This window comes from Rhodothermales bacterium (assembly GCA_017643395.1).
Classification (GTDB): Bacteria; Bacteroidota; Rhodothermia; order Rhodothermales; family UBA10348; genus JABDJZ01.
In genome coordinates this window covers 230,687-288,357 of sequence record JAEPNP010000005.1, presented here as the reverse complement: position 1 = coordinate 288,357, position 57,671 = coordinate 230,687, and the positions used below count along the sequence as shown (strand labels likewise).

Genomic DNA, 57,671 nt, shown 5'->3' with positions numbered 1-57,671 from the left:
CAGGGCCGCTGCCATCCCGTCACCGCCGGGCGCGAACCACGGCGCCCAACGCCCTACAGCCCGTCGATCACCGCCTCCAGTCGGCTGCGCACCTCCACAGCCACATCGCCCAGGTGCTGGTTCTGAACAGCCGCCATGGACGCGACAGGATCAATGGCCGACACCTCCACGCCGCCCTCGGTCTCCTGAAGAATCACGTTGCAGGGAAGCATCAGGCCGATGTGCGGCTCGGACTGCAGCGCCTTGTGCGCCAGCTGCGGGTTACACGCACCAAGAATCCGGTACGGCCGGAAGTCCACATCCAGCTTCTTCTTGAGGGTAGCCTTGATGTCGATCTCTGTGAGGATTCCAAAGCCCTGGGCCTTGAGCGCGTCGCGCACGGCGGCGTCTGCCTCATCCAGTGAAGCTGTGAGCGTCTTGGAGAAGTGGTAGGACATGACGGACAATAGACTTGTTATAACATGTAGCATCAACACGGCTCGCCGCATCAGGTTTCCCGCTGGCTTGCGCCCTGCCGCTGCCGCTACCGATCCTCCGCCATGCAGGAGCCCGCACTGAAGAAGTCTCTCGGTACCTGGGACGGTATCGCCCTGCTGATCGGCATCACGATCGGCTCGGGCATCTACTCTACGCCGTACCTCATCGCCGGACATTTTCCGGACTTTGCCAGCGCGGCCATTGCCTGGGTCGGTGTCGGCGCGTTCGTGCTGGTCTCCGGTCTCGTCTACGCCGAGTTGGGCACGCGACTACCGGCCACGGGGGGCGAATATGTCTACATCGAGAAGGCGTATGGCAAGTGGGCCGGGTTCATGTTCGGCTGGGCGCAGCTCTTCATCATCCGCACCAGCCCGGCGGCCGGCCTGGCCATCATCGCCACGGACTACATCGGCTTTTTCGTGGACGACATGGTGGGCATGAAGCACACCCTGACCGCGATGGGCCTTCTGGTGGTCCTGGGGGTGTTCAACGTGGCCGGTGTACGATGGGCCAGTTTGGTCAACAAGACGTCCACCATCGTCAAGGTGACCGGCCTCATCATCTTCGCCGTCGGCGGCCTCTACCTGCTGCAGCACGCGTTCGTGCGATTTGATGAAGTGGCCCCGACAAGCACCGGCCTGAGTCCCACCGGCAACCTCATCGCGGCCCTGTTCCTCATCATCTTCAGCCATACGGGCTGGGACCGCGTGGGGTATGTCGCCGGGGAAATGAAAGACCCCAGGCGAAGCCTGCCGCGCACGATGCTGATCGGCCTCACGTTGATTCTGCTCATCTATTGGGCCGTCAACGCGGTCTATTACGGCGTGCTGGGGGTCGAGGGACTGCGCGCCACCACGACCCCCGCTGCCACCGTGATGGGCCAGCTGGTCGGCCACCGGGGAGCAGCGGTCATCGCCATTCTTGCCATCGTCTCCGCGGTCGGAAGCATCAACGGTACCATGATGGCGGCGAGTCGGGTCTACTACGCCATGGCGAGGGACGGCCTTTTCTTCAAGTGGCTGGACCACGTGCATCCGCGATTCCGCACCCCGTCCCGCGCCGTCTGGGCCCACGTGATCTGGGGCGGCGTGATTCTGCTGGTGCGCGGCAACTTCTCCACCATTGTCGCCGGCATGGTCTTCGGCGTGCTGATCTTCTACACGCTCACCGGATTTGCCCTGTTCAAATTCCGCCGCGACAAGGTGGGCGAGGAGACCGCATGGCGCATGCCCGGCTTTCCCTGGCTGCCCGGCATCTACCTCGCGGCCATGGTCATTTTGCTGGTGGCACGGGTGATTTTCGAGTGGCAGGCGTCTCTCGCAGACTTTGCGTTCATCGCCACCGGCATCCCTGTCAGCTGGTACTGGTTGCGCAAGAATCCGTAGCACCAGGCCGGGGCACACCGTTTACATGGGCGATGTGGTCCAGTCTCACCCTACGCCCCGTAGAAAGCACCGCAAACTCCCCGTCTTCACCGCGGTTGTCGAAGTCGGTGAACCTGGCCTCGAGTTCCGAGCCGTCCGTGAATCCAATTCGGCACGTCTCCTTGCGCACTGCCCAGTGCTCAAGCCGATCGTAGAACCCGCAGTCGATGGGCACATAGCCCTGCACCGCATGCACGCGCTGCCAAAGCAGCTGCATGGAGTCGCGCAGGACCACATCGCCATCCATCAGAGCCCGGTCGAAGTTGAGGAATCCGACGGCCGCGTAGACCTCTTCCGGGGTGCAGTCCACCAGAAACTTGCACTCCTTGTCCCCCTTGCGATGGTCTGTGGTGAAGATGGCACCCACCAAACCGGAGTCTGCCGTGCCGACGAAGACATCCATTTCCTCATCGTCCGTGGACATGGTGTCATTGGCGTATCCGTAGTCCAGCGGATAGATGATCGAAGCCCACACCGGGTGGACCGAATGGCGCGGCCGATCCACGGTGACGCCGTTCGTCCGGATCACGGCTTCCCAGGCTGTCCAGTCGATGGGGCCTTGCGGTGTGGGCAGGGGCGGGGGATTATCGGACATGCATCCAAGCGATAGTGCCATGCTTCGACGTTTTGTGCCGGCTCTCGTTCTCCTGTGGGTCCTTGTGCTTCCAGCTTGCGCGCAGGACGCTGTCTTCCCGGGCGAGACCTGGGAGTACGCGCCGGCGGCCGAGTACGGTTGGGAGTTGGACGCCCTGCAGGGGGTGAACGCGTTCATTCGGGACTCGACAAACACCACGGGGCTGGTCCTCGTGGACCGGGGCAAGGTGGTGCTGGAGTTTGGCGATACACAGGAGCTCAGCTACCTGGCCTCGGTGCGCAAGAGCGTGCTTGCGCTGCTTTATGGCAACTACGTGGCTGACGGCACCGTCGATCTGGATGCCACCCTCGCCGACCTGGGCATGGACGACATTCAGGGCCTCACGGATCGCGAAAAGCGGGCCACGGTGCGCGACCTGATTTCGGCACGTAGTGGGGTGTACCACCCTGCGTCCAATGCCGGCGACAACTCCGACGAGGCCCCGGTGCGAGGCTCACAGGAACCGGGGACCTACTACCTCTACAACAACTGGGATTTCAACGCGGCAGGCGCTGCGTTTGAGCTGATTACCGGTCGCGATATCTACGATGCGCTCGAGACGGACCTCGCCGTCCCGCTCGGATTTGAGGATTGGGACCGGGGTGCGCAGCGCAAAAGCGGCGATACCAGCCGTTCCCGATATCGGGCCTACCACATCTGGATGTCGACTCGCGACATGGCCCGCATCGGACATCTCATGCTCAACGACGGCAACTGGAACGGCACGCAGGTAGTGCCCGCGGACTGGGCGCGTGAAACCGTTTCGCTGATCACGCCGCGCGAGGAGATGAACCCGGCCCGTTGGCGGGAGGGTGAATTCGGCTATGGGTACATGTGGTGGGTCTGGGACGGGCCGCAAGCAACGGGAGACTTCGAGGGCGCTTACACGGCGCGCGGGTATTTCGGGCAGTACATCACCGTGCTGCCGGCCGCCGGCATCGTGATTGCCCACAAGACCAAAGCCGCCTACGGACGATTCGTGGGCTGGGACACCTACATGGCCGTCGTGCGCCGCATCCTCGAGGCGCGGCGGTGATATTCCGGCTGCATAGCCCATCGCCCGACCTGGCACCGTATGTCTCTCACATGGTGTTCCACAAAGGCTACCAGGCCGATCATGCGGCCGAGCGCTTTCTGCCGGACGGCGGCGTGGAATTGGTCATCGATCTCACGGAGGTGCCCAAGCACATCCACGATCCCGATTCGCTGGCCGTGCTGGAGACATATCGCGGCGCCTGGGTATCCGGCATGCGGACGCGGCCAATAACCATCACGGCCGATCGCGATTCCGAGATGCTGATCGTCTCGTTTCAACCGTTCGGCGCGCTGCCTGTCTGGGGCGTGCCGCTTCATGCGCTGAAGGATGCCGTGCTCGACGCCGAATCCGTGCTCGGGCAGCAGATCCGGGCGCTGAGGGCCCGGCTGAAAGAGCGGGCCGATCCTGTCGAGCGCTTTGCTCTCGTGGAATACTGGCTACGTGAGGCGCTGCGCGGGGCGAAGGTTCATGAGGGGCGATGGGGTCTCGCCCGTTTCGCCGTGGACTGGATTCGGCGAGCGCCGACCATGGCCACGGTCGATGCGGTGGCTGCCGAATCCGGCGCCTCTCACCGGCACCTGATTCGCGTCTTCAGGGAGTTCGTGGGCCTGACGCCCAAACAATACCAGCGCATCCAGCGATTTCAGCGTGTGGTGCAGACGGTCGATGGGCAGGGCAGCGTGGACTGGGCCGGCGTCGCCGTGGATTGCGGATTCTATGACCAGGCCCACCTGATTCGGGACTTTCGGGCATTCTCCGGGATGACTCCGGGGCAGTACATGGCAGCGCGGGGCGACGCACTCAACTATCTGCCGGTGGGCTGAGCGGCGGTCAGTTTTTTCCAATACATCGGCCTGGGTCGCCGGTATTGTGCGTGGCGTCAACAAACCCCATCGCACATCATGGAAATCAATCATCTGGCCGTGGTCGCGGCCGCCGTGTCCAACATGGTCGTTGGAGCTCTCTGGTTCAGCCCGGCGCTGTTTTACAATGCCTGGAAGGAGTCCGCCGGAGTCACCGAGGAGCAGATTCAGAATGCGAGCCCGGCCCGCATGTATGGCCTTGGTTTTCTGGCGGCGCTGGTCATCGCGTACAACCTGGCCGCTTTTCTGGCCGACCCCGGAACGGACCTGGCATGGGGCGCGGCGGCAGGCTTTTTGACCGGCTTCGGGTTCATCGCCATGATGATTATGGCAATCGCTGCGTTCGAGCAGAGAAGCTGGAAATACATCCTCGTTAACGGCGGGTACGCCACGGTGTGCCTCACTATCATGGGCCTCATTCTTGGAGCCTGGCGATGAAACGGATTCTCCCCCTGCTGCTGATCGGACTGGCCGCGTGTGCGTCCGAACCGCCCGTCTACGAGCTCGTGGTCGCGACGGACCGGTTTGGCGAGGGCATCGAACTGTGGGCCACGGACGTGGACACTACCTACTGGACGGCGCTCGTCACCGGTGAGGGCACGCCCTACGGCCCCGAATGGAGTCCGGACGGCAGCACCCTGGCGTACGCCGCCGCGGCCGACACCTTTCGATCGGTCCACTTCCTGAAGGACGGCGTCACCACCAGGCCGGTGGTCGATGGGGGACGGGGGTCTTCCGGCGGGGGGTTCTCGGCCGATGGGCGCTACTTCCTGTTCGCCACCCGCGACGACTGGTCGGCCGGCAACATCTGGCGCTTGGACACCGAGACGGGGGAGTCCGAAAAACTCACCGACTTCCAGGACTACAACACCACGCCCATCTTCACCGCAGACGGGAACGGCATGATTCACTGTCGGCAGGTCGTGTCGGAAGTCGACGGAGAGCAGGTGCGAAACGGTGACCTGTACCGAACCGATTTCGCGACCGGCGAGGTGACCAGGCTCACCGATGCGGCATCGTTCGACTGCATTCCGGACCTGTCACCGGACGGCACGACGGTCGCGTACCACGCCTGTGCGGAGCCCAAGTGCAACATCATGCTGGTCGATGCCGAGGGGGGCGATGTGCGGGCGCTGGTGGACGACGAGTACGACAACCGCTGGCCGCGCTGGTCGCCGGACGGGGCCTGGATCGCGTACACGCGCACGGCTGACGGCAACTCGGACATCTGGCTGGTACGCGCGGACGGCACGGAAAAGCGAGCCGTGACCACGCATCCGTCGCGGGATGAGGTGGCTGACTGGCGGGTGGTTCCGGAGTAGCGGCGTTGCAGTCCAGAGGGGTGTAGTCCTCCATGGTCAGAGAACATTCAATCGAAGGATGTGTACGATTATGGCACTGCATACACATAGTCCAATGGGGCGCACGAACATCGTCATCGATGACGAGCTCATGGAGGAGGTTCTCCGGGTAAGCGGAATCAAGACGCGGCGGGAGGCCGTGGATACCGCGCTCAGGTTCTACCTGAACCGCGCTCGTCAACTCGAGATACTGAACTACTTCGGCAAGCTGCCGTGGGACGGCGATCTCGACGAAATGCGGACAGACCGATGATTCTCGTCGACTCCAGTGTGCTTGTTGATCATTTCAACGGTACCGAAACGGCAGAGACGGAGCGTATGCGGTCGGCCGTCGAGGGCGGCGGCGTCATCGTGGGAGATCTGATGGTGCTGGAAGTTCTTCAAGGCTTCCATTCCGATCGGGCGTTTGCCGAGGCCAGACGACTGCTGGGGCTTTTTCCGGTGATTCCTCTGCTGGGTCCGGAGAATGCAGTCCAGGGAGCCAGACATTATCGTCGACTACGACAGGTTGGAATCACGATTCGGAAGACGAACGATGTGATCATCGCCACCTGGTGTATCCAGGCACGGGTTCCACTTCTCTACTCCGACCGAGACTTCGATCCGTTCGTCGAGCACCTGGGCCTGAAGGCCGCCTGAGTTCGTCCCCGGGCGGCGCTGGGGCAGTTGCGGCGGTCCGTAACGCGGCGCCGCGGCCAACTCCTCAGCGCTGCGCGCGGGCTCGCAATCGCCTCAGTCTTCCTTCGGCGCCGTCACCGCAATGTGCAGGTCCTTCAACTGGTGGTCGTCCACCAGATCCGGCGACACGACCATCGGCTCCTGCGCGCTCTGCGTCTTCGGGAAGGCGATCACATCGCGCAGGGACTTCGCACCGGCCAGCAGCATCACGATGCGGTCCAGACCAAAAGCAATTCCCCCGTGCGGCGGCGCCCCAAAGCGAAACGCGTCCAGGAGGAAGCCGAAGCGCTGCTGCGCCTCCTCCTCATCGATCCCGAGGGCTGCGAACATCTGCCGCTGCGTCTCTGGGTCGTGGATTCGGATGGACCCGCCGCCGATCTCGTTGCCGTTCAGGGTCAGGTCATACGCCCGGGCGCGCACCGAGCCCGGGTCGGTTGCCAGCTTGTCCATGTCCTCCGGCTTCGGAGACGTGAACGGGTGGTGCATGGCGTAGAACCGCTGCGATCCCTCGTCCCACTCCAGCAGCGGGAAGTCGGTGATCCAGCAGAACTCCCACGGGCCGTCCGGGCCGTCCTCGACCAGGCCGAGATCGCGGCCCATATGGAGCCGAAGGTCCCCCATTTGCATGTGCACCTTCGGGGCCGGCCCGGCCAGAACCAATACCAGGTCTCCGGCCTTGGCGCCGACCGCATCGATCGCCTTGTTCACGGCCTCGGCCGGCAGGACCTCTGCCTTGACGCTGGAGTGCGTCGGGCCGCCGTCTGAGGGGAGCTTGAAGTAAACCAGGCCACCCGCGCCGATCTGCTTGCGCACCACGTCCTTGTCCAGACGGTCCATGGCACCACGGCCGCGGTCGCCCTCGCCGGGCACCACGATGGCCAGGATGTTGCCGCCGGCGTCGATCACGTTGTCGAAGACGCGGAATCCGGATCCCCGGAACGCCTCGGTGGCGTCCTGGATTTCGAGTCCAAAGCGCAGGTCCGGTTTGTCAGAGCCGAATCGACGGATCGCGTCTGCGTACGTCAGGCGCTGGATGGGGAGGGGAAGCTCGTAGCCCTTCAGATCCTTCCAGATCACTGCCAGAAGCCGGTCGAACGTTTCGTAGATGAGCTCCTCCGTGGGGAAGGTCATCTCGACGTCGATCTGCGTGAACTCCGGCTGGCGATCAGCACGCAGGTCCTCGTCGCGGAAGCACTTGGTGATCTGGAAGTACCGGTCGAGACCGGCCACCATGAGGATCTGCTTGTAGGTCTGCGGACTCTGCGGCAGCGCGAAAAACTTGCCCGGGTGCACACGGCTGGGCACGAGGAAATCGCGAGCACCCTCGGGAGTGGACTTCATCAGCACCGGCGTCTCTACCTCCACGAAGTTCTCCTCGTGGAAGAAGCGCCTTGCCGACTGATACAGCTGGCTGCGCAGCACGATGTTCTCGCGTAGCTGCGGACGCCGCAGGTCCAGATAGCGGTATTTCAGGCGCAGGTCCTCGTTGGTCTGCTGCGCCTTCTCCTCGTGGCTCGACACCGGGAATGGCACCGCATCCGAGCGATTGAGGATGATCAGGTCATCCACGCGCACCTCGATCTCGCCCGTCTCCAGCTTGGGGTTGACCGTCTCCTCGGAGCGGGCTCGCACCGTGCCCCGGGCGGAGATCACCCATTCGGAACGCAGCGCTTCTGCCACGGCCAGTGCTTCCTCGTTGTCCTGCGGGCTGAATACGATCTGGGTCAGACCGTGACGGTCCCGGAGGTCGATGAAGATCACACCGCCAAGGTCACGTCGTGTATCCACCCAGCCCTTGAGGGTCACCTCTGTACCGATATCATCCGGGCGCAGCTGTCCACAGGTGTGCGTGCGGTATCCGTGCGTGTCGGGTTTCAGGGTAGAGGCGCTCATAGGACGGGGCGTTCGGTGGCCCGGGTATCAACAAAAAAAGGCCGCTCAAGGGCCTGCTGGTGGCCCTGGTCGGGCGCGGAATCAGGGGGCCAAAATACGGGCGATGGGGCCCGGGCATGCTGAATTATTGGTTTAGACATGCCTGAAAGCGTTTTCTATCTTGGCCGGGCTGTGCCTTTTTGCACGGCGACTCATCTCCCCGCACCCCTTCACTCACTCACTCACACCGACTTCATGGCAGGTCCTGTTCCTCCCGCCCAAGCCGGCTCCGGCATGCTCTCTGATAGGTCCTTCTTTGGACACCCCAGGGGGCTGGCGACGCTCTTCTTCACAGAGATGTGGGAGCGCTTCAGCTACTACGGAATGCGCGCATTGCTCATTCTGTTCATGACCGAAGCCACGATGGCCGAGAACCCGGGCCTCGGCTTCGGAGAGGCCACCGGCGCCGCCATCTACGGATTGTACACGGCCTTCGTTTACCTGCTTTCCCTGCCGGGAGGCTGGGTGGCCGACAACATCTGGGGTCAGCGAAAGGCCATCTTCGTGGGTGGCTGCATCATCGCGGCCGGGCACTTCGCCATGGCGGTGCCGACCACCACGTTCTTCTTTCTCGGGCTCATCCTGATCGTGATCGGTACCGGACTGCTCAAGCCGAACGTGTCGACCATCGTGGGGGATCTGTACCCCGAGGGCGGCGCGCGGCGTGACGCCGGATTCTCCATCTTCTACATGGGCATCAACATCGGTGCCTTCCTCGGGCCCCTGATCACCGGATACTTCGGTGAGGGCATGAACTGGCACTACGGCTTCTCGATTGCCGGTATCGGCATGGTCCTGGGCCTGATCCAGTACCGCCTCGGCTATAGCCACCTCGGCGACATCGGCCATCTGGAGACCGACAAAACGCCGGAGCAGGTGCGCGCGCTGGAACGCAAGTTCTACTTCATTTCCGCGGCAGTGGTCGGCGTGATTGCGCTGTTTGGTTGGCTGGTTTCGTCAGGGGTGATTCCCTTGACGCTGACGGACATCGCGGAGGGACTCGGTATCTCGGTGCTGGTCATCGTGGCTGTGTTCTTCCTCTATCTGATTGTGGCAGGTGGCCATAACGCTGAGGAGAAGAAGCGGCTGGGCGTCATTTTCTGGCTGTTCATTCTGGCGGCCATCTTCTGGAGCGGATTCGAGCAGGCCGGCTCGTCGCTGAACATCTTCGCGCGCGACTTCACGGACCGCACTCTCGGCGGCTTTGAAGTGCCGGCGAGTTGGCTGCAGTCCGTCAACTCGACGTTCATCATCATCTTTGCGCCCATCTTCGGCTGGCTCTGGGTCACGCTGGCGCAGATCAACAAGCACCCGAGCTTCCTCTACAAGTTTGCGCTCGGACTGCTGGGACTCGGCGCGGGCTTCTTTGTGATCGCCTGGGGCGCTGCGAATGCCACCGAGGCGGCCGGCGCATCCATGGCATGGCTGGTGGTCATGTACTTCCTGCACACCGTAGGTGAACTGTGCCTCAGTCCTGTCGGCCTGTCATCGATGACCAAGCTGGCGCCTGCCGGTCGCGTGGGTCAGATGATGGGCATCTGGTTCGTGGCGACCGCGCTCGGCAACCTGATCGCCGGCCTCGTCGCGGGTCGCCTGGAGGCCCTGCCGCCGGATCAGCTGTTCTCGACCGTGGCCATGATTGCCGGCGCGTCCGGCGTGGTGGCGCTGTTCGCTGCGCCCCTGCTCAAGCGCTTCACCGGCGGCATCGAGTAGGGCAAGTTTCAACCGGCTGAATGCGCGCCAGGCTGTCTCCGATGGTCTGGCGCGCTTTGTTTCGGGGGGCGGGCGATGGGCGATGTGCCCCACGGGTTGATTCCGGGCCTTAGCGGCCCTTCACTGCGCCAATAGGTTGATTCCGGGCCCCGCATTCAACTTTAGCGGCCCCTGACGGCGCCAATAGGTTGCCTCTGAGGCCGTATTCAACCTTCGTGGCCCCTCACGGCGCCATTAGGTCGCCTCCGGGGTCGTATTCAACTTTAACGGCTCCTGACGGCGCCAATAGGTTGTCTCCGGGGCCCATTTTCAACTTTGGGCGGCAGATGTCACGCCGGTGACATGTGCCATACCGCACCTCGGGCGCCGACCCGCCAACCGGCTCGCGCCCGCATGTCCGATCCGACGGCGGAAGAAGCGGAAGTGCCCCCGGCCGTCCCGGCCCCAGCGCGGCCCGGCGGCCCCAGCGCGGCCCGGCGCCCCAGCCTGGCCCGGCGGCCCCAGCGCGGCCCGGCGCCCCAGCCTGGCCCGGCGGCCCCAGCGCGGCCCAGCGCCTCAGCGGCCCCGGCCCCGACGCGCCTCAGCGGCCCCGGCCGCGAGGCCGCCCCAACCCAGCCCGCGGCCCCCGCCCCAGCGTCTCGGAAACCGAAGGTGCGGCGTTCCGGGCGATGCGCAATCTGCCCCCAACATGGAATTCAGGGGGCGAATTCGACCTCTGCCCGCTCCAGCCAACCCTCGAAGTGGAATACTGGCGCTCAGTCCACAAGCGCCCCCGCGCAGCGCGCGCCCGGGTGTAATCGGGCCGCCCGATTCCACTTCGCCCGCGCGGGCCGGCCCGCGGCGCCGCCCAACGCCCCGGGCCAACGGCCCCAGCGCGGCCCGCCGCGCCGCCCAGCGCCCCGGCCCAACGGCCCCAGCGCGGCCCCCAGCGCCCCGGCCCAGCGGCCGAGCGCGGCCCCCAGCGCCCCGGCCCAGCGGCCGAGCGCGGCCCCCAGCGCCCCGGCCCAGCGGCCCCACGCCCCCACCGCAGCGCCACACCCCCCACAAACAGAAACGGCGCGGCCTCCGCAAAGGGCCGCGCCGTCTCAACAGGCACACCGGGCGGGGGTGCCTAGAAAGTCGGGTTGAACCGGAGCCACAGGGTGGGCTCCAGCCCGGTGCCCAGGTCTCGCAGCGGCCAGGCCAGCTCGAAGCGAACCTGCCGGTCATCCAGCGCAATGCCCACGCCCGCAGCAGTGATCACATCGTCCGTCTCGAACGCCAGGTTGTTCGGACCGTCCACCCAGCCGGCGTCAAACAGGCCGAAGAGCGCTACGCCGTCGAGGATGCCGTCCAGCGGATCCACGTCGTAGAACGTGATCTCTGCATTGGCCAGGAGCATTTCGCTGCCGCGGAACAGGTTCTGCGGGTAGGCGCGCACGGAGCCGGCACCCCCAAGGGTAAATGTTTTCTGCAAGGGCAGGTCGCCCTGGGAAGTACCGCCCCGGAAGCGCAAGGCTACGCCCATGTCGCGCCCCATGCGCAAGTAGGTGCGCACATCGCCTATGTAGCGCGTGAAGTCAAAGTCGCCCCCGAACGTCTCGCCGAATTCGGCCTCGGCACGAAATGCGACGCCGTGCGGGATCCAGCGCAGGCCACGAACGCGGCCACCGTCCAGTGCCACCACGAGTGACTGCATGCGACCTTCGTCGATCGCAGGGTTGAAGCGGAAGGAGTCGCCGCCGAACAGCGACCAGGAGGCGTTGCGGGACAGACTCTTGTAGTCGTCGCTGCGGTAGGCCACGGTGCTCTGAAGGAACGGCGTCAGGCGCGCCTGTGCGTAGAGCGTGTAGCCCTCCGTCTGGTAGTAGTCGAACAGATCGGTGCGGAAGAAGAACGCCGCCGCCGTGTTCTCAGCCCAGCTGGCCTTCCACAGGTCATCGGTGGCGGTCTCCAGGCGATAGGCACCTCCGACCTTCAGATCGAAGTCCTGCGAGCGGTACGAATGCCCCAGTCGGGCCTCGCCGCCGATTTCGTAGCGCCACTCATCCAGCCCGAACGAGCGCGAGACCTGTCCGAAAATGCGGGCGCGGTCATACGAGTCCCAGTCCATGGGCTGCCGGCGCACGCCCAGCGTCAGCCCGTCTACCCGGTTGTATCGCACCGAGGAGATCGGCCGGTACGTGGCTGTTTCCTGGAACGGCCAGCGGTATCCGAAATCGCCGACGTACGCCGGCGCGTAGCTGCGGAACCGGTACCGGCGCTCCCGCCAGTCCTTGCGGCTCCACTTGCGGTCGCGGTCTTCCCACTTGTCCTCCCAGTCCTCGGCCCAGTCCTCGGCCTTCTCTTCCCATTCTTCTCCGCGCTCCTCCCAGCGCTCACCAAACCGCTCGCCCCATTCTTCCATGCGCTCGCCAAAGCGCTCCATGCGGTCCTCAAAGCTTTCGCCGGCGTAGCGGTCCCATCGCAGGTCATCCACGCGATCCGCCTCGGTTTCAAGGCGATTGAGTTCACGCTTGACGCGACTGGATTCCGTGCCGTGGCCTTCGTCTTTGAGGTCCTCGACAACATCTTCGATGAGGTCAACGGCCTCGTCGATCAAGTCCTCGGCATCTTCGGCGTCGCGATGGTCAAGCTCGTCCGCGGCCCGGTCCAGCAGTCGTGCCGCGCGGGTCAATCGGGTGCGTTCGGAAGCGCTCTGATCTTCAGCCAGGTCACGCAAACGGTCGGCGATATCCTCCAGTCGATCGACGCTGCGGTCGTAGCGGTCGGCGCGATCCTGGGCAAACGTGGCCGGCACCAGAAGCAGTACCAGCAATAGGGAGAGTAGACGTGCCATCATGGCAAGGGGCTGTCAAATTCTGGAAGTCACCCCCCGTACGAACACGCACCGCGGGGTGTTACACTCTAGCCGCAGGTTTGGGCGATGGGGTCACAGGCGCCCCGCGCACCTCAGTTCTCCCGGCCCGCTCCCCGAGGCGCCCCGCACGCCCCGCCCGCACCCGGCACCGCAGCGCCCCCGCACGCCCCGCACCCGGCACCTCAAAACATCGGAGCGTACCGAGACCCGTTCCGCACAAACAGCGCGTCCATCTGCACAATCGCCCCCGCCGGATCTTCCAGCACATCCAGCGGCCGCAGGAACCGGAATCCGCGAGCCTGCAGGTAAGCATGCAACTCCGGAAATAGCGCTTCTCCCTCGTACAACGGCCGAAAGGCGGTCTCAACAAGCAGGTAGTCGATGTGCTTGAGCAACTCCGGCGCACCGTCCAGAGCAGGAATTTCGTAGCCCTGCAGGTCAAGCTTCAACAGCGAAGGCGCCACGAGCCCCGCAGGATCCAGCAGGTCGTCTAGTCGCGCCACCGGCACCTGGATGGTCTCCTGCTCCTGCGCGTCCGGAAATGCCTCCTTGTGGTTGTCGTGCAGCGGCAGCGCCGATGACGACAGCGAATAGGCGTTCCGATGAAACTCCAGCGTGCCCGACTCGGCCCCGAGAGCGGTCTCTATAATCGTGGCGTCGGTGCCCGCCAGGTTCTTGCGCAGCGTCGCAGCCACCTCCGGCAAGGGTTCGAACGCCACCAGCCGCACACCCGGAAACGTCTCCAGCGCCGCCCGCGAAAACTGTCCTGCATTGGCCCCGCCGTCAATCACCGTGCGGAACTCCACCGGCTCCGACCGCAGCCGCCGCATCATGTGAAACGCCGTCAGGCTGAACGGCTTCCAGGTCCGCATGGCCTTGACGCCGCCGGGCGCCAGCAGCACACCGGCCGTCTTGCGTAGTTGTTTGAGCCTGCTCACGATTCGATGGCGTGGAACGAGGTGGTCGAACGCGTGGCCAGTCGCAGGGTTGTCAGCACCAGGCGCTGCACGGGTCCAAATCTGCGATTTCCTGCCTCGGCCGCTGCCCGCGCGGCCGACAGCATGGAGGCCGCGAACAACTCCGGGCCCCATTCGGCGATGATGCGCCGGGACGCCTCGCCCATTGCATCGCGGTCCACGTCGTGCATCGCGCGCAGAGACTCCCGCAGGGCGCGTCGGTCCTCCGGTTCGAACGCAAAACCATTCACACCCCCACCGACCAGATCATGCGTGGCTCCGGCTCCGGTCGACGCGATGATCGGCAAGCCGCACGCCATCGCCTCGTTGATCACCAGCGCCCATTGATCCACCTCAGCCGGGTGCACAAACGCTTCCGCGTGCGCGTAATAGCCCGGGATTTCGTCGATTTGCCGGAATCCCTCGAACCGAACACCCTCCGGCGAGGCCGACTCCAGCACCGGCCGCAGCGGGCCGTCGCCCAGCATCACCAGGTCCCAGGGCTGATCCACCAGCACCCGGTACGCCGCATACGCATCCAGCAGCAGCGGCAGATTCTTGCGCAGGATGAACCGATTGGACGCCAGGAAATACGGGCGATGCAGTCCTGCCGGCCGCGGCGCATCTGCTGCCGCCCGGGCAAAGTAGTCGTTGTCTACCACGTCGTAGCCCAGCCAGATGCGCTCGCCCGGAAAGCCCAGCGACTCCAGATACGCCCGGGATCGCGAGCCGGCCGTGACGGCAGCATCATAGGCCGACAACACCCGGCGCTTGATGAACTCGCGCGGCCACGACCGGGCCGCATCGTCCTGCTTGGAATCCGTCATGACCACGGCACCGCGGCGATGCTTCCGGCACCACGCCACGCACGCGCGCGAATCCGGAAACGAGTACGTGTGGATGGCCACCGCGTCCGGCTGCAGCCGATTCAACGCCGCGGTGACCTCGCTGTGCATATCGCCCGGCGGGATTTCGTCGAAGGTGCGCCCGGGGAAGACCTGAACCCGCTTGAAGGGCTCGTCGGCCTGCTCTTCCCGCCAGGCGTAGACCTCATCCCGGGAGGCGGTTTCCAGGGCGATGAGTTCGATGCCGGCTTCCGAAAACTGTCGGTAAAGCGCGCGCAGGCGGGCAAGATGGTAGGGGCCCAGGCGTGGCCACTGAACGACGAGTCGTTTCATGGACCCAGCACCTCCGCGAAGACGCGCTCCGCGAATCGGTCCGCGGTGTTGGCGGCGGCGAATGCACGCGCGCGCTCGGCGTCAAAGCCACTTTCACCGCGAAGGACCCGGTCGATGGCACCCGCAAGAGCGGCCGAGTCTGCCGTATCGACCGTCTCACCGAGACGGTGGGTCATGATCTGGCGACCGGTCATGCCGTAGGTGGGGCCCACAGCCGGCGTGGCGGCCGCTGCGGCCCGGATAAGCACGTTGCTGGACCCGATGTGCCTGCGATAGGCCACGAGCACTGCGTCGGCAGCCGCGAACTGATCCTGCACTTCGGCATCGGGTACGTACCGGTCGTCGTGGATGACCGGGAAGTCTACGGATGCCAGCGCTGACTGCACATCGCCGCGTTCACCCGGCGGGATGCGACCGGAGAGCACGAGCGTGGCCGGAGTCCGGAGGTTGGGCATGGCCGCCAGCGCCTCATGAATGCCCTTGCGGGCGCTGATCACGCCAAAGAACAGCAGCACGCGGGTATCGGGCTTCAGACCCCATCGCCCGAGAATCTCCTCACGGGATGCGCCTCCGGCCACCGGGTCGAAGCCGTCAGGAATGGCTACCATCCTCGGGTCGCGCACGGCGTCGGTCGCCCAGGGGTCCAGGCTCAGCACCCGATGCACGGCGGGGTGGCTCATGGCCGCGCGGAGCAGCCAGCGTTTGCGGAGGCGGATTGTGAGCGGTTCGCCGTCGTAGTGGAAGGAGGGCCGGAAGTAGATGCCCGAAATCGGCGTGGTACGCGGGAGGCGGCGCTGCGCGAGAGACGCCTGCAGGTGGTCCCAGTACATGGCCAGCACGTGTTGCGGCTTGTGTCGGGCGATGAGCTCCGAGAGCACCCTGCCGTGTTCGGCGTCATTGGCGAGTACGCCGCGCAGGCCCATGTCGCCCTCCGGAAGGTGGACCTCCCGGCGGATGGCGCGTATGCGTTTCTCATCCTGCGCCTCCAGCCACGCACGAAAGTCCGGGTGATCGCGAGCCAGGGCCTCCGGCATGAAGATGTCCAGGCGGCCTTCACGTTTTCCTGCCACCCACGCCCGCGCGAGCATCTCCAGGTACGCGCGGTGGTGGCCGCCCGCGTACAGGTCGAAAAGCATCAGGCGCGCACTCATTGGCGGACGAGCACGCGGATGCGCGCCCAGAGGGCGACAGAGGTGAACGCCCACAGGGCGATCAGCACGCCAATGAGCCCCCAGACACCGAATTGCCAGATGAACGCCACGAAGAGAAGGGCGGAGGCGAGGGTGGCCGTGCTCATGAAGCGGGCCAGGAAGCTCTGGGCATCGGCGGCAATCAGGGAGACGGACAGCACCGAGTTCAGCCCCATGAGCGGATACGCGAGGCCGAGCCAGCGCAGGATGGTGCCCGCGCCATCGTACGTGATGTCGCCGTCGGCGACCCAGTCCATGAGCGCGTGCCCACCCACGCCTACCAGCAGGCCGATGAACGCGGTCGCGGCCGTGAGTCCACCTGCGGCCTTCAGGACCAGGTTGTGATACTCCTTCCGGTTGCCGCGGCCCCATGCAGAAGACATGCGCGGCAGGAATGCCGCCGTCGCCAGGGCCGGGAGCAACATCATCGCCTCCACAATTCGGTAAGCCGCGCCAAATCGGCCCACGGCTGTCTGCCCCTCAAAAAAATCCAGGATCACCGGACCCAGGCGCTGCGAGGCCACAACCGCCACGGCAAACACGCCCAGAGGAGCCGCGATGAGCAGTTTTTCCTTCAGGAAGCCCGCTTTTACGACCTTGAACTCGAAGGGGGCGATGCGGTAGGCGACAAACCCGAACGTTCCGGCCAACGCCAGCACCATACCGATGGTCATGCCCGCCAGCGTGCCGGTCGCGGTGCGGGTCGCCAGCAGCGCCGCGGTGCCGACGGTGAGCACAAGCACCTTCTCCAGCACGATGGAGATGGACTCGTACTTGAGCACCTCAAAAGCGCGGAAAAACACGCGGCAGAAACCGATGAGAAAGGTGCAGAGCGCGTAGACGCCCGCCAGTCCGAGGGCAGTGAGACGGTCTTCTCCCGCGCCGACCAGCTGCGCCACCAGCAACACGGTTACTACGATGATGACCCCGAATACCCCGCGGAAGAGCACAAAGTTGGAGAAATAGCGCCAGGCCTGATCGCGCTGGCGGGCCACCTCGCGGGTGACGAAGTCATTCAGGCCGAGGTCGGTGGCCGATGTGGCGATAATCATCAGCCACAGCGCCCAGTTCATCAGTCCGTAGGCGTCCGCTGAGAGATTGCGGATGCACAGGTAGCTGATGAAGAAGAACCACAGCGGGGAAACGGCGGCGCTGCCGAACCCCAGCCAGGTGATGTTGCGTGCGATGCCCTGCGGCCGCGGCGGGGTGGGGTGGGAGCCGGGCGGGGGTGTGGCGCCGCCGCGCTCGGTTGTAGCGCCGCCGGCGGTAGTGCCGCCGCGCCCGGTCGCAGCGCCAGAGTCGCTAGCGCCGCCGCGGTCGGCCGCATCGCCGCCCGGCCCGCTCTCGTGGCCCGGGCTCATGCCCGCCGGACCTTCTCCGACGCCTCCGACAGTTTCCGTGCGTAGTCCTCGGCGTTGGCGTTCCACCACGCGCTCAAGAGCGCATAGAGCACGACCAGGATGAATGCAGACGCCGTTGCAGCGATCACGATGATCGAGCGCTTGGGACTGTCTTTCCTGACCGGGGGCACGGCCGGATCGACTATCTGGAGGGCCTCCTTCTGCTGCTGCTCCTCAAACCGTGCCTGCTCCAGCACCGGGGCGACGAACTCGAGAATCTTCTCCTCGATCACGCGCCGCATCTCCAGATCGGCAAACTCGCGCACCGCAATGGGCACATCAGACTGCGGGACGGGCAGTATTTCCTCCCGCCCGGCCAGGGCCGCGTAGTACTTGCGGTTGGAGGCGTCCACAACCTCCTTCATGTTCTGCACCGCCGTGTTGTTGTCTCCGAGCTGGCTGCGCAGCGCCTCATACTGCACTTCGGCCTCGATGGCGGCCACGCGCATCTCGGCCAGCTGGTCAAAGAACGCTTCCGTCTGCGCCTGCAGGTCGAACACGCCGTAGCGCTGCTGGAACGCCTTGAGCGAATCCAGCATGGCGCCCCGGCTGCGCTCTGACTCTGCGAACCGCATTTCCACATACTGCCGGAAATTGCCGGCCGTGCGCGAGGCCAGCTCGTTGTTGACCCGGTCCAGCTCCTGCAGCATGAAATTGGCCATGTCGGCAGCGCGCTGCGGGTCCCGATCAACGACTTCAATGGAGAGGAAATCGTATTCGTTGTCGACGTAGAAGTCCACGCGGTCGGCCAACTCCTCGATGGCGTCGTCCAGTGGAGTGTCCGAGTCCTGCAACTCGTACACCGTCACCAGGTCGAACTCTTCGACCACCGCCGAGAGCACATTGCGGCTCTGCAGGATGGCCAGGTAGCGCACGTAGTCGCCGCCCGAGGCTCCGAGGAACGAGCGCGCAGCCGAGCCCAGGTTGCCCAGCACCGCACTGGCCAGTCCTCCTCCGCCGGACTCCGGAAGCAGCAGCCTGCTCATCGCCCGGTAGTAGTTGGGCAGCATCAGCGAGATGACCACTGAAGCGACCGCCATCAGTCCGGTGATGGTGATGATGAGCACCCGGCGGTTCCAGAGGATGCCGAGTGTTTTCCAGATCTGTGCTTCTGCGCGCTCGCGGCGTTCCTGATCCGTCGTCATGGCTACTGGCGTCTCAGGCTGACTACGAGGGCGACAAGCGTGGCCAGCGTGCCGATGGATTGCACCACCGTCTGGGCCACACGAATGCGGGCGTCGGCGCGCGCGCTTTGTTCTGCGATGACCAGACGCTGCATTTCGGCGTTTTCGGCCAGGTCTGTGGCGCGGTCCACGAAGATGACGTCTCCGGAGCCGACCTGCGTGCCGGTGCCGGCGACCACCTCTCCGGTGCCGGCGCGCACCAGGTACACGTCGGACGCGAACGCCCCGCGCCCGCCCGCCGCGTCAATGAAATAGTCCACGGTGCGACCTTCGACGTGCAGCACAAAGCCCGGGCGTATCACCTGTCCGGCCACGTAGACCGTGTGTTCGTCGCGGGGCACGATGAGCCGGTCGCCGTCACGCAGCGTTACCGGCTCGGCAGCGCCACTCAAAACGGCCTCCAGGTCCACCGAAACCCGGTTCTGGGTGCGCAGCTCCTGCGCGAAATAGGCCCGACTCAGAAAGTCGAGGTCGGTGAGGCGCAGCTGCTGCATGATCGCGAGCGTGTCCGCGCGCATCAGATTGGACAGGTCCGGCGCCGGCGTCAGGCGATTCTCCGGCTGCACACCGGTCATCGGATCGGGCAGCGCGCGCCGTTCCAGGATCGCACCCCGAGGCAGCGCTTCGTCCCGCAGGCCGCCGGCGAGTTCGAGCAATTCGCGAACCGTGGTCGCGCCCTGTTCGATGGAGTAGGTGCCCGGGTGCATGACCCAGCCTTCGACACCAGCCGTGCCGCCAGGAGTGCGCTCGGCGGCGAGGGAGATGTTGTCGCGGGCGCGGACACCGGTTTGGCTCGTGAAGGCCCGGTTTGCCGGCACCGAGATGGATTCGGACCCGCGCTGGATGCGCACGGCGCGTATGTGCGATGGGACCTGCGTCACTCCGGCGGCACGGAGCACATCGGCAAGGGTGTCGTTCGGGCGGGCATCGTAGAGGCCCGGGAAGGGGACCGCGCCATCAACACTGACGGCCTCGAACGCCGGGTCGTAGCTGGGCACGAAAACCACGTCCCCATCCTGCAGGAAGGGATTGTGTTCGGTACGCCCGGCCGAGAAATACTGCATGAGATCCAGCCGGGACTCGGTGCCGTCTCGGCTGACCAGGGTGACGTTGCGCAGGGCCGGGCGCAGGTTCGGGTTGGTCAGCGGTGTCCGCGTCGTGTCGGCAAAGGCGAATTCAAGTGCGCTCGAGACCCGGCTGACCGGCAGAGCCAGGATGCGGCCCGGGGTCGGCACCGAGCCCGACACGTGCACATAGAATTGGCGTGGCTGGGAGAGGGTCACGTCCACCGGTACGCGACCGAATGCCTCGCGCAGTGCGGTGATGGCACGTTCGCGGGCTTCTTCGAGCGTGAGTCCGCCGACCTCAATACTGCCCGCTTCGGGAAGCGGCAGGCGCCCATCGGCCGAAACGGGGATCGGCGCGGCAGAGCCTTCGAGGGAACTGATGACCACCGTGAAGAAGTCGCCGGGGCCGACGCGATACTCGGAAGGGTCGACGGAGCCTTCGAGGGGGAGCAGGCTCGAGGCCACCATGCTTTCTCCCATGCGTTGACGGAGCAGCTGCAACGGGTTGGTGACACCGTTGGAGCTTGTGACCTGGGCGGCCGCGTCGCGGACCAGCGCGGCGTCCGTCAGAACCAGGGAGACAGTCAGAGCCAGGCAGCCAATCAGCCGGCGCATGGGGGGGAAAGAAGTCAAACTCGCAGCAGTGCGTTGGTCAGAGAAACCGTACCGAGGAGAAATAGGCCGCGAGGAGGTTGGGGGCTGGTGGCAGACCCGAAAATTAGGGTCTGGAGTCGGGTTCTGCAATTGTGGTCGGGGCGGGTCGGCACCCCGTCCGGTCGCGGCGCGTACACCCGCGCATGACGGTCACCGCCCCCGCCAAAATCAACCTCGGCCTGCACGTGCTGCGCGTGCGGCCAGACGGCTATCGGGATATCGACACCGTCTTCGTTCGCATTCCCTGGTGCGATGAGGTGTCGTACGTACCGGCGGAGGGGAGGTCGATGACGTGCAACGATCCGGCCCTGCCTACTGGCGATGGCAATCTCTGCATGAAAGCCGCGCTGCTGCTCGCGGAGCGTACCGGAAGAACCGACGGCTGGCGTCTGCACCTGGAAAAGCGCGTGCCGTACGGTGCCGGCCTCGGCAGCGGGTCTTCCGACGCCGCGGCGGTGCTGCGCATGCTGGGGCAGGCCTGGGATGTTGCGGAGCCCACACTTACCGATGTCGCAGCGGCCGTAGGATCCGACGTGCCGTTCTTCCTCGGACCGCCGGTGGCGCGTGGCACCGGGCGCGGGGAAGAGCTGCAGCCCCTCGAATGGCAATGCCCCTATCCGTTGGTGGTGGCCGTACCCCCCGTGCACGTACCCACCGGCGAAGCGTACCAGATGGTGCAGCCCCGAGATCAGGGTCGCGCCGAACTGGTACCGCTGATCAAGTCGAACGACCACAAGCGGTGGCGCACCAGGCTCGTGAATGATTTCCAGGAGCCGGTAGCCGGCCGATGGTCGAAGATCAGGGCAGCACTGGACATGATCCGCGAGGACGGTGCGCTCTACGCCGCGATGAGCGGTTCAGGCTCCTCCGTGTTCGGGTTGTGCGATTCCGAGGAGCATGCGGATGCGCTGGCGGATCGGCTCCGGCAGTCGGGGTGTCGCGTGTGGGCGGGATTCGCCGAGGGGGCGTAGGCTACCAGCCGACCCGGTCCCGCAGTCTCCGGTTGTCCAGATCCCGCAACGGTGAAATCTCCTCCTGATAGAGCACAGGCGGCGGCGGGAATCGATTGTCCGCCGAGATGAACTCTCCGCCAGCGCTCTTGAGCTGCTGGTGGAAATCTCCGACCACCAGCAACGCGTTGTGCGCGCCCTGTCCCCACCAGTCGGTCCGGAAGGTTACGCGACGGTCATTGAAGCCCACCCACGCGCCGGTCACTAGATCAGGGTGCATCGAGATGAACCACCCATCGGCCGAATTCTGCGTCGTTCCGGTCTTGCCTCCGAGGTCATACTCGCTCATGCCGAACTGGGACCGCATGCGCTGCCCGGTGCCCCGATTGACCACTCCGCGCAGCATATCGACCATGGTATAGGCCGTCTCGGGGCTCAGCGCCTGTCGCGGCGTCTGCTCCGCTTCGTACAGCACATTGCCCTGCGCATCCTCGATGCTGGTCACCACGATCGGGTCGATGCGAAATCCGCCGTTGGCAAGCGTCGCATACGCCGTGGTCATTTCGTACAGCGTCACGTCCGATGTGCCCAGTGCCAGCGCCGGCACCTCAGCCAGCGGTGACGTCACGCCCATCACCCGCGCGATGAACGCGACCTGCGGCGGACCCACCTCAAGGATGAGTCTGGCGGAGATGGTATTCATGGACCGGGCCAACGCGTCCCGGAGGGTGATCATCTGACCGGAGACCGAACCGTCGTTGGTGGGATTCCACTCTTCGCCCGTTTCCTGATCGACCACGTAGTGCAGGCTGTCGTCCAGCAGTGTGTAGAAGGGTGACCACCCGTTGTCGATGGCCGCCGTGTACAGGAACGGCTTGAATGTGGAGCCGGGCTGCCGGGCCGCCTTGTCCACATGGTCAAACCAGTCGGTAGCCAGATCCCGGCCGCCGATCCACACTTTCACGTGGCCGGTGTTCGGGTGCATGGCGACCATGCCGGCCTCCAGGCGCGTCTTCACCGCCTTGAGTGAGTCCAGGAAGACCTGGTCTCCGCGGAGCCGACTCAGCAGCGCCGCGCCGTCTTCTCCATTCGCACGGGCCTGCCGGAAGCGCGGGCTCTCCCGGATCATCTGCTCCATGTACTCCGGGTGCGCCTGCCAGTAGTACTCGAACGGGGTGTAGTCCTCAAGACTCGAGTAGTCACAGGCCTTGTCGGAGTACAGCCGCTCGGAGGACCGCGACCACTGGAAATCCACCGCCGCCTGCAGGCAATCGGCCTGACGACGAAGCGCCAGATTCGCCATTTCCTGCATGCGGGAGTCGAGCGTCGTGTGAACCACCAGCCCGTCCTCGAACACGTCGTATCCGTTCTCGCGACCCCATCGCTCCATCCACTCCTTCACATGCTGCGCGAAGTACGGAGCAATGCTGGACGTGATGGCAAACGATGAGTTGAACGCCTCCACTGGCTCCGTGCGCAGGGTGTCGAATGCGGCGCGCTCCATCAGACCCTGATCCATCATCAGGGCATACACCACGTTTCGCCGGCGCTGCGCGCGCTCCGGATAGCGATACGGGTTGTAAATGGTGGTGCCTTTCAGCATGCCCACGAGCACCGCGGCCTCATCCAGCGCCAGATCGGCCGCAGACTTATGGAAGAATGTGCGCGAGGCAGTTTCGACCCCATAGATGTTGTACCCGAACTCAACGGTGTTCAGATACATCTCGATGATTTCCTGCTTGGTATAGCGCTGCTCCAGCTGCACCGCCGTCACCATTTCCTTGAGCTTGCGACTCACCGTCTGTCGCCGCCCGATCCGCGTGTTGTACAGATTCCGGGCCAGCTGCTGGGTAATGGTGGATCCGCCCTGCGTTTCGAAGGGAAGACCAACTTTACCCAGAATAGTTTGGGTCACGGCCGATGCGGTCCGCCAGAGGTCCATGCCCCAGTGCTCGTAGAACCGCTTGTCCTCCGTGGCCACCAGTGCCGTGATCAGGTGCGGGGACATCGTATCGAACGTGATCCACGCCCGGTTTTGCGATGCGAACCGAGCCAGTTCTTCTCCATCTGCCGTGTAGGCGATGGTCGCAAGCTGGAAGTCCGGGTTTTCGATCTCGTTCAGCGGCGGCAATTCGTCGCGCAGCGAGAACATGTAGCCGAATATCGAGAGCGCGGTGATCAGCCCGAGGCCGACAATCGTGCCAAGCACAATGGCGGCGCGCCGCGGCTCTGGCTGGGCCAGAAACGCACCGAGGCGACCACCAGAGCCTTCCTGGCGGGGTTTGCGGCTATCGGGGTCCTCCATGAAGCGGCGGACCTCATCGTCAGAGAATTTCCAGTCGGACATAGTCTGATGTGCGCGTCCAAAAAGACGCGTGTGCGGCCGCACGAGGCGGCGGCGGGCGACGAGGGGACGTCGGCTCCGAGCCCCCCATACGGATCAGCGCGTCAGGAGTTTTGCGGCTCCCAGGTCAAGAGTCTCGCGCCCTGCCCGTCCAGCATCGCGTACGTGCGCGTCAATGCCCACGACCCCGTATTGATGTAGTCGCCGGAATGCTCGGGGTGGTGCACATGCCCGTAGACGACCAGATCCGCCCGGTCAGCGGCCAGATCCGCCTGGGCCGACGCTCGCAGCGATGCGATCGCCTCCGGCTCCAGGTCGTCCTTCAGGGCACGGCTCCAACGCCGCGCCAGCGAAAGCCCGGCACTGCCCGGCAGCACCTCTGCATATAGTCGATGTACCCACGGATGGCGAATAAACCGGTGCCACAAAGACAATCCGCCGGCTCCTTCCTGGTCCCCGTGGCCAAATCGAACCCGTCGGCCGTGCCAGGTCCGCACCTGCGACGCACGCAGCACCTCAAATCCGAGCTCCCGCTCCATGTAATCCCGGTGCCACGGATCATGATTGCCGACGCACACCAGGACCTCGCGGCCCGCATCGCTCATCTCGGCAAGCAGACCCAACAGGCGTGTCAGACCCTTGGGAATCAGGTCGCGGTATTCGATCCAGGCGTCGAACAGATCCCCGAGCAGGACCACTCGCTCCGGGTCGTGGTGGCGCAGGCAGGCGATGAGGTCCCGCTCGGCCTCACGGCTGCCCGACAGGAGATCGTATCCCTGTGGCGGCGCGTGGTCAAAGTGAATATCGGAGACGAAAAGGGTCAGGTAGCTGCGAAACTACCACACGAGGCGTTTTCGCACCGGTCGGCTGGTGGCGCCCCGGTTCGGCGCCGGTCGTGGTCCTGTCTGCACGGTCGGGTCGAGGGCCACGTCGTCCGCGTCATGCAAAGGATTCAGTTCTTCCTCGAATTCCCAGCGCCGACCTTCGTCAACAAGGCCGCCGGTCCACGGGTCGGCGGGCGCGTCCGGAGTGCGATACCCCGCCGGCGCCCGGAATCGCGCGGGACCGACACCGGACATCGGATCCCCCACCACCTCCTGCAAATAGTCGGCAACGACCACGCCGGCATTGTGGGCGCCCTGCCCATAGTAGTCGCTCTGGAAACGAACGATGGGCTGGTTGAATCCTACCCACGCTCCCAGCACCAATTCGGGGTGCAGGGCGACGAACCAACCGTCGGTATTGTCCTGGGTAGTTCCCGTTTTACCCGTCCACTCTCCCGGGATGGGGAAGCGGGCTGAAAGGCCGGAGCCGGTGCCGCCCGGGCGGGTCACGTCCTCCAGCATTTCGACCATGGTATGGGCGTGCTGCGAGGGCATCGCCCGTTGTCCGACAGGACTGAAATCGGCAATCACGTTGCCTTGCGCGTCCTCGACGCGACTGACCACGGCCGGGGCATAGTGCATGCCCTGGGCGACAAACGTGCCGTAGGCCGACACCATTTCGAGCAGCGTGACCTCGCTGGTGCCCAGTGCGAGCGATGGGACTTCCAACAGATCCGACTTGATGCCCATGCGGCGAGCCAGGTCGGCCACGCGGGTGGCGCCGACTTGCTGTACCAGTCGGGCAGAAACCGTGTTTTTTGACTTGGCGAGGGACTGCCTGAGCGTCATTACCGTACCGGAGGCGCCGCCGCCGGCATTGGTGGGCCGCCAGGGCCGGTAGTACGGGGCGGGGTAGTACGTCTGGATGACGTCTTCCGCCAGATGGTCCGGCATGTACCCGGATTCGAGGGCCGCAGCGTACAGGATCGGTTTGAACGTGGAGCCCGGCTGCCGACGAGCCGCGGCGACCTTGTCGTACTGATCCACGGAGAAGTCGCGGGAGCCGACCCAGGCCATGACACGGCCGGTGAATGGGTCGAGCGCAACAAGCCCGGTTTCCAGACGGGTATTGGCAGCGTGCAGACTGTCCATGAACGCCAGGTCGTTGCGCAGCTGGTAGGAGGCAGTGCCAGGAGAGACGCCTCGTGCCCGGAGGCGACCGAATCGATCCGAGCGCTGAATCAGCTTTTCCTCGAACGAGGGGTGCTCGTTCCAGAAAGCCGCGAACGGTTGGCCCTGAGCGGCCCAGTCTCGGCCCGCGGCGGCCTGCAGGTCACTCATGCGGCGATCGACCACGCGCTGGGCGAGGCCCTGCATGTACGGGTCGATGGTGGTGTGCACACGCAGGCCGTCCTGGTAGATGTCGAATCCGCTCGCGCGGCCCCAGGTCTCCATTTCGCGTCGCACGTACTCGGTGAAGTGCGGAGCGGTATCGCTCAGGATCTGGCGTGGCGCCAGACGCAGGCCGAGAGGCTCATTGGCCAAACGCTGCACGACGCCCTCCGACAGTTTCCGGTCTGCCGCCATCGAGACCAGGACCACGCGTCGACGCTCTAGCGCACGCTCGGGGTGCTGGACCGGATCGTAGAAGCTGGGGCCCTTCAGAATGCCGATGAGCAGCGCGGCCTCCAGGAGCTCCAGCTCGATGGCCGGTTTGTCGAAGTAAGTCTGGGCGGCAGACTCGATGCCGTGGGCGCCGCGTCCGAAGCTCATCTTGTTGAGGTACAGCTCGAGCAGTTCCCGCTTGGTGTACACCTGCTCGATTTTCTGGGCCATCAGCAGTTCGCGCACCTTGCGCTCGCGCCGCGGCAACCGGCCGATTTCCGGATAGACGTTGCGGACCAACTGCATGGTCAGCGTCGAGGCACCGCCTTGCTCCTTGCCCGTGATCGCGCCCCATCCCGCCTGGGCCAATCGTTTGTAGTCGACACCCGTGTGCTCAAAAAACCGACGATCCTCCGTAGCCAGGAGCGCATCGATCACGTGGCTCGAAATGTCGCTCAAATCCGCATAAATGCGATTTTCCCGCCCTATTTCAGCCAGTTGGCTACCGTCCGCCGCATAGATGTACGATTTGACCGGCAATTCGGCCGCCAGGTCCATGCGCACTGGGGGTAAGGTGCGCATGACCTCCTTGGCCTGCGCGTTGATCCAGAGCGCGGCGACAATGGTGACGAAGGCGACGGTGCCTGCGAGGGCCGCCGCGCCGTGCCAGAGCCGGAATTTGCGGTGCTTTCGGCGCGGCGCAGCGGGGGCGTTGGGTCTGCGTGGGCGCGTGCGGTGTTGCGGGGCGGTCTGCCGGGGTGCCGGGGCGCCCCGGTGCTGCGGGGCGGTCTGCCGGGGTGCCGGGGTGCCCCGGTGCGACGGGGCGGTGGGCCGAGGTGCCGGGGCGGTCGGACGGCCGGCGGGTGCGGCGCCGTGCGACGGGCGGGCCGCCTGGGACGCGGGGCCGTCCGGGCGCAGATACGCCGGCGACGCGTCCACCGGCTCGGGCGCTTGAGCCGGTGGCGCGTTGGTCGCCGGTTGAGGGGTAGGAGCAGGCGGCGGGTAAAGCCGTCTCTCCCTAATGGGCGCGGGAGCGTTTGCGGGTGCCGAACGGTGGGTTTTCGGCGTTGTTGGCGCTTCCTCAGCAGACTCGATCCCCAACTCTGTCAGAATGCTGGCCAGAGTCCTGTACTCCGGCAGGAGCACATCGCCCGATTCATCCCTGCCGAAAGGCGCGGCGAGGATGTCGAGGCTATGGTAGGAAGGTTCGTTCAATGACGGTCAGAAACCTTTAGGGGGTGCCTGCGTGGTTCGGCGCCGGCCAAGCGCAACTCGCGTATTGCGCGCACGCTATACTCATACGTTTGAAACCCGCCCAGTCTCTCCTGACGGGCCGAATTTCACGGCTTTCGGGGGACTTCTCTAGATGTACCAACAGAATTACCAGCCCAATCTTGGTTTCTCGGCGTTTCCGCCGGTCATCAAGAACCTGCTGATCATCAATGGGCTGGTCTTTCTGGCGCAGTTCGTGCCGAGCACGAATTACCTGTTGACCAACTGGTTTGCGTTGTGGCCGTTGGACTTCTCCGGCACACCACGTCTGCCGGGAAGCGGGCAATTCTGGCCCTGGCAGTTGTTGACCTACGGGTTTCTGCATGCTGGAGTCACGCACATCCTGTTCAATATGTTCGGGTTGTGGATGTTCGGCGTGCAGCTTGAGAATGCCTGGGGCTCGAATCGCTTTCTGGTGTTCTACGTGGTGTCGGTGGTCGGCGCGGGCCTGATTCAGCTGGCCGTCGTGACCTTCTCGGGCGAGTTCTACCCGACCGTGGGTGCCTCCGGAGGGGTTTTCGGCCTGCTCATGGCGTTCGGAATGATGTTTCCGAATCAGCCCATCTACCTGTACTTCCTGTTTCCGATTCCGGCCAAGTACTTCGTCATCCTGTTCGGCATTCTGGAGCTGTATCTCGGCGTGCAGGGCGGGACGAACATTGCGAATTTCGCCCATCTGGGCGGCATGCTCTTCGCGTTTCTCCTGATCCAGTATTGGCGCGGCAAATTGCCGATTCAGCCTGAGCGGAGGATGTACTGGTGAGTGGCTGGCAGCGGTTTCGTCTGTGGTATGCGTCCCAGCCGGTGGCGCTGCGCACCCTCGTGGCGATCAATGTCGTGCTCTATCTGGTCTGGCAATTCCCGCTGGTCCTGATCGAGCCGGTTCGGGAGTTTGTCTGGAACCATCTGGCGCTTAACCCCGGAGTGCCCGGCATTCTGTTTGAGCCTTGGCAGCTGCTCACGTATGCCTTCCTGCATCTGCAGCCGGGCCTGGGCGGATTGCTGCATGTCGGGTTCAATATGCTGTGGCTGTGGTGGATCGGCCGGGACCTGGAGGAGCTCCAGGGGCCCCACGTACTGACCGCCGCTTATGTGTATGGAGCCCTGGGCGGATCGCTCCTCACGGTGCTGCTCAAGGGTGCATTTCCCGGTTCTCCACTGTTTGGTGCCGTCGTGCACGGCGCCTCCGGGGCGGTGCTCGGTGTTATGGCAGCAGTGGCGACGCTCTATCCCTTCAAGTCGATCGGGCTGATCCTCATCGGCGTCGTCCCGATTCGCTATATCGTTATCGGCCTGCTGGCGTTGGACATCCTGTTCCTGGCCGCCGGCGGAACGTCTATTTCGGCCCACTTCGGCGGGGCCGCTACCGGATTTGCCTACGCCAAACTGCGGCTCATGGGCCGTGACGGTTCGGGGTGGGCGCGGGTGTTCTTCGGTGGTGGACTGTTCGGGGGCGGCTCGCGCCGCGGTGCCCGCGGTGGCTCCACCTCCGGCGGTTCCACGCTCGAGCGCATGGAGTCCTGGTTGGCGTCCCGTGGCCGCAAAAAGGCGGCCGGCGGTGATGGTGCGGGAGTCTCGGCGCGCATTATCCGCATGGACGGATCTTCGCGCGATGCCGGAAGCGGCTCCGGGGCGCAGGGAACGGGCGATGCGGGGGGCGGCTCCGCACGCGCAGGTCGGGCCGACGGTGGAGGTCGCGCCGGAAGCGGCGATTCGAACGATATCGACCGGATCCTTGACAAGATCTCCGAGCGTGGATACGACTCGCTGACACCGGAAGAGAAGCGCAAGCTGTACGAGGCGTCCGGGAACTAGCCTCTGGGGAGGTGCCGCCGGGATTGGCCGGGCGGCGCTGGTCCAGGAGGAGTTGCCGGGATTGCTCGGCTGGCGCTGGTCCATTGGGAGTCGCTGGGATTACCCGGCTGGCGCTCGTTCGGGAGGAGTCGCCGAGCGGACTCGGACTACCTGAAAACAACACCATGGGGGTTTGGAGGGGTCCAGATCCGAGGATGGATCGTTCACAGCACCCCTCCCCACGGCCCGTTTTCGGGGGTTCACGGTAATTCGAGTTTTTCCCGCTCAAGCGGGATAATCCGCCATGGCCGAAAGCGCCCCAGGAGAATCGCTCTTTGCCGTGAACCCACGATTTCGAGGCCTGTGAGAGGTCGCTCTGGTTGATTTATCCCGGGATCTCGGATCCTCGGAACGGGGGGTGTGTGTTTTCAGCGCCGCGGCAGGCGGCCCGGCATTGGAATTCGCCCGCCGGGACCCCCAGGCCTCGGCGGGACCCCCAGCCCCCCGGCGGCACCCCGGCCCTCGGCGGGATCCCGGCCCCCGGAGGGACCCACGACAACCGGCTAGAAGCTTCGGTTAACTGCGGACCCGGCGCAGCCCACCCGCATTGCAGACCTAATCTCATCTCTCGTATCGCATGGAAGTCAAGGCTGTAGAACGTCCCCGCCGCGTGTCGCGCCCCGTCAACGTGGGTGGAGTCCAGATCGGTGGCGGCGCGCCGATCTCGGTTCAGTCCATGACCACCTCCAAGACGCACGATGTGACGACGTCGCTGGAGGAAATCACCCGCCTTGCAGAGGCCGGAGCCGACATCGTCCGTGTAGCCGTCCCCAGGCCCGAAGACGCCAACGCGCTCAGGGACATTGTTCAGGGGAGTCCGGTGCCCATCGTCGCCGACATCCACTTCAACCACAAATACGCGCTGCAGGCCATCGACGCGGGCGTTGCCAAAGTCCGGATCAACCCGGGCAACATTGGCAAAGAGGAGTGGGAACGTGAGGTACTAATTGCCGCCAAGGAGGCCGGTTTGCCCATTCGAATTGGCGTCAATTCCGGCTCGCTCGAGAAGGATATTCTCGACAAATACGGCTATCCGCAGCCTGAGGCGCTGTTCGAGAGCGCGATGCGCCACGTCGAGATCTGCACCAAGAACGGGTTCGAAGATCTGGTCATCTCGGTCAAACACTCGGACGTGTTTTTCATGATCCAGGCGTACAAGCTGCTGGCGGAGCGTACCGATTACCCACTGCACCTGGGTGTCACCGAGTCTGGATCCCTGAAATCGGGCACGATCAAGAGCTCCATCGGCATCGGGGCACTGCTCGCCGAAGGCATTGGCGATACCATCCGCGTCTCTCTGGCTACCGATTCCGAGCACGAAGTCGACGTCGGCCACAAGATTCTCAAGGCGCTTCGACTCGGCCGTCCCGGTGTAAACATCATCGCCTGTCCCACGTGCGGTCGGCTCGCCGGCGACATGTTTCCGATTGTCGAGCAGGTCGAGGAAGCCGTAGCCAAGCGCAAGTTTGACAAGGACCTGAGTGTGGCCATCATGGGCTGCGCAGTCAACGGCCCGGGAGAAGCCGCGGGCGCGGATCTGGGCGTATCGCTGGGTCGCGGCCGCGCCCACCTATTCAAGAAGGGGGAAATCCTCCGTACGGTCGAAGAAGGCGAGATCGTCGACGCGATCATGCAGACGATCGAGGACTGGGAGTAGGCAGCAGGCTCGAGCGGCAGCCGGGGCTCAAGTACGACCTCCAAACGCCGATACCGCTGGTGAAGCGAGCCCAACCTCCCAGCGGATATCACCTCGCGAAGGATCATACTTGTTGCAGTCGGGATGCTGCTGTCGCTGCCGGTTGGCGCGCAGACGGCATCGTTACAGCCGTTTTCCCCGGCTGACCCGTCGGTACGCGCCACATTGCCCGTGGCCGCTGCGCCGCAGCACAGTCTCGCCTACACCTACGCGGACCTGGCGGTCTGGGGTGCCGAGTCGAACGAAAACTGGGACGCCGTACAGGACGAATCCGGCCGCGTATTTGTCGCAAATGGTCGCGGCATTCTGGTTTTTGACGGCTCCGACTGGAGAGTGGTGACCACGCCGCGAGCCACCGCCGTGCGATCGCTCGCTGTCGGCCCGGGCAATCGCGTATTTGCCGGTGCCCAGGGTGAATTTGGCTATCTCGTGCCCGATTCGATCAGCTTTCGATTCGTCAGTCTGAGCGAAATGATTCCCGAGACGGACGCGGGATTCGGCAACGTCTGGACTACCCGCGCGGACGGGCAAAACGTCTATTTCCAGGCGCCAAACCATCTTTTTGTCTGGGACGGCAACGAGTTGCACACGACCTACTCGGAGGCCAGCTACCACACATCGTTCATGACCGGCGTGGGTCTGGTCCTGCGCGAACGAGGCGTCGGCCTGGTGCTCTACGAGCATGGCCAAACAACCCTCGTCCCGGGCGGCGACTTCTTTGCCGATATGCGAGTCTTTGTGCTCGAGCAAGACGGCCAGGACTGGTTCATCGGCACGCGCGACCACGGCTTCTACCGGATGCGGGAGGGGCGGGTCACGCCCGTCGCCACCGAGGCGGACAACCTGCTCCAGGAATACTGGCTCTACTCGAGTGCACGCTCCGCTACGGGTGAACTCATGCTCGGCACCCTGGGCGCAGGTCTCATCGGGATGACCCTGGACGGCAAAGTGACCAGTCGAACAACCGCCGATACAGGGCTGCCGGATGATCACATCACCGCGATCACCAACGTGCGCCCCTCCGGCTTTCTGGCGACCACCCAGAACAACGGCGTCTTGTTTTTTGAGTCACCCGGCGTTTCGACCCGGTGGGGGAATCTTGAGCTGGACGCGGCGAGCCACGTCCATGTCAATGACTCGCAGCTGTTCGTGGCGGGCGGAGGCGGATTGGAAGTTACCGACATTACATCGCCCGGCGCCCCGACGCGTCTTCTTGAAGACCGGCGCACGTATATGGTGGCCGAGGCGGACGGCCGGCTCTACGTCGGCACCGATCAGGGCCTCCAGATTTGGGAAAATGACGAGTTGATAGCGGTCAAGCTGCCAGACGAGCAGGTCTTGGCCCTGGCGGCTTATGGCGATGGAGTCGCGGCGGGTTACCGCACGGGGCTGGCGCTGGTCGAAGACACCACCGTGGCACACGTCTGGAGTACGGGTGATGTGCGATCCATCGCGGTTTCGGGGGAGGACATCTGGTACACGACACTCTCGTCCGGCCTTTCCAGGCTGGCGCGCACAGCGCTCGGATGGGAGCATATGCCCTTTGGCAAGGCAGATGGCCTGCCGGCGGACGATCGCCTTGAGGTTGTCACGGTCGATGGGCTGATTCGTGTCTACGCGGACGACTCCGAGGGCATCTACAAACTGGCCGCGGGCTGGTTTGTACGCGATGAGGACCTGAGCCCGCAGAATCGGGCGACAGGCAACAACGAGGTCTGGGACCTGGTGGAGGGGCCCGATCGCCGGGTCTGGATCGGGTACGCCGACCGCATCGAGGTCGCTACGCTCAGTCCGCGCGGGTATACGCTGACATCCACGCCAACCCTGCGCTACACACGTTCACGGCACGAGGTTCTGGCGACCGATTCGACGGGGGCATTGTGGTTTAACAGGAACGGCCACGTGGTGCGGTACCAGTCCGAGGTGGACTACACCGCCGAGGCACCGTTTGAGGTCATCCTGCGAGAAGTACGAAGACGCCGGGACGGCCGGTTGCTCTTCGGTGGCCTGACCGCGCACGAATCCGGAGCGATCTCCACGTCGGCGGAACAGGCATTGCAGCTGTCCTGGCGCCAAAACGAACTTTCGATCCGCGTGTCGGCCGTGTATCCCTCGGACGCGGCAAATCTGAACTACTCGTGGCGTGTGGTGCCCGGGCAGGACGAGTGGAGCCCATGGTCAACGTCTACACTGATTCAGCCGGAGGATCTGTGGGAGGGCGACTACGAGTTTCAGGTCCGCGCAAGGGACGACCGAGGCGTCGCCACGGAGCCGGTTACGTTCCGATTCGCCATTGCGCCCCCGCTCTGGCGCACCTGGTGGGCGTATGCGACCTACTTCGGCATGGCGGTCTGCCTGTTCTGGTTCATGTACCGGTACCAGGTCATGGTTCGCGCCCAGAAAAAGGCTATGGCGCAGGCCCGCGAGCTGGAGCGTGAAAAAGTCTATCGCCGCAAGCTGGAGGCGGCAAACAGCAAATTGACCGAGGCAAATCGTCTTAAGGACGGGTTCCTCGCCAAGACATCGCACGAGCTGCGCACGCCCATCACAGCCATTCTCGGCTTCACGAACATACTTCAGGACGAATGGCCGGTCGGATCGTCAAGTCGTGAGTTCCTGGACATCATCGCCGAGTCCAGCCATCGACTCATGGGCGCCCTGGATGATCTGCTGGAGCTTGCGATGCTGCGCGCCGGCACCAGGGAGCTGTTCATAGAACCGGTAAATCTATCGGAGACCATCGAAGAAGTGGTGTCGCCGCTGCGGCTGCGGGCCGGCGAATGTGGCCTCTTCCTCCGGGTTCGCGGCACATCACGCGTCATGGTGGAAACAGACCGGCGGGCACTGATGCGTGTGCTTTTTGCCATGGTCGATAACGCCGTCAAATTCACCGAGAAGGGCGGTGTGTACGTCAACGTCAACGTCTCCAGGCAAGGCCACGAGGCATCGCTGGAGATCTCCGTGCAGGACACCGGCATCGGGATCAATGAGGAGTTTTTGCCCAGACTGTTCGACGAATTCCAGCAGGAGTCGGGAGGCGAAGACCGGACGCACAACGGAACCGGCCTCGGTCTGGCCATTCTAGGCGGCCTGATCGAACTCCTGGGCGGCGAAATCGACGTTCAGAGCGAAAAAGCGGTCGGTTCGACGTTTACTGTGCGATTCCCCGTACAGGATGTGCAGCTGATCGGCGGGGCAGATCGTCCCGCAGAGCGCCGCCCTCGAGATCCGAGACTGCCCGGGACCGGAAAACCCGCCTGAGCGGGAAAGGGAACCCCCGATCCGGACTGCGGGTCTGTGAGCGCGAGCAACACCGCCGCCGCATGAAACGGGTTATCGCCCGGCTCGACATCAAGGGGCCCAACGTGGTCAAGGGCATTCACCTGGAGGGACTCCGGGTGGTCGGATCGCCCGCGACGCTGGCCCGGCGCTACTACGAGGAGGGTGCCGACGAACTCTTTTACCAGGACGTCGTCGCCAGTCTGTTCGGCCGGTCCAACCTGCTGCACATCGTGACCGCGACAGCCGAGGCGGGTATTTTCATACCTATCACCGTCGGAGGGGGCCTGCGCACGATCGCCGACATCGAAGCGGCACTAAGGGCCGGCGCAGACAAGGTCGCGATCAATACGGCTGCGGTGGCAAATCCCGGGTTCATTTCGGAGGCCGCCCGCCGATTCGGGTCCTCCACGATTGTAGTGGCTATCGAAGCCATCAAGGATGGCGACGACTATTTCGCCTACACCGACAACGGCCGCGAAACGACCGGGCTTGAAGTCGTGTCCTGGGCGCGGGAGGCCGAGTCCCGAGGGGCCGGGGAAATCGTCATCACCTCCGTCGATCGGGAAGGCACCGGGCAGGGATTCGATCTGGAGTTGACCCGCGCCATCGCGGATGTAGTGAACGTGCCCGTCATTGCCCACGGAGGTGCCGGCACCACAGATCACATCGTCCGTGTGCTCCGTGACACGGCGGCAGAAGGTGCCGCGGTAGCCAGTGTGTTGCACTATGCCGCACGCACCCATGAGACAGCCCGCGACACACTAGATGCGTCCGAGTCGGGAAATCGTGCGTTTCTGCACACAGGGGTCAGATTCAAGGAGTTCGGAGACGTTCACTTGCCGGACATCAAGCGGTCCCTGACCCAAGCAGGAGTCGACACCCGGGAGGCCTTCGCAGCATGAGTACTCCCGCACCGACCGCGCACGGCCCGGTGATCGGCATCGTCGAGACCGGACTCAGCAACCTGTTCAGCGTGCGAGCCGGGCTTGAGCACTGCGGTGCGCGCCCAATCATGGCCTGCGAGCCCGATCAGTTTGACGACTGCGCGGGCCTGGTTCTTCCCGGCGTGGGCAGCTTTCCGGATGCCATGGCAGAGCTGGATCGCACCGGCATGGCCGATGCCGTGCGCAGCGCCGTACGGCAGGGCCTGCCCGTGTTCGGGATCTGCCTCGGTCAACAACTGCTACTGGAGTCGAGCGGCGAATTCTCCACATGCCGGGGACTAGGCGTGCTTCGGGGCACCGTGCAGGAGCTCGACAGCTCCGAGGCGCGGGTGCCGAACATGGGGTGGCGACGCCTCGAACCAGGACCGGCGTGGCACGATTCGCCGCTTGAAGGCCTCGACCAGCAAGAGCCGTTCTATTTTGTGCACTCGTTTGCTGCGGCGGAGGTCGACCCGTCGACAGTTGCCGCGTACAGTCGTCACGGCTCGGCGAGATTCCCGGCTGCATTCTCCGTGGGATCTCTCTTCGCCACACAATTTCATCCGGAAAAAAGCGGTCCGGCCGGACTCAGGATTTACCGGCACTGGATCGAGCAGGTAACTGCCCATGTCTAACAGGACCCGTCTCAGCCAGCGCATTCAGGACATTTTTGCCGCGACCTTTCAGGGAATGAATGACGGGGCAGCCGCGCCTGTGCTTGAAGACGGCACGGTGCTGCTGGAGACCGGACTCGATTCGCTGGGTTTTGCCATCCTGGTCACCCGGCTGGAAGATGAGTTGGGCTACGACCCGTTCACGCTGTCCGCGGAGCCGTTCTATCCGCAGACGTTCGGCGAGTTTGTCGACTTCTATCAGGCACATGCCCCTGCGTGACCGCATCCGGGCCGGCAGGTCCCCCGGTGATGTACTGGCGATGGGCCCGCGGCGCGACTTGACCGTCGAGTCGTTGGATGCGCAGGCCGGCGGGCCAGGGGCGGATCGGGTGGTGGCGGTGCAAGCGCAAGATCCGCTAGAGGCCATCCCTCTTTTGGCCGCGCTCGACGGCGCGGTCGATACCATCGTGCTGCTGCCCGATTCGCTCTCCAAAGCCGAAACGACCCGGTTGTGGGAGGCTGCGGAGGCGCAATCCGCCACGCCGCCGGGCGAATCGTCCTCTGACGGGGCCCGGTCGGTGAGCACCATCTGGGCCATCCCCACCTCTGGCACAACCGGCACTCCCAAATTGGTGGCCCACACGCTGGAGAGCCTGACCCGCACCACCAGGACCGATCTGCCTGCGTTTCGCTGGGGGTTGCTCTACGACTATGCACGATTTGCCGGCCTGCAGGTCACGCTGCAGGCGCTCCTGTCCGGCGGCGTGCTGCTGGCCCCCGACCGATCGCAGGCCCTCGACCGGCAAATCGATTTTCTGGCCCGAAACGGGTGCACGCACCTCAGTGGAACGCCTACGCTCTGGCGCAACATTCTGATGAGCCCATCAGCGGGCGATCTGCCCCTTAGGCAAATCACTCTTGGCGGCGAAATAGCCGATTCTGCCGTGCTATCTGCTCTTCGTGGCCGGTACCCGGAGGCCCGCATCACCCACATATTTGCATCGACGGAGGCAGGCGTCGGCTTTTCGGTCAACGACGGAAAAGCGGGTTTTCCCAAGGCATTTCTCGATCAGCCGCCGAACCCCGGCATCCGGCTACGGGTCCAGGAGGACCGCCTGTGGGTGCTGAACCCGTCGGTCGGGCACCATTATATCGGGGATAACCAGGCCCGCGTCCGGGACGCAGAAGGATGGGTCGATACAGGCGATTCCGTCTTGGTCACGGAGGACCGTGTCCATTTCCTCGGCCGGGCCTCGGGGGTGATCAACGTGGGGGGCAACAAGGTGCATCCTGAGGAGGTCGAGCGCGCCTTGTTGAGCCACCCCGACGTGCTGGCTGCCCGGGTGTTTGCGCGGTCCAACCCGTTCACCGGGGCGCTGGTGGCAGCGGAAATCGTTCCGGCCCGCCCCGACCACGATGTGGCTACACTGAAAGCAGCCGTCACCGCCCATGCCGGCTCCAGGCTCGAGCGACACAAGGTGCCGGTTTCTGTGACCGTCGTGCCGGATCTTGCCCTGAACGCTTCCGGCAAACTGGCTCGCTGATCCGGATGGACATACGCACGGTTCTTTTGACCGGCCCCGGCAGAGGCCTGGGATTGGCCATTACGCATCGGCTGCTCAAGGACGGCTTCCGTGTCGTCGGAGTGAGCCGGTCGCTGACGGATGATTATGCCGAGACGGGTGCCGCTTTTTTGCCGTTCGACCTGTCGAATGTTGCGGAAATCCCATCGCTCGTGAAACGGATCACCGCCGAGCACGGCCCGCTGTACGGGCTGGTAAACAATGCTGCGCTTGGTAACGGCGGTCTGCTGGCGACCATGCACACCTCGGAGATCCGCGCGCTACTGAGCGTCAACCTGGAAGCGGCCATGGTGCTCACCAAGTATGCGTGCCGGTCGATGCTGGTGCGGGGCACAGGTCGCATCGTCAATATCTCCTCCATCACTGCGCAGACCGGATTCAGCGGCCTGGCGGCCTACGCGGCAACCAAGGCCGGTCTGGAGGGGTTCAGTCGGTCCCTGTCCAGGGAGCTTGGAAAGGCCGGCGTGACGGTCAATTGTGTCGCACCCGGGTACATGGAGACCGATATGACGGCCGACCTGCAAGGGCAGAAGCTAGAGTCGATTCGGCGCAGGGCGCCGCTCGGGCTGGCCCGGGTCGATGATGCCGCAGCGGCGGTGGCCTGGCTGCTCTCGGAGGACGCCGTCCGGGTGACGGGCACAGTGCTCACGGTCGATGGGGGCAGCACCGCGTGAGTATGCGAATTTTCGGCCTGGCCGCCCCCGCCCCCGCCCCCGCCGCCGTCCCGTTCCCGGCGGCCCCCGCCCCGGCGTCCCCGGCGCCCCCCGCCGCCCCCGCCGCCCCTGCAGCCCCGGCCGCCCCCGCCGAGTCCGGACGCGTCCTGGCGCGATGATGGAGATCCGACAGGCCAAAAAGGTCGATGAGGCCGCGATTCTGGCGTTTCTGGATACGCATTGGCAGAAAGGGCACGTCTTTGTGCGACACCCGGAACTCCTGCGATGGCAACATCAGGATCCCGATGATGCCGAGGCGTTGACCTTCGTGCTGGCGTTGCGCGACGGAGAATTGCTGGGGCTTCTGGGCTTTATTCCCTTCCGGCGATTCGATCCGGCCGCGGACTGGAAAGACCTGGCGCTCGCTGTGTGGAAGGTGCGCGATGACGCCGCTGCACCCGGGCTGGGCCTGCAACTCCTCAACACGGTAAAGCGAATTCGGCGGCCAGATCTGATTTGCGCAGTGGGCATTTCGGACATGGTGGTGCCGATTTACCGGGCGCTGGGCTACACCGTGGGGCCGATGGCGCACGCGGCGCTGTTTCCCGAGATCGGCCCGGATGGGCCGGCGGGCGGTGTGCCCGATGTTGCGCGCGAGCACGCATCGGGCGCAGGAAAACTGACAATTACCCGCAAACTGCCGGAAAACCTGCCGCCCGTGGCGAGCCGTCCGCGCAAGTCTCTGGACTACCTGCGCGCACGCTACGCGGAGCACCCCTGGTACGAGTATCAGTTCGCGCACAACGACGACGCCCTGTTGGTCCTGCGCAAAGTCGATTCGCCCAAGGGTGCCGTCCTGAGAATCGTAGATCTCGTGGGCGATGCGGGCGCGCTCGCATCGTGTACCCCCGCGCTTCGCGCCCTGACGCGTGAGCAGGAATGTGCGTATCTGGACCTGGTCCACTACGGCGTGCCGGACGAGGCGCTACCGGGTTGGGTGGAGGTTCGTGAGCATGCGGAGCTCGTCCTGCCCAACTATTTCGAGCCGTTCGAACAACGCAACGTGCCGCTGCGCATGGCTTTCAAGGCCGGGGCCGGCTCCCTGCCCATCCGTCTCCTGCGCGGCGATACGGATCAGGACCGTCCGAACCGCCTCTGATGCGCCGCGTCACGATCATTATGTACCACTATGTCCGGGAGCTTGAGCACTCCCGCTACCCGGGCATCAAGGGGCGGTCAATCGACACCTTCCGCTTTCAGCTGGACCACATCGCCCGTCATTTTTCCCCGGTAAGTATGGCGCAGGTGGTTCACGCCGCGCGGACAGGGGACGATCTGCCGCCGAATGCGGCACTTTTGACCTTTGACGACGGGTATATCGACCACTACACGGTCGCATTTCCCATGCTTGCAGAGCGGGGTATGCCGGCAGCGTTTTTTCCTCCTGTGGGGCCTGCCGTGCGGCGCGAACTGCTGGACGTCAACCGGGTGCATTTCGTGCTGGCCAGCGCGGATGTGCAGACGCTGGGTCGGGAGGTGGATGAAGCGGTGGATGCGCACCGCGACGAATATGACCTCCAGAAACCGTCGGAATACCGGTCAAAGTGGGCAAAAACGTTCGTATTCGACGACCCGGAGACCATCTATGTGAAGCGCATGCTGCAGGTGGCGCTGCCTGAGGAATTGCGCGGCCGCATCGCCCGTGATCTTTTTGCTCGTCACGTCGGTGTGAGTGAGGAGGCGTTTGCGCGGGAGTTGTACTGCAGCGTCGATCAGTTGCGCCACATGCAGAAAAACGGGATGTATGTGGGCTCACACGGCGATTCGCACTATTGGCTGAATTCCGTGGATGAGGAGACCCAGCGGCGGGAAATCGAGGGCTCGCTGGCGTTTCTGCGGGAAATCGGTAGCCCGGTGGACGATTTCTGGGTCATGTGCTACCCCTACGGCGGGTGGAACGAGGGGCTGCTCGGCGTCCTTGAGCAGTTCGATTGTGCGCTGGGGCTGCTGGCTCTGGCGGACGAAGGCGAGGCGGCCGATCTGGACCGACACCATCGTTATCTGCTCCCGCGGTTCGATACGAATCAGATTCCGTTCGAGTAGGGGCAGGACGCCGAGACTGCGGAGTCTTCGGCCGCCGGCCATCGCCCCGGCACGGCCGCCGGCCAGCGCCCCGGCACGGCCTTTGCCCCCGCGGGAGTGATACCGGATTCACTTTTCCCGATCGCTCCCATGGAGAACACGTACGGCCTGCCTGAAGAGGTCATTTTCTGCAAGCGCTGTGTCATTTCGAACCAGCGGCCTGCCAGTGTGCCTGAATTCAAGCACACCATGCAGCAGAAGAAGCCGACGATGAACATCGACGACGACGGCATCTGCGATGCATGTCGCACTGCCGACAACAAGCTGGCCATCAACTGGGAAAAGCGGGAGGAAGAACTGGTCCGACTGCTGGACAAGCATCGCCGGAGCGACGGTCGATATGACTGCCTGGTGCCCGGTTCGGGAGGCAAGGACTCGGCGTTTCAGGCGCACATCCTGAAGTACAAGTATGGGATGAACCCGCTCACGGTGACCTGGCCGCCCATCCTGTACACCGAGTACGGCCTCAAGAACTGGCAGAACTGGATCGATGTCGGTGGCTTCGACAACATCAGCTTTCGCCGCAATGGACGGGTGATGAAGCTGCTCACGAAGCTCTCCATCGAGAACCTGTATCACCCGTTCCAGACGTTCATTCTAGGGCAGAAGAACCTCGCCCCGCGGCTCGCGGTCGATCTGGATATCCCGCTCATTTTCTACGGAGAGAACGAAGCCGAATACGGCAATCCCATCGCAGACAATCAGACATCTCTCCGCGACAAATCGTTCTTTACCTACGACAATCTGGACGATCTGGCCCTGGGGGGCGTGACGGTGGCTGAGTTGCGGGAGCAGCACGGCGTGTCACTTGCCGACCTGCAGCCCTATTTGCCTGTCAGCCCCGACCAGATGAAAGGTCGCGAGTTCGAGGTGCACTACCTGGGCTACTACCTGAAGTGGATCCCGCAGGAGATCTATTACTACGCGGTGGAGAACACCGGCTTCAAGGCCCGCCCGTTCCGCACGCAGGGCACCTACTCCAAGTACATTTCGATCGATGACAAGATCGACGACCTGCACTACTACACCACGTATATCAAATTTGGAATCGGCCGCGCCACCTATGAGGCGAGCCAGGAGATTCGCAACGGTCATCTGACCCGCGAAGAGGGCATCGCACTGGTGGAGCGCTTCGACGGCGAATTCCCCGACCGGTACTTCTCGGAAGTCATGGAATACCTCGATTTGCCCGAGGAGCAATTCCACGAAATCACCGATCGCTTCCGGCCCAAGCACCTGTGGACACAGGTGGATGGGGCTTGGAAGCTGCGTCACACGGTTGGTGGGACGGGGGCAGATGATGTGAGGCGGAAGGCAGCGTAAGTCCTGGGTTGCAACTCCCGGCTGGAACGTTGCAACACCTCACTCCGTTACTTTTTTCGAAGGCGAATCCTCTACAGGAGAATGTCCAAGCAAAAGCCTGTCTGGTTCGGAATGAAGCTGACCAGAGAACAAAAAGACATGATCAAGCGCCTCGCCGCGAGAGAGGGCCTATCTGCCAAGGAGACCGTGCTCCGTCTGGTCGAGGATGCGATGCAGCAGGATGCAGCCTTGGACATTCCGGAAGACTCAGTGCTTGATCCTGTGCGACATCTCGTCGGGAGCATCAAAACCGGACCCCGTGACCTCGCCACAAATCCGCGGTACTTGGAAGGCTACGGGCTGGGTGCGACGCTTCCGCTAGTCTCACCATAGCTTAGGGACCGTCAGGCAGCCCTTCTCACCCCGCCAAACCGCAACTCCGCGCGGTCAAAATCCTCCAGCGTGTCGATGTCGAGCGAACGATCTGCCGGCATCACGTAGGGGCGCAGTCTGGACTCAAGTATCGAGCCGCCGACGGCCTGCTCCCGGCTAAACACGTACAGTGCCCCGTTCGTGTAGTACACCGGCGGCTGGTCCTGCGACCGGATGTAGGTGCCGTCTGGCGATTGCAGCGGCCGCAGCGTGCCCGCGGCGGACGGCTGCCACATGAGCGCCAGCGGTGCCGGCGCCTCGGCTACCCCAATGACGGCATCGCCCGTGCGGCGGGCCAGCTCCACGGCGGCGTCAATGTCCCCTGCGGATCGAAAGGGCGATGTGGGCTGCAGCAGCACCACCCACTCGACCCCCTCGAGGGCTTCGACGGCATGTCGAACCACGTCGTCATGACTGGAGTGGTCACCCGCAAGTTCGGCAGGCCGCAGAAAGGGTACTTCTACCCCTTGCTGGCGGGCCAGATGAGCCATGTAGGGACAATCGGTCGATAGCACGACGCGGTCCAGCGACCGGGCCTCGGTTGCCGACTCGAATGTCCAGCAGATGAGCGGCCGGCCTCCGAGCGTTCGGACGTTCTTGTCCGGAATGCGCTTTGAGCCGGCGCGCGCGGTAATGAGTCCGATTACGCTCATGCTGCCCTTGAATCCGAGTGGGTAGCGAGCGTTTCGGCCGCCCCGGCGCCGGCTTCGAACTCGGCGCCGGCTTCGACCCGTGCACCTACTGCGTCGTGCACGGCGGCGATGACCGTTTCCTGCTCCGCCTCCGTAAGGCCCGTCGAGCAGGGGAGCGTCAGCACGCGCCCCCAGATCCGGTCACTAACCGGGGTGGCCTCGGAAGGAGCGTCGACATACGGGATTTGCCGGTTCAGCGGCTTGAAAAACGTGCGGGCCATTACACCGCGCTCAGCGAGCCCGGCGATAAGGCTTCGGGTCTCGTCGAGTCCCGAGGTCATCGCCACGGACAGCCAGCAGGCAGATGTGCCATAGTCGATGTGCGGGGATGCGCCCAGCGTGCCGGCAAACGCACGGTCATACCGCTCCTGGATGGTGCGTTTGTGCGCCAAAAACGTTTCGACCTGCTCCAACTGCGCGCAGCCTACCGCCGCTTGCAGGTTGGTCATGCGGAAATTGAAGCCGACCTCGTCGTGATCGTAGTCCGGCCCGGTGCGCGCGGTCGTCGACAAATGCTTCATGCGGTCGGCGACCTGCTCGTCATTCGTGACCACACAGCCGCCGCCTCCCGCGGTGACCGTCTTGTTGCCATTGAAGGAAAAGACCGATGCGTCGGCCAGATCGAACAATTGCCCATGGTGAAGGGACGCGCCGATGGCTGCGGCGGCATCGGCGACCAGCGGCACGTCAAATCGGTCCGCAATAGCGCGTAATTCCTGCATTAGTGCCGGTATTCCGTTCAGGTGCACCGGCAAAATGGCAGCGATCCTGCGGCCGGACGGGCGATGCACCCATCCATCTGCAGTTCGCCGCCCCTGCGCCTCCAGGGCCTCGGAAAGTTGATCCGGCGAAAGCGACCAGGAGTCCGCATCGATGTCCACGAACCAGGGTTCGGCTCCACAATGGCGCACGGCGTTGGCCGTGGCGATGAAGCTCAGGGCGGGAGTTATGACCACATCGCCCGGACGCACGCCGACGCCCAGAAGCGCAAGCTGCAGGCCGGTGGTGCCGGCGGAGGTAGCCACGGCCCGACGCGTACCGGCAATCCCGGCACACTGCTCTTCAAGCCGCGTGACGAATCGACCGACGGACGAAACGAAGTTGGTTTCGACGCACTCGGCCAGGTAGCGGGCCTCGTTGCCCGCCATGTTGGGGATGGCCAGGGGAATCATACCGCGCTGACCCCCGCGCCCGAAAAGACGTGTTCTTCGTACCAGCTGGTGGTCCGGCGCAGCCCCTCTTCCAAGGATACACCCGGTGCAAGGCCCAGCCGGTCGAATGTGCGACTCATGTCCGGGCATCGCCGCGTGGGTGAGCCCGGCGTGTCCGGCAGGCCGCGCACTTCGACATCGGACCGACCGATAGCCCGCAAAAGCGTTTTTGCCAGCTTACGCATCGGGATTTCCGGACCCGGTTGACCCAGATTCAGGGATTCTCCGACAACATCGCCCGTCAACATGGCGGCGATTTGCCGCGCCGCGTCCTCCACGTAGCAGAACGTGCGCCGGTGTTCGGGCGACGCGACCTCAAGCACGCCGCCCACCGGCAAATCGCGCGTTTTGCGGTGCAACTCCGGGATGACATGGCTGAGGCCCATGCGCGGGCCGTATACGTTATGTGGCCGGAAAACCGTGCACGGTAGGCCAGACTGAAAGCACATGGCTTCGCCGTAGGCCTTCGAGAGCATGTAGGATGTGCGCGCTTCAGTCAGCGGGGGCAATACGAGCGATGTGCTCTCTGGCGTCGGAATCGTCATGCCGATGCTGCGCAGCGTTCCGGCGTAGATCTCGCTGGTAGACGCGAATAGGAACCGGTCGAGATCGTTTTGCCTGTGCCCGATGGCCAGCGCAGCGTCCAGCATGCGCACATTGTCCGTCAACACGCGATAGGGCCGCCGCATCACGTGGGCGACCCCAATCATCGCCGCCAGATGCACGATGGCCGAATAGTCCGCGGGCAAATCGTCCATGTCCTGCGTCAAAAGGTTCGCAGAGCGCAAAGAAAGCCCCGGGTGTTCGAACAGGGCGACCAGGGCGTCGTCGCGCACGCCGCGGGAGAAATCGTCCAGCAGTTCCACCTCGTGCCCGGTTTCCAGCAGGTGCCTGGCCAGGTGGTAGCCAATGAAACCGGCGCCGCCGGTGATCAGGATTTTCTTCATGTGCCTCGGCCGATGAAAGCCAGCTCGTAGCCGGCGGATCGAATGTGGGAGACCTGCGCAGGTGAAAGCACCCGGTTGGCGTCCAAAAAGACGGTCGAACCGTTCTCGGGCAGGTGGGAAAAGTTGATTTCGCCGTACTCCGCGTGCGCCACGGCGAATATGACCGCGTCAAATCGGTGCCATTCCGGGATCTCAGCGGTCGGCGCGAGGCCCAGTTCGTCCCAATGCGTGACCAGCGGGTCCTGCACCGTGACGGCCGCTCCCTCCGCCATCGCACCACGATAGAACGTCTCGGAGGGGGAATAGCGCGTGTCGGCCACGTCGGACCGGTACGAGGCCCCGCAGAGCAGCACACGTTTGCCGGCAAATCCGCCAAGCAGCGTGCGCGCCCGGTCAATCGCCGCCTCCGGCATGCGCTGGTTGGTGCGCACCGCCATCTCTGACAGGGGAAATCGTGCGTCAGGCAAATCGAGTATCTGACGCGCCGCGATGCCTGCCATCATCGGATCCTTGGTCAGACAGTAGCCGCCCACGCCAAGACCGGGCTGCCGCATGTTCGCGTGCGTAGGGCGCATGCGGATCGCGTCGATCACCTCAAACAGGTCCACCCCCGCAGCTTCCGCGAACCGGCCCCACTCGTCCATGAGAGCGATTGTCGTGGCCCGATAGGTGTTTTCGAGGATTTTGCCCATCTCGGAGGCCGTCGTGCTCGCGAGCCGGGTCAGCGGATAGTCGCACGTGTTGATGATGGACTTCAGAAACGTCTCGCATTTGTCGGCGGCCTCGGGCGTGAGGCCCGCGTAGACGCGCCAGTAGTTGGCAATCGAATCCAGGTAGTGCGGCCCCGGCATGACCCGCTCGTAGGAATGGGCGATGTGCACTGTGCCCGGGTCCAGGCCGCGCTCGGTGAGCGATTCGGCCAGCGCAGGGCGGATGACCTGCTCACAGGTGCCCGGCGGCACGGTCGTTTCGACCAAAACCAGTGCCCCGGGGCGGATATGCCGGCCGATCGTGCGCGCCGCGTCCCGGATCCATGACAGATTTGCCGTGGGCGGATTCGCTTCCAGCTGCACGTCGAGGTTGATATCGACGATCACCACATCGGCCTCCGCATAGACGGCCGGATTGGTCGTGGCCGTCAGATTGCCGCGGGCGACAGCCTCATGGAAGGCCTGATGCAGGCGTGCATCCGTCGTGGCGATGGGAAGAATGCCCGCTCGAATGTCGCCGGCAATGCGTTCGCCGCGCGGTCCCTGTTTTTCAACGCCGACCACCCGGTAGAGCGGACGGCCGTCGGGTCCGACAGCCTCGGCGGCGGCCGTGGCCATCGCGATGCCCACGAATCCCAGACCCTGCACGCAGATGGTGGTTGAGTCCTGGCCGACGCCGGCAGTCCGGCGCCCCGAGCGCGCGATGGGAGTGACAGAAATATCCATACCCACGCGAAAAGCAAAAGCGATACCCGCCGCAGGGCCAGGGGCGGCGCCCTCCCGCATCGTTCACCCAGGCCGTTTGCTGGCACCGGCAGGCCTGCTGCAGCGAATTCCGCCGGTTGGATTGTCCGATTTGCCGGAAGGCATTGCCGCTTTGCCGGCAGCCGTGCGCCGGTTTTCCGTTCGTTAGCGCCGCGGCTCGGGTGCGGCTGGACCGCATCGTCCATGACCGCTGCTGGCACGACCATTGCCAGAATGCCGGCATGTCCGACGGCCCCAACCGCCTCATGACTCATTACTCCCGCATCCTCGTACCCGAGGACATGCCGATCCTGGACGCTCTCGCCGTGATCACGCGCGAGTCGTCCCAGGCCGTGGTCGTCGTCGACCAGGCCGGCCGGTTGCGGGGTGTAATGACCGATGGTGACGTGCGACGCGGCCTTCTGCGCGGGTCGCAGCTCCATGATCCGGTGCACACCGTCATGAACGGCCGTCCGCGCTCGCTTTCCGTGAACGCGCGCGGGTTTGCCCGGGAGATCATGCGCCGCGCCGCTGTGCAACAGATTCCAATCGTGGACGAGAGCGGCCGCGTGGTGGACGTCGAGTTTCTTGAGTCACCCGGGATCGATCCATCGCACGCCATCGTGGTGCTAATGGCCGGCGGAATGGGCACCAGGCTTCGGCCGCTCACGGAAAATCTGCCCAAACCCATGATCCAGGTCGGCGGCCGTCCCGTGATCGAGACCATCGTCTCGCGACTGGTCGAGCAAGGCTTCACGCGATTCGTGGTCACGCTCAACTACATGGGCAACGTCATCCGGGACTACTTCGGCGACGGGCACCAGCTCGGCGCGGAGATTTCCTACACCGTGGAGCGGAAGCGCATGGGCACGGCGGGCGCCTTGTCACTGCTTCCGGAGCGGCCGGAAGGATCGTTGGTCGTGATGAATAGTGACGTGCTCACGGCGGTGGATCTGCGCAGTCTCCTGGCCTTCCACCACGATAATCGTGCGCTCGGCACCATGTGCGTACGCGATTACACCCTGCAGATTCCGTACGGCGTGGTCGATGCGGATCAGACCAGTTTTCGGGGCATCATTGAGAAGCCGAGTCAGACCTTCCATGTCAATGCCGGCATTTATGCGCTGGAAGCGTCGGTGCTCGACATGATTCCGTCGGACGAGTATTTCGAGATGACGACGCTCTTTGAACGCATTCGCGATCAGGGCGATGCGGCCGCGGTTTTTCCGATTCATGAGTACTGGCTGGACATCGGCAAACACGACGATCTCGAGCGCGCCCGCACCGAGTGGCCGGGTCTGGAGCGAAGGCGCGCTGCCTAGGGCGGACAGGTCCACCGGCGAATAGCAACGGTCGCCGAGCGGCGCCCGCCGAATCGAAGCGGTTGCCGGCCCGGGCCCCGCGAATCCTAGCAGTCGCCGACCCGGGCCCGGCGAATCGTAGCCGCCCAAGACGCGAGCCCACGCCCGCGTTGCTGCACCGTCCGCCTCCGTACTATCATGGCGGCGAAGCCCCTCCCTCCATGCGCGCCTGCATTCTCGCGGCAGCTGTCCTGATGAGCGCCTGCTCCCAGCCCGCCGACACGCTCTACACCAACGCCGTCATTTGGACCGGGACCGGGGCCGAAGCGTCGGCCCTGGCGGTGACTGGTGACCGGATTTCCTGGGTGGGCGATGCGGATGGTGCCCCGGCCGCAGGCGAAATCGTCGATTTGAACGGCGCATTCGTTATTCCCGGGTTCATCGACAATCACGTGCATCTGCTCATGGGCGGCATGCAGCTGGCGTCGGTCGATCTGCGCGATGCGGATTCGCCCGAAGAATTTGCCCGTCGAATCGGTGAGTTCGCCGCCGGATTGGAGCCCGGGCGCTGGATTCTGGGCGGATCGTGGGATCACGAACGATGGGGGGGTAAATTGCCCGGGGCCGATTGGATCGATGCCGCGACACCGAACAATCCGGTGTTCGTGCAGCGGTTGGATGCGCACATGGCGGTGGCGAATTCGCTGGCGCTGGAGCTTGCCGGTTTGACGGCTGAGACCCCGGATGTCGAAGGCGGGGAAATCGTGCGATTGGCGAACGGATCACCCGCCGGCGTGCTGAAGGACGAGGCCATGAACCTGGTGTTTTCGGTCATCCCCGATCCGTCGCCCCAGGAGTTTCGCGAGGCGCTGGATCGCGCTCAGGCGCATGCGTTTTCTCTTGGCGTGACACAGGTGCACGACGTAGGCACATATGGAGGCTTTCAGGATCTTGAGGTGTATCGAGCGGCCCACGCGGAAAGTGCCCTTTCGCTACGGATCTACAGCATCGTGGCCATTTCGGGCTGGGAGCGCATCGCTCGCCTGGTGGAGAAAGAGGGCACGGGTGATTCGGTACTGCGGTGGGGAGGTGTGAAAGGATTTGTGGACGGATCGCTGGGGTCGACCACCGCCTGGTTCTACGACCCCTACCTGGACACGCCGCAAACAACCGGATTAACGGTAACGCCGCTGGGCGAATTGGCCACAGACATCGCCGGGGCGGACTCGGCGGGATTGCAGCTGGCCATTCACGCGATCGGGGATCGGGCAAATGACTGGTTGCTCGATGTGTTCGCTGGGCTTCCGTTCCGGGACCGATTGCCCCCGCGTATCGAGCACGCACAGCATCTGTCAGACGCGGCAATCGCCCGGTTCGCCGAGCTCGGCGTGGTGCCGTCCATGCAGCCGTATCACGCAGTGGATGATGGGCGATGGGCTGAAAACCGCATCGGCCGGGAGCGCGCCGAACGCACCTACGCGTTCCGGTCCCTGCTGGATGCGGGCGCGCCGCTCACCTTCGGATCTGATTGGACGGTTGCGCCGCTCAACCCGCTGCTCGGCATCCACGCTGCCGTGACGCGAGCCACCATCGACGGCGCAAATCCGGACGGCTGGATCCCGTCCCAAAAGATTGCAGTAGAGGATGCCTTGAGGGCATACACGGTGGCGAATGCCGAGGCCGGCGGGCAAGCCGATCAGCTCGGCACGCTGCAGGAAGGCAAGTTGGCAGATTTTGTCGTGCTCGGCGAAGACATCCGGAGCATCCCGGCGGAGCTCATCAAGGATGTCGGCGTGCTCCGCACTGTGATCGGCGGCGTGGAAGTCTTTTCGTTGCCGGAAGAAGCCCACGCATTGTAGCCGGTGGCGAATCGCAACGAAAGCATGCTCCGGGCCCGCGTCAGAGCGGCGCGATTTGCCTGGGCGTTGGTGTGGGAAACATCAAAATTGGCCCTGTTGGTGCATTTCAAGCCGGAGTCGGACCGCGCGCGGTACCGGGCCTGGCGACAGGAGCGGGCGTGCAGAAAGTTCTGCCGCATTCTGGGAATCGAGCTGGTATCGGTAGGCGGAGCACGTCCCTCCGGGTCGACGGTAGTCGTGGCGAATCACCTCGGACTGGCTGACCCCTGGATCCTTGCGGCCGTGCTCCCGGTAGCATTTGCCGCCAAGGCCGAGATGGCCGGGTGGCCCGTGATGGGGTGGATCTGCCGCACGGTCGGGATCATATTTGTGGAGCGGGACCGTCGCCTGGCGGCGGCGAGGTTTGTAGAGGAGTTGCGGGAGGCCGGCAAATCCGGCGTATCGGTGCTGGTGTTTCCCGAGGGTACCACCGGAGACGGGCGCACCATTCGTACGTTCAAGACCGCCGGGTTCGCAGCGGTCGCTGGTTTGGAGGACGGCTCGGTGCTGCCGGTCTACCACAACGCCGTGCGCATCAACGGCGCCCCAACAACAATTGATGACCGGGAGATCATGGGCTGGACTCCCGAGCAGCCCATGATGGAGAGCGTTTTCGGTTGGCTCCGTCAGAAGTCGATCACCGTCGAGGTTCGCATCGGGGAGCCCATCGCCTGTGCGGGCATGGACCGGAAGGAGTTGGCCGCACTAGCGGAGCAGGCCGTGCGGGAGCTTGCCGGCGATCTGGTTGAGGGTTAGCCCGGATCGCTGTCGCGACGAGGGGTTGGGCGGCTTCTGGTCGCGTCGCGCGACAGGGGAGGGCAACCTACGGGTGCCATTTTGGCCCGGACCGGAGGCGGCACGTAAATCTTCATGGGGGCGGAGGCCGCCTCCGGGATGCGTGTGAACTCCGGATCGACAGGTGCCGGGCAAGTAGAAGGATGAGCGATCCGCTGTAGTACCTGCGCATCGATCTTTGCGCGATAGTAGTCGTGCAATGGTTGAAAATGCAGCTTGTCGGCCTTGAGCGCTTGGCCTGAGGCTTCAGCCGTGGTTATCGCGGCCAGCAGTATCAGAAGACGGGTCATTATCCTGTGCTCCGGGTTGATGGACAAACGCACGCCGCGCGTGGACTATTGCACCTCGGGGAGTCCCGACAGCCCATCGCCCGACCAGCCCAACCGGCTCAGCGGAGGGCCGAACCGTTACGCGGAGTAACCCTCGGGTCCTCTTGGCGTACGTATGTTGCAGATTGCCGCAAACAGCAGCGCCCCATGTCTCCACGGACCGACTTCAGACGACCGCTTTTCTATTCCAGCCTGGTCATTGTCGGCCTGCTGATCGGAGTACTCGGGACCCTGTGGCGCACCTATCCGGAGTACACCGTGCCCGACCGTTCCATGGTGGAGACGATACGATTTGGCTCCGGGGCGGCATTTCCGCCCGTAGTGCTACCGGAAACCCTGGCGACGCGCGGCTACGTGGATGCGCTGACACTGAATGAGGCCTTCAAGACCGTGTCCGGTTTCGTCACGCCCAGCGTGGTCTTCGTGGAGGTCGAGACCGCGGGAAGGTCGTTTTTCCGCAGGAATAGAGGTTTGGCCCAGTCAGCGGGCAGCGGCGTGATCATCAGCGAGGCGGGGCACGTGGTTACCAACTATCACGTCATCGAGGGCGCCGCCGAGATCCGCGTGACGCTCAGTGATAAGCGTGAGTATCCGGCGACCGTTCTAGGCGAAGACCCGAATACCGATCTGGCCGTGCTCAAGCTCGAAAATGATGCGCCCGTACCTGCCATCGATTTCGGCGACTCCGACGCGCTTCAGGTGGGCGAATGGGTTCTTGCCGTGGGCAATCCGTTCCGTCTGACATCGACCGTCACTGCCGGCATCGTCTCGGCGCTCGGGCGCTCGGTTAACATCATTGAGGACTCGTTCGGAATCGAGTCCTTCATCCAGACGGATGCGGCAATCAACCCGGGCAATTCGGGCGGTGCCCTGGTCAATCTGCGCGGTGAGTTAGTCGGAATTGCCACGGCCATTGCCACCGAGAGTGGCAGCTACGAAGGGTATGGGTTCGCGGTGCCGATGCGCCTGGTCGAGCGAGTGGTGCGCGACCTAATTGAGTTCGGGGAGGTCCAGCGGGGCTACCTGGGCGTCGACATCTGGCCGGTCGATGCGCAACGGGCGGCCGGTCTGGGCCTCACAACCGTGCAGGGCGTCCTGCTCAACAATGTATTTGCCGGCCTTGCCGCCGATCAGGCCGGTCTGCGCTCGGGCGATGTGCTCTTGAGCGTGGAAGGACGACCCATCTACGAGCCCAACGAGCTTCAGTCGATTATTGCCCTCTACAGGCCAGGCGAGCAGCTTGGCGTTGAGGTCTGGCGAGACGGCGGTCGGCGCTTTTTTGCCGTTGAGTTGCTCGGCCGCGACAATCCGACGACCCAGCGCTGGTTTGCCCAGCTGGATCAGAGTGACGAGGTGCAGCCAGAGGCCGAGCCCGAGGCCGAGAGTTCACCGCACGGGGAAATCGTGGAAGTGCCGGAGTGGGGCATCGGACTGTTCGAAATGACCGACCGCTTCCAGCGCCTGTTTGACCTCGAGCAGGGTGCGTATGTCGCCTACGTGGAGAACGGGGGCCCGGCGTCCATTGCCGGCTTGCCCCGCAACACGGTCATCGTCTCGGTTGACGGGGCTTCGGTGACCTCGGCCGAGGACGTGGAGCTAGCCCTGGAAGCCGGGGACGGTGCGCCGCTTCTGGAAGTGGTGCGACGGAGCGGAGAGCGGGCGTTTTTCGAGTTGCGTCGGCCGTAGTCTCGCACTCCGGAAGCGGTGGGCAGGTTGTCGGGCTCGTGGCTGTCGGGCCCTGGCGGTCGGATACCTGGCTGTAGGACACCCGCAATCGCGCCGTCAACTGACGGAATTTGCGCGGGCAGTTCGTGGATTTCCGTGAACCCCAGATTATGGCCAGATCTGGGGGGCGCTGCGAACGATTTCACCACGGATCCGGGATCCATCATGAGGGGAGGGGCAGCTCGCTGGGGTCCCAACCCACGTCAGGTCACCCGTGGCCGCACGTCTCTAGGCTGAGGCCCGCGCGTGGCCCGCACTGCTCCGGGCTAAGGCCCGCGACTGGCCCGCACACCTCAACAACAGCGCGCTAAGTGGTGTAGTTTGCCCGGCACCCGCATCCAATCTGGCCACTGTCCATGCTGCGTCTCTGCGCGTTGCTTCTCGCCGTTTCTGTCGCCGCACTCGCCGCGTGGCACCCCGCTCAGGCACAGCACCGGATCCTGGTCAAGTTCTACGCCAGTCCGACGGTTGATAGAGCGGTAAATGACTATCGGCCCGCGTCATTTGGCGAAGCACCTGCGGCAAAAGCACCGTCGCCATGGACAGGATTGGCAGAGGTAGACGCTACCCTCAGAGACCTGCAGGCGACGACAAAACGCGCCCTTATCCCCCGCCTGGCGCAAGACCACATCGCCCGAAAACTCCCGGCACGCAAGACCGACCCGCACGCCTCGACCTGGACCCTAACCGAGTTCCAGTTCCCCGAGCACGCCAGCATTGACGTCATTCTCGCCCGCCTCAACGCCCTCCCCCAAGTAGCCTACGCCGAACCCCGCCAAACCTACCGAGCTCTTCCATACGCCCACGCCCCAGCACAGACCCCAACTCCAAAAAACGCGGGAGCACACCATTCAGGGCTACCACACCCAGCGGAGGCGGCCACCCCGGACGATCCGCGTTTCGGAGCCCAATACGCCCAGCACAACACCGGCCAAACCGGCGGCACCGCCGACTCCGACACCGATGCCCTCGAGGCCTGGGACATCAAGACCGGCAGCCACGATGTGGTCGTTGCGGTCATCGACTCCGGCATCGATTACCTCCACCCGGATCTGGCTGCCAACATCTGGACGAATCCCGGCGAGATTCCGGCCAACGGCATCGACGACGACCAGAACGGCTACGTCGATGATGTGCACGGCTATGATTTCTTCCACGGCGACTCGGACCCGATGGACGATCAGTTTCACGGCACGCATGTCGCCGGCACGGTCGGGGCGGTCGGCAACAACGGTATCGGTGTCACGGGCATGGCGTGGCAGGTCAAATTGATCGCCGTCAAGTTTCTCGGGCCGGGCGGATCGGGCAGTGCGGCGGAAGAGGCGGTCGCCTATGGGCTGGTCACCGGGGCGCCCATTTCGAACAATAGTTGGGGCGGCGGCGGGCAGTCGGAGGCGATGGGCGATCTCCTGCAGCTGGCCCAGGATTCCGGTCACCTGTTTGTCGCCGCCGCGGGCAATGACGCGACGGAAGATGAGCATTTTCCTGCGGCGCAAGCGGTTGCGATGGCAGTCTCGAGCACCACCCATGACGACCTCGTTTCCGACTTCTCGACGCATGGCACCTGGGTAGAAATCTCTGCTCCCGGCTCGGCCATTCTGAGCACGTTCCCGGCGGAATCGTACAGTAGGCTCAGCGGGACATCGATGGCCTCGCCGCAGGTGGCGGGCGCCGCGGCACTCCTGAAAGCGGAGCACCCGGATTGGACCGCCGACCAGATTCGTGCCCGCCTCAAGGACACCGCAGACCCGATCGACCACCTGAATCCCGGCTACGAGGGCAAATTGGGCAGCGGACGGCTGAATGTGCATCAGGCCCTGCTTCCGGCCACCCCAAGACTCCAGATCACGAGCGTGCGTGTGGACGATGATCAATTTGGACTCAGTTCGGGCAACCTGGACGGCGCCGCGGGACCCGGCGAGACCATAGAGCTTTGGGTACGTCTCTCGAATGTGGGGGCTCAGTCCGCTACGGCCGTTTCCGCGAGATTGTCCGCGAACGCGGCCCAGGTGCAGACCGGATCCGCGACCTACGGGGATATTCCCTTCCTGACATCCGGCGCCGCCAGCGGCGAACCGTTCCGGCTCTTTGTGCCCTCCAGCGCGACTCCCGGTCAGGCCGTGGATCTCACGATTGACGTCACGGACGGAGACGGGAACAGCTGGACGCTTTCGTACGCGTTGCCGGTGGCCGAGGCCACGTCCATTACCGGCGTGGTCACGGAGCGGGGAACCGGCAGGCCGATCCCCAATGCGCGGGTCAGCTTTGACGGTTCACGGGCAGACTTCGCCCTGACCGATCACGATGGTGCGTACGAAATCTCTGGTTTGCTGAGCGGCGATATCACATTGACTGCGTCGGCAACCGGTTTTTCGCCTTCCGCACCGGAAGGTCTGCATTTGACTGCGCCGGCCGTGCAGGATTTTCAGCTAGGAGCACCAGAATTGCGAATTGCCCCGCCAGCTGCGGCCGAATTGGCCTGGGGTGAACAAGCCACGGTCAATCTGACCATCGAGAACGCCGGCACGGACGATCTACGAGCCGACCTGATCGAATTGCCGGCGGGCTCGACCCTACCCGTCCCCACGGTGAAGGTGGCCGTGGTTCGTAGTGCGTCGATCGCCGGTGGCGGCCCGACCTGGACCGCCCTTGAGGCAGTAGGCAGGCCGGTGGCCGTCTCCATTGATGCGGCTGCACTGAGCGGCACCGTGAGCGCGGGCGTGCTCAACGCCCTGGCGCCGGACGTGCTGTTCATCGGCCCTCCGGAGCCGGGCGATGCGCTCACTGCCGAGGAGATCGCCGTGGTGCGCGCGTTCGTCGAGGCAGGCGGCGGCCTGGTTGCGGCCGGTGCACTGGACTCCGACCTGGCGCCCGCCCAGACGGAAGTGCTGGCAGAACTCCTGGGTTTCGAGCCGACGCTCGAGTACATCCTGGAAAGTGAGCCGTCCCGATTCTCGCATGGGCCGGGTGGCGGTCTCGGCAGGCGCATTTCGTTTCCATACGCCCCGGCCGCGCAGGCGCGGACGCGTCCATTCGATGCGTCCTGGACGGACGCCGTCGTCACAGCCGATCTGGCCGGCCAAACCGATGACGGCGGCGGCGTGATCGCAACCCATGGCAGGCGGGTGTTCTTCTCCCACGCTGCCGCGAATTCGTCCCGCGAGGCAGATCGGCAGCTTGTCTACAACGCGATACTGCACGCCGCTTTTGACGTGCCGTGGCTCGGTGTTCAGGAGGGCAACTTCACCATAACGATGGGAGAATCGGCCACGGCACCAGTGATGCTAAACGCCGGCCTTCTGGGGCCGGGCGCAATCGGGTCAGCGGCACTGCTCGTAGACTCAAACGATCCGCCGCAGCAACTGCTGCCGATTCAGCTCAGTGCGAGTGCCGCAGCACAACTCGCCTTCAGTGTGAGCGCCGACCTGCGCGCGGGGGAATCCGCATCCCAGATTCAGATAATCGTGTTGAATCTGGGTACGGAGCCCGCGCCCACGACGTCCCTGGAGGTCACGACAAACAGCACATATGTCGGGTTTTCCGTTCAGAACGCCGGTATTCCGGTACTTCAACCAGGCGAATCGTTTACGGCGCAGGCAAGTGCGGCCGTTGCTGCAGACACACCGGATGGCACTCCGGTATTGATGAGTCTGGAGGCAGCGGCCTCGGCGGGCATGACCTGGACCGGGCAATCGCGCCTTACAGTCTCGCGAACCAGCACCGTAAGTGGGACCGTTGTGTCAGGCACGGGTGCCATCGCCAACGAACCGGTATCATGGACCGGCACCGCGGCCGAAGGTCAAACCACCTCGGGTGCGGACGGATCGTTCACGGCGGAATTGCCTGACGGGGACTACCTCATCTGGGCCGGCGGCTCGGCCTACGCCGAATCGGTCAGGCGCCCGATCAGCGTGCCACCCGACACCGCGGGACTGCGCTTCAGCCTCACTCGACCCGGCCTTGAGATCTCACCGACGGCAATCACCAGCGAGATCGCACTCCATGACACCGAGACCCAGGCCCTGACACTTTCCGGCACGGGCGACGCAGCAGTCAGCGTGCACCTGGACTGGGTGCCCGGTGGGCTGAACTCGCGGTACGGCGACTTTTTGTTCGATCCACCCCCCGCGCCAGACCCGGTTGCAGGCCCCGACACCGATTGGATCTGGGGGCGCCTTTTGCTGCTAAAGGAGGATGACCCACTCGGCAATCCGTTCACCGAGGCGCTGCTGGACGCCCACGGAGTGCCCTATGACGTGATGCCTGCGGCGGCAATGGGCAGCCTGGACCTCAGCCCCTATGACAAGATTATCCTGGTTTCAAACCAGCCCACCGAGTTTGCCAGTGGGCTGGAGACGCATCGGCAGTGGCTGGAGGACTGGGTCAGCGCCGGCGGTTTTCTCCAACTCCACCTGGCGTTCAACAACCATTTCGAGCCACTCGTCGGGGGCCTGCGCAAGGTGCAGCAGTTTGTGTTCGGAGACGGGGCGATTCTCGACGCGGCACATCCCACGTACTCCGAACCCTGGGCGATTCAATCGGTCGGTGACGACAGTTTCCCGTTCGCCGATACCTGGTTTACCGAGGTGCCGGCGGGGGCCGATACGCTACTGGTCGGGGCGACCGAGGGACAACCGGTGACGGTCGAATTCCCCTTTGGAGACGGCGCCATCCTGGCGACAGGACAGTTGGTCGAGGATGATCTGCTCTACTTCGAGAATATGCTGCTTTACCGCCTGGGTCGGCCGCGATGGGCGGATCTGTCGGGGCGCCGGGCAGCGCGTATCGAGTCGGGCGAAAGTGCGGCGGCGCTTGTAGCTACCTCCGGTCGTATGCCGGGGGACGATCAGGAGGCCCTGCTCCGCGTGCGGTCCACGGATCCGACGCAGCGCTCGATCCTGGTGCCGGTGGCGCTCACCGCGCTGGATGTCGGCTTGCCCGTCGTGCGATCAGTCACCGTGCTTGATGACGACGGTGCGCTTGATGCCGGGCAGGAGGCGGACCTGCTCCTGGAACTCTACAACAGCGGCACGGCAGACTACGAGGCGCTGAGCGTGGATGTCGCTGCCACGGGCTTGTCCGTGATTTCGGTCAGTCCGGCCATGCTGGCTGTACCGGCGCAGGGAAGTGCCGATCTGACCGTCCGAGTTGCGGCGGACGCGTCGACGGCAGATGGCACAGAGGCGGAGCTGATAGTGTCGGTCACCGACGCGGGCGGTCGCACGCTGGAGCTGCAGGCCGCGGTTGTCGTGCAGAA

Annotated in this window: 45 protein-coding genes (1 of these 45 cut by a window edge); 27 read left to right on the top strand and 18 right to left on the bottom strand. The window is 64.4% G+C overall.

The window, feature by feature from the left end:
• Positions 1-53: 53 nt before the first annotated feature.
• Positions 54-437 (bottom strand): DUF302 domain-containing protein, encoded by a 384-nt coding sequence (locus JJ896_15715; GenBank protein MBO6781103.1) that lies wholly within the window; start codon positions 435-437, stop codon positions 54-56.
• A gap of 102 nt (positions 438-539) precedes the next feature.
• Between JJ896_15715 and JJ896_15710 the strand changes: the two genes are divergently transcribed.
• Positions 540-1,862, top strand: coding sequence for an APC family permease (locus JJ896_15710; protein MBO6781102.1), 1,323 nt, complete (start codon positions 540-542; stop codon positions 1,860-1,862).
• On the opposite strand, the gene JJ896_15705 is transcribed toward JJ896_15710, so the two are convergent.
• On the bottom strand, positions 1,831-2,496 hold the full coding sequence (locus tag JJ896_15705) for a hypothetical protein (GenBank protein MBO6781101.1): 666 nt from the start codon (positions 2,494-2,496) through the stop codon (positions 1,831-1,833). The genes JJ896_15710 and JJ896_15705 overlap by 32 nt on opposite strands.
• 19 nt (positions 2,497-2,515) lie before the next feature.
• Here JJ896_15705 and JJ896_15700 point away from each other — a divergent pair, with 19 nt between their 5' ends.
• The 6 genes from JJ896_15700 to JJ896_15675 all read left to right on the top strand — a co-directional run bounded on the left by JJ896_15700 (position 2,516) and on the right by JJ896_15675 (position 6,434).
• Complete coding sequence (locus tag JJ896_15700; protein ID MBO6781100.1) at positions 2,516-3,571, top strand: serine hydrolase; 1,056 nt, start codon at positions 2,516-2,518, stop codon at positions 3,569-3,571.
• 50 nt (positions 3,572-3,621) lie between these two features.
• Positions 3,622-4,395, top strand: a complete 774-nt coding sequence (locus JJ896_15695) for a helix-turn-helix transcriptional regulator (GenBank protein ID MBO6781099.1) — start codon at positions 3,622-3,624, stop codon at positions 4,393-4,395.
• Between the two features lie 78 nt (positions 4,396-4,473).
• On the top strand, positions 4,474-4,872 hold the full coding sequence (locus JJ896_15690; protein ID MBO6781098.1) for a DUF1761 domain-containing protein: 399 nt from the start codon (positions 4,474-4,476) through the stop codon (positions 4,870-4,872).
• A complete protein-coding gene (locus JJ896_15685) occupies positions 4,869-5,756 on the top strand; it encodes a PD40 domain-containing protein (GenBank protein MBO6781097.1) in 888 nt (295 codons plus the stop codon). The genes JJ896_15690 and JJ896_15685 overlap by 4 nt, the downstream gene beginning before the upstream one ends.
• 94 nt (positions 5,757-5,850) lie before the next feature.
• The gene (locus JJ896_15680; protein MBO6781096.1) at positions 5,851-6,048 is read left to right on the top strand and encodes a type II toxin-antitoxin system VapB family antitoxin; all 198 of its coding nucleotides are present in this window, start codon (positions 5,851-5,853) and stop codon (positions 6,046-6,048) included.
• A complete protein-coding gene (locus tag JJ896_15675; GenBank protein ID MBO6781095.1) occupies positions 6,045-6,434 on the top strand; it encodes a PIN domain nuclease in 390 nt (129 codons plus the stop codon). The genes JJ896_15680 and JJ896_15675 overlap by 4 nt, the downstream gene beginning before the upstream one ends.
• A 93-nt stretch (positions 6,435-6,527) precedes the next feature.
• Here JJ896_15675 and aspS read toward each other — a convergent pair whose 3' ends face one another.
• Positions 6,528-8,366, bottom strand: a complete 1,839-nt coding sequence (gene aspS, locus JJ896_15670; GenBank protein MBO6781094.1) for an aspartate--tRNA ligase — start codon at positions 8,364-8,366, stop codon at positions 6,528-6,530.
• 273 nt (positions 8,367-8,639) lie between these two features.
• Between aspS and JJ896_15665 the strand changes: the two genes are divergently transcribed.
• Positions 8,640-10,118 (top strand): MFS transporter, encoded by a 1,479-nt coding sequence (locus JJ896_15665; GenBank protein ID MBO6781093.1) that lies wholly within the window; start codon positions 8,640-8,642, stop codon positions 10,116-10,118.
• A gap of 1,111 nt (positions 10,119-11,229) precedes the next feature.
• Here JJ896_15665 and JJ896_15660 read toward each other — a convergent pair.
• From JJ896_15660 to JJ896_15630, 7 genes are all read right to left on the bottom strand, one after another.
• Positions 11,230-12,936, bottom strand: coding sequence for a BamA/TamA family outer membrane protein (locus JJ896_15660; protein ID MBO6781092.1), 1,707 nt, complete (start codon positions 12,934-12,936; stop codon positions 11,230-11,232).
• Between the two features lie 203 nt (positions 12,937-13,139).
• Positions 13,140-13,895, bottom strand: coding sequence for an FkbM family methyltransferase (locus JJ896_15655; protein MBO6781091.1), 756 nt, complete (start codon positions 13,893-13,895; stop codon positions 13,140-13,142).
• A complete protein-coding gene (locus tag JJ896_15650; GenBank protein MBO6781090.1) occupies positions 13,892-15,091 on the bottom strand; it encodes a glycosyltransferase family 4 protein in 1,200 nt (399 codons plus the stop codon). The genes JJ896_15655 and JJ896_15650 overlap by 4 nt, the downstream gene beginning before the upstream one ends.
• The gene (locus JJ896_15645; GenBank protein ID MBO6781089.1) at positions 15,088-16,242 is read right to left on the bottom strand and encodes a glycosyltransferase; all 1,155 of its coding nucleotides are present in this window, start codon (positions 16,240-16,242) and stop codon (positions 15,088-15,090) included. The genes JJ896_15650 and JJ896_15645 overlap by 4 nt, the downstream gene beginning before the upstream one ends.
• Entirely contained in the window at positions 16,239-17,642 is a 1,404-nt protein-coding gene (locus tag JJ896_15640; protein MBO6781088.1) for an oligosaccharide flippase family protein, read from the bottom strand. The genes JJ896_15645 and JJ896_15640 overlap by 4 nt, the downstream gene beginning before the upstream one ends.
• A complete protein-coding gene (locus JJ896_15635) occupies positions 17,639-18,826 on the bottom strand; it encodes a hypothetical protein (protein ID MBO6781087.1) in 1,188 nt (395 codons plus the stop codon). The genes JJ896_15640 and JJ896_15635 overlap by 4 nt, the downstream gene beginning before the upstream one ends.
• A 2-nt stretch (positions 18,827-18,828) precedes the next feature.
• Complete coding sequence (locus tag JJ896_15630) at positions 18,829-20,547, bottom strand: SLBB domain-containing protein (GenBank protein MBO6781086.1); 1,719 nt, start codon at positions 20,545-20,547, stop codon at positions 18,829-18,831.
• 182 nt (positions 20,548-20,729) lie between these two features.
• Here JJ896_15630 and ispE point away from each other — a divergent pair, with 182 nt between their 5' ends.
• A complete protein-coding gene (gene ispE / locus JJ896_15625; protein MBO6781085.1) occupies positions 20,730-21,557 on the top strand; it encodes a 4-(cytidine 5'-diphospho)-2-C-methyl-D-erythritol kinase in 828 nt (275 codons plus the stop codon).
• Position 21,558: 1 nt separating this feature from the next.
• Here ispE and JJ896_15620 read toward each other — a convergent pair whose 3' ends face one another.
• From JJ896_15620 to JJ896_15610, 3 genes are all read right to left on the bottom strand, one after another.
• The gene (locus JJ896_15620) at positions 21,559-23,883 is read right to left on the bottom strand and encodes a transglycosylase domain-containing protein (protein MBO6781084.1); all 2,325 of its coding nucleotides are present in this window, start codon (positions 23,881-23,883) and stop codon (positions 21,559-21,561) included.
• A gap of 101 nt (positions 23,884-23,984) precedes the next feature.
• Entirely contained in the window at positions 23,985-24,704 is a 720-nt protein-coding gene (locus JJ896_15615) for a UDP-2,3-diacylglucosamine diphosphatase (GenBank protein ID MBO6781083.1), read from the bottom strand.
• Positions 24,705-24,716: 12 nt separating this feature from the next.
• A complete protein-coding gene (locus JJ896_15610) occupies positions 24,717-26,891 on the bottom strand; it encodes a transglycosylase domain-containing protein (protein ID MBO6781082.1) in 2,175 nt (724 codons plus the stop codon).
• A gap of 784 nt (positions 26,892-27,675) precedes the next feature.
• On the opposite strand from JJ896_15610, the gene JJ896_15605 reads away from it, so the two are divergent.
• The 13 genes from JJ896_15605 (at position 27,676) to JJ896_15545 (ending at position 42,023) form a co-directional block, all read left to right on the top strand.
• Positions 27,676-28,344: a rhomboid family intramembrane serine protease gene (locus tag JJ896_15605; GenBank protein ID MBO6781081.1), complete on the top strand. Its 669-nt coding sequence runs from the start codon at positions 27,676-27,678 to the stop codon at positions 28,342-28,344.
• Positions 28,341-29,396 (top strand): rhomboid family intramembrane serine protease, encoded by a 1,056-nt coding sequence (locus JJ896_15600; GenBank protein MBO6781080.1) that lies wholly within the window; start codon positions 28,341-28,343, stop codon positions 29,394-29,396. The genes JJ896_15605 and JJ896_15600 overlap by 4 nt, the downstream gene beginning before the upstream one ends.
• 616 nt (positions 29,397-30,012) lie before the next feature.
• Complete coding sequence (ispG, locus tag JJ896_15595) at positions 30,013-31,092, top strand: flavodoxin-dependent (E)-4-hydroxy-3-methylbut-2-enyl-diphosphate synthase (protein ID MBO6781079.1); 1,080 nt, start codon at positions 30,013-30,015, stop codon at positions 31,090-31,092.
• Between the two features lie 123 nt (positions 31,093-31,215).
• Positions 31,216-34,392: a hypothetical protein gene (locus JJ896_15590; GenBank protein ID MBO6781078.1), complete on the top strand. Its 3,177-nt coding sequence runs from the start codon at positions 31,216-31,218 to the stop codon at positions 34,390-34,392.
• Between the two features lie 62 nt (positions 34,393-34,454).
• Positions 34,455-35,315, top strand: coding sequence for an imidazole glycerol phosphate synthase subunit HisF (hisF, locus tag JJ896_15585; GenBank protein MBO6781077.1), 861 nt, complete (start codon positions 34,455-34,457; stop codon positions 35,313-35,315).
• Entirely contained in the window at positions 35,312-35,971 is a 660-nt protein-coding gene (hisH, locus tag JJ896_15580; protein ID MBO6781076.1) for an imidazole glycerol phosphate synthase subunit HisH, read from the top strand. Before hisF ends, hisH begins: the two co-directional genes overlap by 4 nt.
• Positions 35,964-36,230, top strand: coding sequence for an acyl carrier protein (locus tag JJ896_15575; GenBank protein ID MBO6781075.1), 267 nt, complete (start codon positions 35,964-35,966; stop codon positions 36,228-36,230). Before hisH ends, JJ896_15575 begins: the two co-directional genes overlap by 8 nt.
• The gene (locus JJ896_15570) at positions 36,217-37,494 is read left to right on the top strand and encodes an acyl--CoA ligase (GenBank protein ID MBO6781074.1); all 1,278 of its coding nucleotides are present in this window, start codon (positions 36,217-36,219) and stop codon (positions 37,492-37,494) included. Before JJ896_15575 ends, JJ896_15570 begins: the two co-directional genes overlap by 14 nt.
• A gap of 5 nt (positions 37,495-37,499) precedes the next feature.
• Positions 37,500-38,207: an SDR family oxidoreductase gene (locus tag JJ896_15565; protein MBO6781073.1), complete on the top strand. Its 708-nt coding sequence runs from the start codon at positions 37,500-37,502 to the stop codon at positions 38,205-38,207.
• A gap of 154 nt (positions 38,208-38,361) precedes the next feature.
• Positions 38,362-39,345, top strand: a complete 984-nt coding sequence (locus tag JJ896_15560) for a hypothetical protein (GenBank protein ID MBO6781072.1) — start codon at positions 38,362-38,364, stop codon at positions 39,343-39,345.
• On the top strand, positions 39,345-40,289 hold the full coding sequence (locus JJ896_15555) for a polysaccharide deacetylase family protein (protein ID MBO6781071.1): 945 nt from the start codon (positions 39,345-39,347) through the stop codon (positions 40,287-40,289). Before JJ896_15560 ends, JJ896_15555 begins: the two co-directional genes overlap by 1 nt.
• Before the next feature lie 129 nt (positions 40,290-40,418).
• Positions 40,419-41,651, top strand: coding sequence for an N-acetyl sugar amidotransferase (locus JJ896_15550; GenBank protein ID MBO6781070.1), 1,233 nt, complete (start codon positions 40,419-40,421; stop codon positions 41,649-41,651).
• Positions 41,652-41,789: 138 nt separating this feature from the next.
• Positions 41,790-42,023, top strand: coding sequence for a hypothetical protein (locus tag JJ896_15545; GenBank protein MBO6781069.1), 234 nt, complete (start codon positions 41,790-41,792; stop codon positions 42,021-42,023).
• 11 nt (positions 42,024-42,034) lie between these two features.
• On the opposite strand, the gene JJ896_15540 is transcribed toward JJ896_15545, so the two are convergent.
• Genes JJ896_15540 through JJ896_15525 form a run of 4 tightly spaced genes read right to left on the bottom strand, consistent with a single transcriptional unit; the run spans position 42,035 to position 46,348 of the window.
• Entirely contained in the window at positions 42,035-42,715 is a 681-nt protein-coding gene (locus JJ896_15540) for an acylneuraminate cytidylyltransferase family protein (GenBank protein MBO6781068.1), read from the bottom strand.
• A complete protein-coding gene (locus JJ896_15535) occupies positions 42,712-43,926 on the bottom strand; it encodes an aminotransferase class I/II-fold pyridoxal phosphate-dependent enzyme (protein ID MBO6781067.1) in 1,215 nt (404 codons plus the stop codon). Before JJ896_15535 ends, JJ896_15540 begins: the two co-directional genes overlap by 4 nt.
• On the bottom strand, positions 43,923-44,912 hold the full coding sequence (locus JJ896_15530; protein MBO6781066.1) for an NAD(P)-dependent oxidoreductase: 990 nt from the start codon (positions 44,910-44,912) through the stop codon (positions 43,923-43,925). Before JJ896_15530 ends, JJ896_15535 begins: the two co-directional genes overlap by 4 nt.
• On the bottom strand, positions 44,909-46,348 hold the full coding sequence (locus tag JJ896_15525) for a nucleotide sugar dehydrogenase (protein MBO6781065.1): 1,440 nt from the start codon (positions 46,346-46,348) through the stop codon (positions 44,909-44,911). Before JJ896_15525 ends, JJ896_15530 begins: the two co-directional genes overlap by 4 nt.
• A 284-nt stretch (positions 46,349-46,632) precedes the next feature.
• On the opposite strand from JJ896_15525, the gene JJ896_15520 reads away from it, so the two are divergent.
• From JJ896_15520 to JJ896_15510, 3 genes are all read left to right on the top strand, one after another.
• A complete protein-coding gene (locus JJ896_15520; GenBank protein MBO6781064.1) occupies positions 46,633-47,688 on the top strand; it encodes a nucleotidyltransferase family protein in 1,056 nt (351 codons plus the stop codon).
• A 200-nt stretch (positions 47,689-47,888) separates the two neighbouring features.
• Positions 47,889-49,526: an amidohydrolase gene (locus JJ896_15515; GenBank protein ID MBO6781063.1), complete on the top strand. Its 1,638-nt coding sequence runs from the start codon at positions 47,889-47,891 to the stop codon at positions 49,524-49,526.
• A 96-nt stretch (positions 49,527-49,622) separates the two neighbouring features.
• The gene (locus JJ896_15510) at positions 49,623-50,321 is read left to right on the top strand and encodes a 1-acyl-sn-glycerol-3-phosphate acyltransferase (protein MBO6781062.1); all 699 of its coding nucleotides are present in this window, start codon (positions 49,623-49,625) and stop codon (positions 50,319-50,321) included.
• Here the strand turns inward: JJ896_15510 and JJ896_15505 are convergent.
• Positions 50,318-50,650, bottom strand: a complete 333-nt coding sequence (locus tag JJ896_15505; protein ID MBO6781061.1) for a hypothetical protein — start codon at positions 50,648-50,650, stop codon at positions 50,318-50,320. The genes JJ896_15510 and JJ896_15505 overlap by 4 nt on opposite strands.
• 186 nt (positions 50,651-50,836) lie before the next feature.
• Here JJ896_15505 and JJ896_15500 point away from each other — a divergent pair, with 186 nt between their 5' ends.
• The gene (locus JJ896_15500) at positions 50,837-52,375 is read left to right on the top strand and encodes a trypsin-like peptidase domain-containing protein (protein ID MBO6781060.1); all 1,539 of its coding nucleotides are present in this window, start codon (positions 50,837-50,839) and stop codon (positions 52,373-52,375) included.
• Positions 52,376-52,770: 395 nt separating this feature from the next.
• A protein-coding gene (locus JJ896_15495) for a S8 family serine peptidase (GenBank protein ID MBO6781059.1) crosses the window boundary here: on the top strand, positions 52,771-57,671 show its 5' portion. Its footprint extends 2,227 nt past the window's final position; only the first 4,901 of its 7,128 coding nucleotides appear in the window; it begins with the start codon at positions 52,771-52,773; its stop codon lies beyond the right edge, outside the window.

Excerpts from the sequence above, each read along its gene's own strand:
- JJ896_15695 (MBO6781099.1), top strand. The coding sequence starts at position 3,622 with ATGGTGTTCCACAAAGGCTACCAGGCCGATCATGCGGCCGAGCGCTTT.
- JJ896_15505 (MBO6781061.1), bottom strand. The coding sequence starts at position 50,650 with ATGACCCGTCTTCTGATACTGCTGGCCGCGATAACCACGGCTGAAGCC.
- JJ896_15515 (MBO6781063.1), top strand. The coding sequence starts at position 47,889 with ATGCGCGCCTGCATTCTCGCGGCAGCTGTCCTGATGAGCGCCTGCTCC.
- JJ896_15665 (MBO6781093.1), top strand. The coding sequence starts at position 8,640 with ATGCTCTCTGATAGGTCCTTCTTTGGACACCCCAGGGGGCTGGCGACG.
- JJ896_15550 (MBO6781070.1), top strand. The coding sequence starts at position 40,419 with ATGGAGAACACGTACGGCCTGCCTGAAGAGGTCATTTTCTGCAAGCGC.
- JJ896_15560 (MBO6781072.1), top strand. The coding sequence starts at position 38,362 with ATGATGGAGATCCGACAGGCCAAAAAGGTCGATGAGGCCGCGATTCTG.
- JJ896_15700 (MBO6781100.1), top strand. The coding sequence starts at position 2,516 with ATGCTTCGACGTTTTGTGCCGGCTCTCGTTCTCCTGTGGGTCCTTGTG.
- JJ896_15555 (MBO6781071.1), top strand. The coding sequence starts at position 39,345 with ATGCGCCGCGTCACGATCATTATGTACCACTATGTCCGGGAGCTTGAG.
- JJ896_15675 (MBO6781095.1), top strand. The coding sequence starts at position 6,045 with ATGATTCTCGTCGACTCCAGTGTGCTTGTTGATCATTTCAACGGTACC.
- JJ896_15575 (MBO6781075.1), top strand. The coding sequence starts at position 35,964 with ATGTCTAACAGGACCCGTCTCAGCCAGCGCATTCAGGACATTTTTGCC.
- JJ896_15650 (MBO6781090.1), bottom strand. The coding sequence starts at position 15,091 with ATGAAACGACTCGTCGTTCAGTGGCCACGCCTGGGCCCCTACCATCTT.
- JJ896_15705 (MBO6781101.1), bottom strand. The coding sequence starts at position 2,496 with ATGTCCGATAATCCCCCGCCCCTGCCCACACCGCAAGGCCCCATCGAC.
- JJ896_15590 (MBO6781078.1), top strand. The coding sequence starts at position 31,216 with ATGCTGCTGTCGCTGCCGGTTGGCGCGCAGACGGCATCGTTACAGCCG.
- hisF (MBO6781077.1), top strand. The coding sequence starts at position 34,455 with ATGAAACGGGTTATCGCCCGGCTCGACATCAAGGGGCCCAACGTGGTC.
- JJ896_15565 (MBO6781073.1), top strand. The coding sequence starts at position 37,500 with ATGGACATACGCACGGTTCTTTTGACCGGCCCCGGCAGAGGCCTGGGA.
- JJ896_15710 (MBO6781102.1), top strand. The coding sequence starts at position 540 with ATGCAGGAGCCCGCACTGAAGAAGTCTCTCGGTACCTGGGACGGTATC.
- JJ896_15570 (MBO6781074.1), top strand. The coding sequence starts at position 36,217 with ATGCCCCTGCGTGACCGCATCCGGGCCGGCAGGTCCCCCGGTGATGTA.
- JJ896_15685 (MBO6781097.1), top strand. The coding sequence starts at position 4,869 with ATGAAACGGATTCTCCCCCTGCTGCTGATCGGACTGGCCGCGTGTGCG.
- JJ896_15605 (MBO6781081.1), top strand. The coding sequence starts at position 27,676 with ATGTACCAACAGAATTACCAGCCCAATCTTGGTTTCTCGGCGTTTCCG.
- JJ896_15630 (MBO6781086.1), bottom strand. The coding sequence starts at position 20,547 with ATGCGCCGGCTGATTGGCTGCCTGGCTCTGACTGTCTCCCTGGTTCTG.
- JJ896_15525 (MBO6781065.1), bottom strand. The coding sequence starts at position 46,348 with ATGGATATTTCTGTCACTCCCATCGCGCGCTCGGGGCGCCGGACTGCC.
- JJ896_15620 (MBO6781084.1), bottom strand. The coding sequence starts at position 23,883 with ATGTCCGACTGGAAATTCTCTGACGATGAGGTCCGCCGCTTCATGGAG.
- JJ896_15530 (MBO6781066.1), bottom strand. The coding sequence starts at position 44,912 with ATGAAGAAAATCCTGATCACCGGCGGCGCCGGTTTCATTGGCTACCAC.
- ispE (MBO6781085.1), top strand. The coding sequence starts at position 20,730 with ATGACGGTCACCGCCCCCGCCAAAATCAACCTCGGCCTGCACGTGCTG.
- JJ896_15715 (MBO6781103.1), bottom strand. The coding sequence starts at position 437 with ATGTCCTACCACTTCTCCAAGACGCTCACAGCTTCACTGGATGAGGCA.
- hisH (MBO6781076.1), top strand. The coding sequence starts at position 35,312 with ATGAGTACTCCCGCACCGACCGCGCACGGCCCGGTGATCGGCATCGTC.
- JJ896_15500 (MBO6781060.1), top strand. The coding sequence starts at position 50,837 with ATGTCTCCACGGACCGACTTCAGACGACCGCTTTTCTATTCCAGCCTG.
- aspS (MBO6781094.1), bottom strand. The coding sequence starts at position 8,366 with ATGAGCGCCTCTACCCTGAAACCCGACACGCACGGATACCGCACGCAC.
- JJ896_15660 (MBO6781092.1), bottom strand. The coding sequence starts at position 12,936 with ATGGCACGTCTACTCTCCCTATTGCTGGTACTGCTTCTGGTGCCGGCC.
- JJ896_15635 (MBO6781087.1), bottom strand. The coding sequence starts at position 18,826 with ATGACGACGGATCAGGAACGCCGCGAGCGCGCAGAAGCACAGATCTGG.
- JJ896_15610 (MBO6781082.1), bottom strand. The coding sequence starts at position 26,891 with ATGCGCACCTTACCCCCAGTGCGCATGGACCTGGCGGCCGAATTGCCG.
- JJ896_15535 (MBO6781067.1), bottom strand. The coding sequence starts at position 43,926 with ATGATTCCCCTGGCCATCCCCAACATGGCGGGCAACGAGGCCCGCTAC.
- JJ896_15640 (MBO6781088.1), bottom strand. The coding sequence starts at position 17,642 with ATGAGCCCGGGCCACGAGAGCGGGCCGGGCGGCGATGCGGCCGACCGC.
- JJ896_15680 (MBO6781096.1), top strand. The coding sequence starts at position 5,851 with ATGGGGCGCACGAACATCGTCATCGATGACGAGCTCATGGAGGAGGTT.
- ispG (MBO6781079.1), top strand. The coding sequence starts at position 30,013 with ATGGAAGTCAAGGCTGTAGAACGTCCCCGCCGCGTGTCGCGCCCCGTC.
- JJ896_15520 (MBO6781064.1), top strand. The coding sequence starts at position 46,633 with ATGACTCATTACTCCCGCATCCTCGTACCCGAGGACATGCCGATCCTG.
- JJ896_15690 (MBO6781098.1), top strand. The coding sequence starts at position 4,474 with ATGGAAATCAATCATCTGGCCGTGGTCGCGGCCGCCGTGTCCAACATG.
- JJ896_15545 (MBO6781069.1), top strand. The coding sequence starts at position 41,790 with ATGATCAAGCGCCTCGCCGCGAGAGAGGGCCTATCTGCCAAGGAGACC.
- JJ896_15540 (MBO6781068.1), bottom strand. The coding sequence starts at position 42,715 with ATGAGCGTAATCGGACTCATTACCGCGCGCGCCGGCTCAAAGCGCATT.
- JJ896_15645 (MBO6781089.1), bottom strand. The coding sequence starts at position 16,242 with ATGAGTGCGCGCCTGATGCTTTTCGACCTGTACGCGGGCGGCCACCAC.